The sequence below is a fragment of the Hydrococcus rivularis NIES-593 genome (genome assembly GCF_001904635.1).
Classification (GTDB): domain Bacteria; phylum Cyanobacteriota; class Cyanobacteriia; order Cyanobacteriales; family Microcystaceae; genus Hydrococcus; species Hydrococcus rivularis.
The window spans coordinates 113,844-171,514 of sequence record NZ_MRCB01000007.1; the positions used below are offsets into that span (position 1 = coordinate 113,844).

Here is a 57,671-nt window from a genome sequence, read left to right on the forward strand (position 1 = left end):
CAACAGTTAACGATTCTCCAGGGTGAGGGAGAGCAGAAAACCCCTTCTCATCTTGTCATGCGCCCCAATGCCTCCTTACCAGCGATAACGGCTTCCCTTGCTCCCGTCTCGCTGGAAACGTCCAAAGCAGACTCGCTTGCTCCCCATGCTAAAAAACTGCTCGCTGACATTGAGAGACTCCAGCAAGATTATGCCGATGATTTGCCTTTCGTTTCTACCTCCGCACAAACGGAAACGGCTGAGGAGGAACGCCCTACTCTCGTTGCTTCAGAAACGCCTAATCGCCGATGGCGGAGCGATCGCAAGCCAGGTATCAATCGCACGGCAGTTCAGAAGCGAGAAGCGGCTCAGTCTCGGATCCCCAGCCCTCAGCCTGTTTCCTCGAATTCCCAGAATCGCGAGCAAATCGTCGGTTCTGCTCCTGCCGATGCAGAGCAATACAACCAGATGATCCGAGTTCCCGTGGGAGAGACAGTCGGACCAGATCTTCCTCCCCTCTCTGTTCCCGACGAGTATCTACCCGATACTCTCCCGAAGTTTACGGGTTATATCTGGCCCGCCAAGGGCGTACTGACTTCTGGCTACGGCTGGCGCTGGGGCAGAATGCACAAAGGAGTTGACATTGCCGCACCTATCGGGACTCCTATCATGGCAGCGGCATCGGGAGAAGTGATCTCTGCTGGCTGGAATTCTGGCGGTTTCGGGAATTTAGTCAAGCTCAGACATTCTGACGGCAGCGTAACTTTGTACGCTCACAACAGCAGAATCTTGGTACGCACGGGCCAACTTGTCGAACAAGGCGAACTGATTGCCGAGATGGGTAGCACAGGATACAGTACCGGACCGCACCTACATTTTGAAATCCATCCCAACGGACAAAGTGCAGCAAATCCTATGGCATATTTACCCAAGCAGCGATCGTAAGTTCTCTTAACCAAAACACAACAATTGTCAATTCGCAGTTCGCAATTAAATACAAGAAATCTTTTTAAAATTGCGAATTGTGAATTGGCAATTGCGAATTATATTTGATTTCATAGGGAGATATCTAATCCGGATTTCTTATAAATTAATGATTTTTTTTCTACTCTTCTATTTCTTCAAATAATAATTCTTCTAAGATAGGTTGCATTTGTTGGTCATCTGGAGAAACCATTTCTAATTCGCCTTTTTCGTCGTATTTTGCTAAAAATAGCAGAGGAGAAAGAGGAGTATAAATCGAATACCTTTGATCCTGCGAATAGAAGCTTGCTAAAAACTGCAATTCTTCCTCTTCCGCTTCAATCTCTAAAGTAATCACTTCTTCGTCTTCTAATGGAGGTAATTCTCCGCTAGCAGTTAGGGTATAGGCGGTATTTTTAAGGGTCAGCTCTAATTCTGCCAAGACGGCTTTAGCATCGGCAAAAACTTGTTCGATTTCTTCGCTATCTTCTATGAGGATAGCGTCTGAAAATTCTTCGTCTTTCTCCTTATCCCAGGCAAGAATAACAATAGGCGTATCGACGGGCATGAGAAGTACATAGGTGGTGTCTTCTCGATCGAGAGAATTCTCAACATAACATTCTAAAGTTCGACCTTCTTCATCAGTTAAGGTCACTTTTTCTTCGTCATCGAGTTCGTTTTCTGGATTAAATCTGAAAGAAGACATATAACTTAGAAAAATCGACGCTTGCTTAGAATATCACAAATTTTATTCGTTATTTGGCAATTAATTGGGATTTATAGGTTAAAACCACCAATTGTATATAAATGTTCGACTCCCAAAACATCGGTAAGATTATATTGTAAAGGGGTAATTGTAATATAGTTTTTCCGAATTGCTTGTACGTCGGTAGGAATGTCAGAGGGTAAATGAAAGTGTTCGGGTTGTTCCAACTCTTCAATAACTTCGCCAGCTAACCAATAATAACTTTTTCCGCGCGGATCTAATCGCTTTTCAAAATTTTCGATATAACGGCGCAACCCTTGACGCGCGATCGCAACCCCAGCAATTTCCTCAACTTTGACAGGGGGAACGTTAACATTAAGCAAGGTTGGCTGGGGTAAGGGGTGTTGGGTTAAGCGTTCGAGCAAAGTAACCGCAAAATCAGCCGAGGGTTGGAACTCGCGAAACGTAGGAGAAGCTAAACTGATAGCAATGCTGGGAATTCCCTCGATAGTGCCTTCCATCGCCGCCGATACCGTCCCGGAGTAGAGGATATCGGTACCTAGATTGGAACCGTGGTTGATACCAGAAAGGATAAAATCGGGGCGAGTGTTGAGAACGGCATTAAGAGCGAATTTAACGCAATCGGCAGGCGTGCCCGAACAAGACCAAGCGATAACGGCGCTATGAAAAACCGAGTCGATAACTTCAGCTCGAATCGGATGGTGTAACGTTAAACCGTGACCCGTTGCCGATCGCTCGCGATCGGGACAAACAACGGTGACATCGTGTCCCACTTGTGCCAAAGTATTTGCCAGCGTCCGCACGCCAAGCGAAAAAATCCCATCGTCGTTACTAATCAGAAGTCTGAGAGGTTTTGTCATAGGCGATTTGGTTGAGCAATTGAATTCCAATTTCTACCGTATTTCCATTTTCCAATACTGACGAGCGATCGCTATTAGGTAAACTGGGATTAGCCAGCTAGATCGATAGCCAACCCTATTATCAGCATGACCATCACATCTATAAGCCAGATAGAAAGCGAACTTCACTTGCTCCAGCAGGAGGCAAAAATCGCGATCGCGCAGGTGACAACCCTCGCTCAATTGGAACAACTGCGGATCGATTACCTTGGTAAAAAAGGGAAACTCTCCCAAATCCTGCGGGAAATGGGTAAATTAAGCCCGCAAGACCGACCGCGCATTGGCGCGCTGGCAAATGAGGTCAAAGAAGGTTTACAAGAGCAATTAGAACGCCAGCGCCAAGACTTGCAAGCCGCCCAAATTCAGGCGCAGCTGGAAGCCGAAACCCTTGATGTCACTATGCCTGGAGTCGGTCGTCCTCTGGGTCGAATTCACCCTCTCAACGGCACTATCGATCGCGTTTTAGATATTTTCGTCGGTTTGGGTTACAAGGTCGCTACCGGACCCCATGTCGAGACAGATTACTACAACTTCGAGGCGCTCAACACCCCAGCCGATCACCCAGCGCGGGACATGCAGGATACATTTTATCTTCCCGACGGCAATTTGCTGCGTACCCATACCTCGTCGGTACAAATTCGCTACATGGAAACCCACGAACCGCCGATTCGTATCGTCGCACCCGGTCGAGTTTACCGTCGAGATACGGTAGATGCGACTCACTCGGCTGTCTTCCATCAGGTCGAACTATTGGCAGTCGATCGCGGGTTGACTTTCAACGACCTGAAAGGAACAATTAAGGAATTCATCCGGCAGATGTTTGGGGCGGAATTGCCCGTGCGTTTTCGGGCAAGCTACTTCCCTTTCACCGAGCCGTCGGCGGAAGTAGACGTACAGTGGCAAGGAAAATGGCTGGAAGTGATGGGGTGCGGCATGGTCGATCCTAACGTCCTCAAAGCAGTTGGGTACGATCCGGAGATCTATACTGGATTTGCTGCGGGTCTGGGCGTAGAACGGTTTGCCATGGTGTTGCACCAAATCGACGATATTCGCCGCCTTTATAATAGCGATTTGCGCTTTTTGCGACAATTTTAATTCATTTACCAGTAACGGAGCTAATCTCATGAACGATACTTCACTTTCGGGCAAACGAAGGCTACTGTCAGCACTATGCCACGGTTCGATTTTCTTTAGCGCCCTACTCGTGTCTATTGGCATTCCGATCGCGATTCTGTTTGTTTCCGACGACTCAGTTATTAGAGAAAATGCCAAAGAAGCCCTCAACTTTCATTTAAATATTTGGTTTTATGGAGCAATCTATGCCGTCCTGACTGCGATTTTGATCGGCTACTTACTGCTGCCTTTAGTTCCTATATTTATCCTGCTCACCTGGATTTTACCGATTATTGCGATCGTCAAAGTCATCGGCGATCCCGACAAAGCTTTTCGTTATCCTTTTATCTTCCGCGTGCTGTAGCAGCGATCGAACTTAACGAGATGGGATGCTAGTTGACCGCACAAAACTCAAATCGCCCTCACCCCAACCCCTCTCCCAGAGCAGGAGAGTGGCTCTCAAGTTAAAACTTTGGACTGAAGTCCCTTCGCTCCTTGTGGAAGAAGGGATTTAGGGATGAGGGGACAAAGATTTGTCAGTCAACCAAGATGGTATGAATAGATAGACGCAAACAACCGACAGGATATCGATGCCAAAAAACGCTTTAATTGCTTTGCTAGTTAGCACTAGCCTGGTGACGGCAGTCGGCTTCTCATTTTTGGCTTCTAAAGCAATGCCTCAAGAGGGAAAATCCTCTCTCCTTGCCCAGTTGCAAAAATCGCCAGTCAATGTTAGAGAAATCAAAGAATTTGCTGGAGCAATTACTTCTTTGGCTGTCAGTCCCGACGGACAAACTCTTTTAGTTGCTTCTGGGGACGGAAAGATCGCTGCCATTGCTCTCAACGAGTTAAAAGAAATCTACACGAAAACTTTCCCCGCTACGCCTAACTCTCTGGCGATTAGTTCTGATGGTCAAAGCATGGCTGCTGCCGCTGGCGAAGAAATAGCCGTTTTTCGCGTGAAGGATGGAACTCAAAAGGCGACTCTGCGAGGTCATGTTAGCAAGATAAGCACACTTGCCTTCAGTCCCGACAACAAAATGCTGGTTAGCGTTAGTGGCGGCGATCGCACTATCCGAATTTGGAACCTCGAATCAGAAGAGTTGCTCAAAACCCTGGGGGAAAATGTCGGTCCAGAAACAACCGTTGCCTTCAGTCCCGACGGACGATTCTTTGTCACTGGCTCTATTGGAGAGGATCGTACCATTAAGCTTTGGGACGCGCGATCGCTGCAATTGCTGAAAACGTCCTCCCAACAGCCCGGCTATATCTACGATGTAGCGATTACGCCCGACGGACAGAAAATCGTAGCGGCAGTGAGGAATCTGGTTAAAGTCTGGCAATTTGACAGCGGCGAGGAATTATTCTCTATGAGAGGAGCGCGCTTAGATTTGAATGCGATCGCAATTTCCCCAGACGGTCAAACAGTTGCTACAGCCAATAAAGAGGGAACGATTACCCTCTGGGATCTCGCCACGGGTCAGCTATTGACGACTCTCAAAGGACATCGGGGATGGGTCTTAGCCCTTGCCTTCAGTCCCGACGGAAAATATCTCTACAGCGGAGCCGAGGATAAAATTGTCAAAATTTGGCAAATAGCTCGCTGAAGAAGGAAGAAGCTCCGGGCTAGAAGGCAGAAGGTAGGGAGACGGGGAGTTTGGGAGAGTGGGAGGGTGGGGAGACAATTAACGACTAACCACTAACCACTAACTAAGGGCTTTTGACTAATCCCCAATCCAAAATCCCAAATCTAAAATCAAATAACTGGTAACTGTTCCCTAGCCAGACTAAAATGGAATTCTGGCTGGCATGATGAATTTCTATTGCAGGCGATCGACTCATAATAAATCTACACATTGAGTGAAGTGCCAGCAGAAAACAAGCTAAACTAGATAGATACTTTTGTACTATTGAAAAAGCGAATAAAGACTTCTTGAGGCGTTAATGGCTGCTATTACTAACAATCCCGATAAAGAAAAAGCACTAAGCTTAGTACTCAATCAAATCGAACGCAATTTTGGCAAAGGTTCGATCATGCGCTTGGGAGATGCGTCTCAGATGCGAGTCGAGACGATCTCTAGCGGCTCGCTCACGTTAGATCTAGCCTTGGGAGGCGGTTTGCCAAAAGGTCGCGTCATTGAGATTTATGGACCAGAAAGTTCTGGGAAAACAACCTTGGCACTCCACGCGATCGCAGAAGTGCAAAAAGCTGGCGGCGTTGCCGCGTTTGTCGATGCAGAACACGCTCTCGATCCCACCTACTCAGAAGCTTTGGGCGTGGACATTCAGAATCTGTTAATTTCCCAACCGGATACAGGAGAAGTCGCTCTAGAAATTGTCGATCAATTAGTGCGATCGACCGTTGTCGATATTATTGTAGTTGACTCCGTGGCGGCGCTAGTGCCCAGAGCAGAAATCGAAGGAGAAATGGGCGACAATCAGGTAGGCTTGCAAGCTCGCCTGATGAGTAAAGCCCTGCGGAAAATTGCTGGCAATATCAGTAAATCCGGCTGTACGGTTATTTTCCTCAACCAGCTACGCCAGAAAATTGGCGTAACCTATGGCAACCCAGAAGTGACCACGGGAGGAACGGCACTCAAGTTTTATGCCTCCGTTCGGTTGGATATTCGTCGCATTCAAACCCTCAAAAAAGGCAACGAAGGAGAATACGGAAACCGAGTGAAAGTCAAGGTCGCCAAAAATAAAGTCGCGCCTCCTTTCCGCATCGCAGAATTTGACATTATCTTCGGTAAAGGAATATCTAGAGTTGGCTGTTTGATCGATTTAGCCGAACAAACTAACGTCGTCAACCGCAAAGGAGCTTGGTACAGCTATAACGGAGAAAATATCGCCCAAGGACGGGATAATGCCGTTAAATATTTGGAAGAAAACCCGGAAATTGCCAACAAAGTCGAGCAGCAAGTCCGCGAAAAACTCGATATCGGAGCTGTTAGTTTTGCTTCGTCAACCAGTGACGACGAGGAAATAAGTTTAGAAGACGAGTAGAAAGCCATCAACTTAAGCGAGGGCGGGGGGTAGAAGAGACGCTCTGGAGTCTTTTTCTATGCTCTGCTCTTTTTTTTAACTAAAATTTTTATACAGTAAAACAGGTCTATTCTTAACCATCAAAAATTGCTAATGGGCACAAGCAATATCGAACGCCAGGAAAAAAACACGGGATGGTTAATGGTCATCCCAGCATTATTAATTCTGGCGTTAGTTTTTATTTATCCCATCGGACGCGCTTTTTGGTTAAGTTTATTTACTCAAAATCTAGGCACGCAGCTACAGCCAGTTTTTGCAGGATTCGATAATTACGTGCGGATGGTAGGGGATGGACGCTTCTGGCAAAGTATGGGAAATACTGCCGTTTTTACCGTTTTTAGCGTTGTCCTAGAACTTATTTTAGGAATGGGAATTGCCCTTATTTTAAATCAGTCTTTTAGAGGGCGAGGAATTGTCCGCACAATTGCCATTCTTCCTTGGGCACTGCCGACAGCTATCATGGGGTTGGCTTGGGCTTGGATTTTCAACGACCAGTATGGAGTGGTTAACGATCTCTTGCAACGTTTGGGGTTGATTAATGAAGGGATTAATTGGTTAGGAGATCCGACCTTAGCAATGGTATCTCTGATTATTGCCGATGTCTGGAAAACGACTCCTTTTATTAGCGTTATTCTCCTAGCTGGATTGCAATCGATTTCCAAAGATCTCTATGAAGCTCATGCCATTGATGGGGCGAATTCTTGGCAAAGTTTCCGTCAGATTACCTTACCTTTAATTATGCCGCAAATTCTCATTGCGATGTTATTTCGCTTTGCTCAAGCTTTCGGGATTTTCGATTTGGTACAGGTGATGACGGGTGGCGGTCCTGGAGGTGCGACAGAAACCGTTTCTATTTATATCTATGCAACGGTAATGCGCTATCTAGATTTTGGTTATGGGTCGGCTTTGGTTGTCGTGACATTTTTATTGCTAATAGCAGCTGTAGCTCTTACAGCTTTTTTGCTGGTAAAAGTCAGAACGAGGAGCGATTAGTCAGCCATTATTGGCGCTGTAAATTCTGAATTGTTTGGTTAGGAGTTCAGAAGAATGAAGATAAAAAAATTAGAGAATATGTTTGAAAATCCGATTCTTTGGATTTGTGTTGCAATCGTTGTTATCTTTTGTCTTAGCCCCATTCTCTGGCAATTGCTAACTTCTATCAAAGTCAATCAAGATATTTCAGCGGTTCCTAATGTCTACTTTCCGACTCGAATTACCCTAAAACATTATAGCGAATTATTTAGTCGCCGTCCGTTTTTATTCTATATTTTAAACAGTGCTTTAGTCTCAATTGTTTCAACTCTTTTATGTTTGGCGATCGGCTCGCCTGCTGCTTATTCATTAGCAAGATTGAGGCTTCCAGGCGAACAGATTATCCTAACAAGCGTTCTTATCGTTACGCTTTTCCCCTACGTTTTACTGTTCTTAGGACTGTTAGAAATTATTCGGGCGATCGGCTTAGGAAATAATTATTTAGCCTTGATTATTCCCTACACGGCAATTAATTTGCCTTTAACTATTTTAGTAATGCGAAGTTTTTTTCAACAACTGCCAAAAGATTTAGAAGATGCAGCTAAGGTAGATGGTTATAAAACAATTCCTATGTTATTAAATATCGTGCTGCCAATGACAATTCCCGCACTGATAACTACAGGAATTCTCACGTTTATTTTTGCTTGGAATGAATATATTTTTGCGCTAACGTTTATCACTCGCGAAAGCATGAAAACAATTCCAGTGGCAACGGCTCAATTGGGCAGTACTACCGTCTTTGAAATTCCCTATGGAGCGATCGCTGCTGCTACTGTTTTAGGAACGTTTCCTTTAGTCGTATTAGTATTGCTTTTCCAACGCCGAATCGTTCAAGGATTGACAGCAGGTGCAGTCAAAGGTTGAGGGTCATCAGTTCGTGAGGACTTGCTCGTAACTCTTTCCCAGTCGTTCCCAAGTGTATTCTTGCTCGATTAATTCTCGTCCGTTACGAGATAAAGTTTCTCGCAACCGAGCATCTTCAAACAGACGACCGATCGCCTCTACATAGTCTTCGACGCGGTTGGCACGCAAGGCACGTAAAGGGACATTGGGGCGATCGACTTCCAAGCCTTCCAAACCGCGATCGCTAGCGACCACCGGCACTCCTGCCGCCATCGATTCTAGGGTTTTGAATTTCATACCAAACCCCGTGCGCAAGGGAATAACTGCCACGGTAGCTTTATGTAAATACTCAGCAACAGAAGGAACGCGACCCGTTACTGTAATTCCAGGACGTTTGGCTAAAGCTTGTACTTCTGGGGAAGGTTTGGAACCAACTAAAGTTAGAGTCGCATCCGGGTATTTTTGTTGCACGACGGGCAAAACTTCTAGACTAAAAAAGCAAGCCGCATCAATATTGACAAAATAATCCAATCCGCCGACAAAAACTAAATTATGTCCGCCAGGATCGGCTTTTCGGTAAGGAAAGGTTTCTAAATCGACTCCATTGGGAATTAAAATTATCTCTGCTTCTGGTGCAAAGGCTTTCATCTGCTGTTCGTCTTCGTCGGTTGTAACAACAACGCGAGAAAACTTGCGTAGGGTTTGCCGTTCGTAGCGGCGTAGTAAAGGCAAGTACAGGCGATCGCGCCATTCGTTATCCGACGTTCCCGTTTCGAGTTGATTCTTACAAGTTCGGTAGACAGAACTGTGGATATTAAGTATTGTCCGCACCTGTTTTTTCCACTCCGGACGGATATAGATTTCATTGACGCTGTGTTCGCAGGTAATTACCTCAAATTTTTCAGCTGCGACTGCTTTATCGATCCATTTTTGGATTTCCTCGCGGTAGAGAAAGAGAACGTTAGGCGGCGTTCCTCCGAGCAAAAATTGACTGAATCGCTGTATTTTTGCAGGTATTTCTTCTTTTAGCTCGGTTGGACGGGGAAAGACAACCAAATCCTTGACATATTGACGCAATCGCTCTATTTCTTCTTCCGTTACGTCTTGCGATCGTTGGGTAATCAGCGTAACGGCATGGTTTTGAGTAAGCGTCTTGAGTAAATTAAACGTCCTTCCTTGCGTTCCTCCTCGGGTTGGCGGGTAGGGGAAGGTAGAGCAGATCGTTAGAATGTTCATTGTTGTTTGTCATTGGTCATCTGTCGTTCGATTTTGGATTGGGGATTTTGGATGGGGGATTAGTTAGTAGTTAGTGGTTATTCGTTTCTCCCCATCTCCCCCCCCCACATCTCCCACACTCTCCCCATCCCCTCGTCATTCCCTCACATCATCATCGTTCATTTTCGCTTCTACCATCATGCGGACGACATCGGGCATTTTATATTGAGCTTGCCAACCTAAGTGTTTTTTGGCTTTAGTGGGGTTGCCTCGACTAATGGCTAAATCGGTAGGTCGCAATAAGCTAGAATCTGTAATGACGCGATCGCGCCAGTCCAATCCAACACAAGCAAACGCCTCAGCGACGAATGCTTCTAGCGAGTAACTTTCTCCGGTGGCGATCGCGTAATCGTCAGGTTTGTCTTGCTGTAACATTAAATGCATCGCTTCTACGTATTCCGGCGCCCATCCCCAATCGCGTTCGATCGAAATATTGCCCAGATGAAGTTGTTCGTTACTTCCTTTGGCTATCCGAGTGACGGCGGCAATAATTTTTTGCGTAACAAATCGCTGGGGACGCAAGGGAGATTCATGATTGAACAGAATGCCGGAACAGGCAAAGATTCCGTAAGCTTCGCGGTAGTTTGCCACTTCCCAAAAAGCAGCCGCTTTTGCTACCGCATAGGGACTTCTGGGACGAAAGGGAGTCGTTTCATCGGCAGGGCGATCGCCGATATCCCCAAAGCATTCACTAGAACCCGCATTGTAGAGCTTGATCGGCGCACCTGTAAAGCGAATTGCCTCCAGAAGATTTAAGGTTCCCGTGGCGATACTTTCCAGGGTTTCTACGGGTTGCTCGAAAGAAAGACCGACTGAACTCTGCCCCGCTAGGTTGTATACCTCGTCTGGCTCAATTTTCATCAGCACTTGCAAGACGCTACGAAAATCATTGAGCGACATGGATTCTAATTTTACTTGCTCGCGAATTCCCAGACGCACCAGATTTCTAAAAGAGGACATTTGAGCATCTCGCGAGGTTCCGCAGACGATATAGCCTTTATTTAAGAGCAGCTGTGCTAAATAAGCTCCATCTTGTCCCGATACACCACAAATTAATGCTTTTTTAGTCATTAGTTATTAGCTAGTAATTAGAAGATGGTCATGAGTAGATAGTGGTTAGTCGTTAGTTATTTTCTTCAGTTATTTTCTTCCTACTAACCACTATCTACTACAAAAAACTAAGAACTAGATTTCCCGCCTAACATCAACATCACTTTAATAACTTCGGTGAGATAACCGATTTGTCCGTAGGCATAGGCGAGATTGTCAAAGCGTACGGCGGGGTCATTAATATACTTCAAAGCTTTGTACAGCCCACGGAGCAAACGTTCTCCGCCGCGTCCGAGTTGAGCGATTCCCGTGCGCCCCGCCACTTCTTCTCGATAGCATTCGCTCACGCCTTGCCACCAACTGCGTTGCAAAAACCAGCCCGGTTTTAAGCGTTCTGGCGCGACGTTGTGCGCGACGAGGGCATCGGGAAGATAGGCAACTTGCCAACCGTGTTGGAGGGCTAATTCTGTCATATACAATTCTTCGTTGGATAGCAATTTTTTGCCTATTCGCCCCAAGTTAGCATCAAAACCGCCCATTTGTTCGAGAAAGGTACGTCGAAGGGAATAATTTAATCCTCTGGGAGTTAAGCTAGGTTTGTCAATGTAGACGACGCGATCGCCGAGATCGTAGGCACCCAGTCCCGCTGCCATGTCGGGAGAAATCCACTTGGGAGGGGCGATGCCGCCAGACCAAATTAAGGTGACTTTACCGCCCGCGATCGCCAGTTTTTCATGGCTATGGTAGGCTTCTATTAGTACCCTCAGCCATTGGGAACTCGCCTCGGCATCGTCATCGAGGTAGGCAAGAATCGGTGCGGACGTTTCTCTTGCGCCTGTATTGCGGGCGACGGACAAACCGAGAACGGGTTCGTAGACGTATTTCAGTCGAGGATGGGAAAGGCGCGATTCTACGACCTCTTTGGTGCGATCGGTAGAGCCATTATCGACTACTAATACTTCAAAATCGTCGCACTCTTGAGCGAGTAAACTATCAATGGCTGCTCCTAAGTAATTCTCTCGATTGTGGGTACAAATAATAGCAGCTATCTGGGGCATAGCATTAATTCTAGATATGTATATTTAAATATAGCCCGCTCGATTAAACTATACTACGGTCTATAATCGCAAATTGCGATCGCTTAGCTAAGTTAGGAGTTTTTTCAATGCCTTCCAAGGGAATTTATACCTTAGCAAATGATGTCGTGTACGATCAACTGGTGGCTCTGATTAATAGTATTGAAGCCAATGTCAGTCCCGATCTGCCAATTTGTATAATTCCTTACGACGATCGCCTCGAAAAAGTCAAACAAGAGATAAAAAATCGACCCAACCTTATCCTGTTTGAAAAACAAGAATCTATTCAACGATGGGAAGATTTTGCTCGTGAGGTTTGGAACGCACATTCGAGAGCAAAAGAGAGCAAAATAAACCGTCCGAGATGGTATAATAGCCATCTACAGCGAAAATTTGTGGCTTTTGACGGCGATTTTGATGAATTTGTTTTCTACGAAGCCGATAATTTAGCAATGAAGCCAGTAGATGGCGTATTTAAAAAATTACAAGAATATGATTTTGTCTTTGACGACTGGGAACATAAAAAAGCTACTTCCGCAGCAGCTTTAAATATTCCCCTAATTGAAGCCTCAACGTCCTATCGAGAGGCAGATATTCGACCTAAAATTCACGATGCCAGTTTTTTTGCTTCTAAAGCAGGTTTTTTTTCGCCTCAAGAACTTTTAGAACTTAAAGAAAAACTAATCGAACACAAAGAGGTCGAATGGATTAATGGACTCGGTTGGTGGGATGATGTTTTTTTATTTAATTATTTAACTTTTCGCTGCGATCGCCCGCTTTACAATTTTACTCTTTCTCCCGATGGCAAAGATAGAACGGGGAACTGTGCCGATAAAGATCCTTTTGTCAATATCGATAATGTTCTCTATAACGAACAGGGATTAAAACCCATTCATCGCATTCATTATATGAATTATTCTTCTAGCGATTTTGCTCGTTTGTGTCGGGGAGAAGATGCAGATATTCGTTACAAAGATATCTTCTTATACTATCGCTTTCTCAAACAACCAGAGCTAAGACCAGCAAAATTAATCCCCCCTAGTTCGCTGACGAAAGTGAACCGTTTTTTACAAAAAGCAGCTCAAAAAATTTCTAGAACATTAGCTAAATAAAATTGCGATAACTATGTTAGCTTTTATTATTCCTCTCAAAAGTCCTAAAGTATCGACTTCGTGGGAAGCAATTTCTAAGTTATTTGAAAGAAGCATTCGTTCGGTTTGCAATCAGACTTCATCAAATTTTCAAGCGATCGTTGTCTGTAACGAAAAACCCCAGATTCAATTTAGCCATCCTCACATTACTTACATTGAAGTTGATTTTCCCCTACCACGATCCGATCTAGAGTCTAAAGATTTTGACAGAGAACGCAAAGTTTTAAGAGGGCTGAATTATGCTCGACAACTCGGTGCGTCTCACGTTATGATTGTCGATGCAGATGACTGCGTTAGTAAACATTTAGCTGAATTTGTCAGCGATCGCCTTCAAGAAAATGGCTGGTTAATTAGAAGAGGTTATTGGTATAAAGACGGCAGTAAATACATAAAAATTATGCGAAAGGGATTCGATCGCTACTGCGGTACCAGTACCATTATTAAAACTGACTTATACAATCTTCCCGAACAGTTTACAGAAGAAGAATTAACCTGGCATATCTATAAATATTATCGTCACAGAGAAATTAAAAATACCTTAGAAAAAAGAGGAAAAATTCTCGATACTCTTCCTTTTGCTGGTGCGGTTTATATCAAACATGGAGAAAATCTTCTTTACGGACAAGCTCAAACGCCAAAAATCTCGATTAAGAGTCGAATTTTGCGACTTAAAGCTTTTTTGGACTACCGAATTCTAACGCCAGCTATTCGCGAGGAATTTAGCTTGTACGATCTAGCCTAGCCGTATAATGGGAGTCGTAGAGGCGCGATCGCGTCTCTACTCAACGCATAATTGGACTGCCGTGATGGTGAACTAAATACCATTTTTGAGCCATTTTCTCAAAAATATTAGTTGCTGTCGATTGAGCTTGAAAAGATCTGCCCCGGCTAACTTGCAGTATGGTTTCAATAAGAACGACATAAGCAATTTGAGAGCCTATTTCTATATTGACTAACTCGATACCAATTTCTAGATAGTCAGTATGGCGAAAAATTTGCTCCCAAGAGTGACGGACTTCTTCCCAACCCTTTAACACGTTGCCGCCAGGATGAATGCACAGACTGCCGCCTTGCCACCAGACTAGGCTCATTGCCTTAATATCTTTTTTCTCAAAAGCTTGATAAAAAGCCTCGTTAGTTGCTAATATTTCCGTTCTATCAACATCGGACACGATCTTAAATCCAGTTGAGGAATTATCAAGAGTGGATAAATGATTTTGTATTTATTTTAAGAGCGATCGCGCGGATGCGAGATGATGTTTCATCTTCTGTTTCTGAAGGAGAAAACAAAGGAGAAACAAAGGCAAAAACAATCCCTGCCATCACCAAAATTTCTACCCCTATAAGAATTAAATTCCTTTGCCTCATCGATTTTATGGTTTCTCGCGATGCAAGAGAGAACGGACTTTTTGCCACCATAGGCGAGGCGAATCTTCTGGCGTATGCTGCCACTCAAACATCGATACGATTAGCGCAATTCCGCCAACCTTAACTGACATGAGTAGGTGAATGAAGAGACAACAGGTTAGAATTACCCATCCCAACAGATGTAGTTGATACCAAGTATGATGTAATTCTCCAGCAGGAAGCCATTCTTCCTTCATCTGTCTTCCCGTGATGAGAGCCAAGGTAGCTGCAATTAACATTACGGTATTGACTATTCGATGAAGAGTGTACCACCAAATGGGTTTACCTACCTGCGTCAGTTTTGCCAATGAGTCGGCTTGTACTAAACGTTTTTGACCCCAATGAAAACTATAGATCGCCAAGGCAGGCATAATCAACAGAAAAGTTAAACCAAATGTGCCGTGAATGCCGATAATGTCGTTAATTTTGGGTAGCGCAATCCGAATCAAACGACCGTCGTAGGTATTGTAGACCCAAAATGAGGTAATAATTGCCAAAACAGCAATTAAAGCATTGAAACCGTGAAGGATTCGGAGCAACAAAGGTTGATAGGGACGAGAGCGAGACATGGTTTCTGTTGTACAAAATCTACACTGTCATGGTTTGATGGCTCGTGGTAGCTAGGTTAGACTCCAATTTCATTTATGCCTGGGTTAACGGAATAGTCAAACCACCTGACGGCGTAAAAAGTTAGCAATTTCACCCCCAACTTCTTTTGACCAATGTTCTTGAGGATAGTGTTTGGCTTCCTCTAGCTTAGTCAATTCTACATTGGGTTTAGAATTGGCTAACTTTTGGGCATCTTCAACACAGAGCCAGGGATCTGCCATTCCCCAGATAATTAGGGTGGGTTTTTCCCAACTAGAAAAGCCAGATTCCACCTCTGCTAGGGTTTCGGAAAGTTTTAAGTTTTTGATGGTAACCACTAAAGCGCGTCCTGCCGCAGAACTTTTGAGAAAGGGTTGGCGGTAGATATCTAAATCCCGATCGGCGATGACAAATCCGCTGCCTCCCTCCAAAGTGCGATCGACCAGTAGGGGATCTTGAGTTAACATATCTCCAATCAGAGGCAGTCCCCACTGTTGCATTTTCCAGGGTAATTTAGCTGTAGGGAACAAAGGAGTATTAATGATAACTAAGCGATCGATCGCGTCTGAATTGCGCAAAGCATACTGCAAGCCAACCGAAGCGAGAAATCCCTGAACGACGAGGGAAAACTTGTTAATGGCTAAAGATTGAATAAAAGCAGAGAGTGCCTCTAGATAGGCATTTGGAGTATAGGCAAAGTCTCGTTTTTCTGGTTTAGCCGAAAAACCAGAACCAATCCAATCAGGCGCGATCGCTCTAAATCCATATTCGGCTAAAGCTGGCATGACTTTGCGCCAGGTATAGCTTTGAGCGGGTAAACCATGTAGTAACAAGACGGGTGGCTTATCGCTTTCTCGATTTGGGACAACTTCTCGATAAAACCAGACGAGCGAACCAACTATAAGAGAATTTTCTACTATTGTCACTGGGGTTTGTTATCCTTATTTATCAATTCATTTTATTTTCTGTCACCTTAGTGCTTGTTGGCACTTTGAGCAACCCAGGAAGAAACTCCTCGCAACTTGTTTTAAGCCGATTCTCTTTAAATCCTGCCATGAGATACAGTAAATTATTTTGGTTTAACTTGTAATAAATAATAAAGTCCCTTAACAATCCTGAGTGACTCATAGTAGGAGGGCGGGCATGAATGCATCAGAGCAAGCGAAAGGATTAGAAATAACCACTAAAATTGCAGCAGTCGTCAATTTATTTAAGGCTGCATTTCCTGATGCCAGGGCCGATTTAAAACCTTGGCGCAACGATCCCGATACTCGCGAGTGGGTAGATCCCCATTCTATCGATATTGGCTTTCATTTTCCTGGATGGAGTCCGAGATTCCAAAGTCGCAGCATTCTGGTACAGATTCGCTTTCACCAAGATCCTGAAGATAACTCCCAAAGATTGATCGGGATAGAAACTGTAGGGTTTAATTATCAGGGACAGGCTTGGCGACTCTCAACCATCGACAACTGGCAGTTAGTCGGCGATTATCAGCCAGCAGCCGATATAGCTGAAAAACTCAAACATTTTTGCCGACAAGTTTTTGAATTATTCGATCGTTTCCCATCTCAATAGTTCGATTCTTTCCTCACAAGTTCCTCAACATTCTGGTCTAACTTCAAGATAGAACTAAACCAGTCGCGGCAAGGAGATGGCTGGAATATGGATTTGAGCGAACTACTAGAAATTGCCGATCGCGAACGCGCCTCTCAAAAACCCGTCCAGATTCGTTGCTGCATGGCGGCGGGGTGTATGTCGGCCAACTCGGCCGCCGTAAAAGAAAGTCTTGAGAAAGCAGTTGACCAAGCCCAGTTGAGCGATCGCGTTCGAGTATGCAGCGTTGGCTGTATGGGTTTGTGCTGTCAGGGAGCGCTAGTAGGGGTCGATCCGGAAGGAACGCTCTACGAAAAAGTTATCCCAGACGATGCTCCTTCCATTATCGCTGCACTTGATGGAGGAGAAGCAACCTGTCAAAAAGGCGATCTCAAGCATCCATTTTTTATGCGGCAACTGCCGATCGTGCTAGAAAATAGCGGCAAGATCGATCCAGAGCGGATTGAAGCCTACATCGCGGCATCGGGCTATCAAGCACTTTACCACGTCTTGCACGAGATGAAACCCAACGAGGTCATAGAAGAAATTACTCGTAGCGGTTTGCGAGGACGCGGCGGCGCAGGGTATCCCACGGGATTAAAATGGGCGACGGTTGCCAAGGAAAAAGCCGATCGCAAGTATGTCATCTGCAACGCCGACGAAGGCGATCCCGGTGCTTATATGGATCGCAGCGTCTTGGAGAGCGATCCCCATCGCGTCTTAGAAGGAATGGCGATCGCGGCTTATGCGATCGGCGCTAGCCAAGGCTACATTTATATTCGAGCCGAATATCCCCTAGCCATTAGCCGCCTTCAGATGGCAATTCGCCAAGCGCAACGCCTCGGCTTGTTGGGCAGCCAAATTTTTGATTCTCCCTTCGACTTTCGCATCGATCTGCGCATTGGGGCGGGAGCTTATGTTTGCGGCGAAGAAACGGCATTAATGGCATCGATTGAAGGCAAGCGCGGCACCCCTCGCCCGCGTCCGCCCTATCCTGCCGAATCCGGTTTATGGGGATATCCGACGCTGATTAACAACGTTGAAACCTTGGCAAACGTTCCCTGGATTATTCGCAAGGGTGCTGACTGGTTTGCCAGCATCGGCACGGAAAAGAGCAAAGGAACGAAAGTCTTTGCCCTAGCAGGCAAAGTTCGCAATACGGGTTTGATTGAAGTGCCGATGGGAACTACCCTGCGGCAGATTGTCGAGGAAATGGGCGGCGGCGTTCCCGATGGCGGTGAAGCAAAGGCGGTACAGACGGGGGGGCCATCTGGGGGATGCATTCCCGCTGAGGCGTTCGATACGCCCGTCGATTACGAATCTTTAGTACAACTCGGTTCGATCATGGGTTCTGGCGGCGCGATCGTAATGGATAAAGATACCAACATGGTCGATGTCGCCCGCTACTTCATGGAGTTTTGCATGGAGGAATCCTGCGGCAAGTGTACTCCCTGTCGCGTCGGTACGGTGCAGTTATATCGCTTGCTGACGAAGATTCGCGAAGGTAGAGCCTCACTTGCCGATCTAGAACGACTCGAAGAGTTGTGCGACATGGTTAAATCTACCAGTCTGTGTGGCTTGGGACAGTCGGCTCCCAATCCGGTTTTGAGTACGCTGCGCTATTTCCGAAACGACTATTTAGCCTTCATTAAAAGTCGGCAAGAGCGAGAGGAAAAGAGGACAGTATGAACGTCCAGATTTTGATAAGAATGCTGCTGAAGCGCTGGCAGCTAGAGCGTCGCGATCGCTGGACGCACGAGCAATTAGAGGCGTACCAGGCAAAGGCGTTGAGCCGCCTGCGCGAGTATGTTTACGCGCGATCGCCCTTCTACCAGCAATTTCATCGCGGGTTAACCGACCGTCCTTTGCAAGCGTTGCCAGTCCTCACTAAAGCAATGATGATGGAATGCTTTGACGAGTTGGTCACGGATCGTACTATTCGTCGAACCGACGTTGAAGCTCATATCCGGAACTTACGACAGGACGAATATCTGGGACGCTATTGGGTGAGTGCGACATCGGGCTGCACGGGAAGTCCCGGACTATTTCTGTTCGACCCTTGGGAGTGGGCAACCGTCCTCGCTTCGTTTGCACGCGCTCAAAACATGATGTCTCTAGAGGGAGAAATGCTCTCAGCCGTCGTTGCATCCTCAACCCCTTGGCACATGTCAGCGAGAATTAGCGCTACCGTTCGCCGGGCAGGAGAACTGCGCATAGATGCAAGCGAACCGATACAACGCATCGCCGAGAAACTCAATATCTGGCAGCCAGAAGTTTTAGTCGCTTATGCTTCCATACTTTACCTGCTGGCAGACGAACAGCTCGACGGAAGGCTTGAGATCGAACCGAGTTGCATTATTAGTACCTCCGAAGTGCTGACAGGCGAAATGCGACAGCGAATTGAAAAAGCTTGGAAAGCAAAACTTTTTAACCAATATGTCTCTACCGAAGTCGGCGCGATCGCGGCCGAATGCGATTTCCATCAAGGATTGCATCTATTTGAAGACTTAGCGATCGTTGAAGTCGTCGATGAAAATAATCATCCCGTACCGCCAGGAGTTTACGGCGACAAGTTACTCCTGAGCGTTCTTTTCAATCGTACCCAACCTTTAATCCGCTACGAGTTGAGCGACAGCGTGTGCCTGGCGACCGCTCCCTGTCCCTGCGGCCGTCCTTACCCTCTAATTGAAGACATTCAAGGACGTAGAGAGGAAATCCTCTCCTTGCCAGCGACAACGGGGGAGGAAATCAAGGTACATCCCCATATTTTCCATCAAATCCTGGATGCATTACCCGTCAGCGAATGGCAAGTCGTTCGCGATGCGAGCGGACTTCGCATATTGCTCAGCAATCCCTCTAATCAAGTAGCGGACTCCGAGTTGGTAGATGCGTTGCAGCGCAAGTTAGAAAAACAAGGAGCGATCGTACCGCCGATAACCGTGAAGCACGTATTACAAATTCCGCGCAACGCGACGGGCAAAGTCTCTCGGATCGCAAGTCATGGGAATTAGCGGAAGCGATGGGAGTAGTTATACCAATTTTCAGGTTTTCACGATATACATTCTTCTCCCCTCTCCCAAATAGGGAGAGGGGTTGGGAGTGAGGGCGATCGACTATCTCTGTCATTAATGAATGAAAAATGATATTAGCTATTCGGGGTCAAAATCTGACGAAAAAGCCTCTTTGATGCCAATGTCTAACTGATTTGGCAGCACGTCGAGGGAAGAGTGCTTGTCTATTGCCCAGGCGATTTCTCCGCCTTTACGAATTCCGACACGGGTGAAGACAAAACCGGCATCTTCAAATTTCTGTCCGTAGGCTGCTATTGTTTTAGGAGACAGCTTGAGAAGGTCTGCAACTTCCGAAGTACTTAGCAGCCAACCTTTCTCATAAGCCTCTTCTAGTTCCCGCAGATAAGATAGGCGACTTCCAGTAGAAGGTAAGAGGCGCTTGACGATGGCTTCTACTACGGCGACAAAGGTGGTTGGCTCAAATAAGGGAATTTGTTCGGTCGGCAACTTTGCTAAAGCCCGCTCTGGCTGAATGCGGGCGTTATCTATATTTTTGAGAAATTCAGAGGTAACGCCGCCTTTCTGAATATGTTCGTGTAGAGCATCTAACAGTTGTAATTGTTCGGCATTGACAAACGCTTTCTTTCCTTGCTTTTCTGGTTCGATCCCCAGGTCTTTTAGGCGAGTGTAAAGGTTAGAACGAGCAATCCCATAGCGGGAGGGGAGTTGGGTAATAGGTACGCGATCGATTTCCATAGTCTTTTGTCCTGGACTGTCCTGGACGAAACTTTTTCTCTATTATTACCACACCCAACGTACAAATTGCTCGGATGTTGCACCATATATATCATTGATTCTTCTTCGGCTGCTTGTTGAAATAAGCCTCCATAACTTGTTTGACCATTGGCGCGGCTACCTTACCGCCACCGCCGCCGGAATGTTCGGCAAAGGCAACCACGACGATTTCTGGTTTATCGTAAGGGGCAAACGCCCCAAACCAGGCATGGTTTTTACCGGGAGGCGCTTCGGCGGTGCCGCTTTTGCCAGCAGCAGGCGGTAAATGCGCAACATTCAGAGCTTTTCCGGTGCCACTGGCGATAACTGCTCGCAATCCTTCCCGGAGAGTTTTAACCGTTCCTGGTTTGAGATTCATAGACTTACGGTACTTGTTCGGGTCGCTGTCATCTTTGAGCAGATGTGGTTTGACTAGGTAGCCGCCGTTAGCGGGAACCGAAAACATGACTGCCACCTGCAACGGCGTTGCCAGGGTGAATCCCTGTCCGATGGACATATTTACCGTGTCGCCATCCGACCACTTCATGTCAAATCGTTTTCGCTTCCAAGCATCGTCGGCAATTAAACCAGGCGTTTCTTCTTTGAGTTCGATTCCCGTCCTCGATCCAAACCCGTAACGGCGCGCCCACTCGATCAGAGTCGGTCCTCCTACACCTTTGCCGATTTGACCGTGAAAGGTATTGCTACTCCAAGCCATTGCTCTGACATAGCCCAGCGAACCGAATCCCGCTTTATTCCATTCCCCAAATGCCGTTCCTGCCACGTGGAGATAGGCGAAGGTGGGCAGGATAGTATTGGGCGGATATTTGCCCGATTCCATCCCTGCCGTTTGCGTTATTACCTTAAAGGTAGAAGCGGGAGGAAACCCTTGCAGCGCTCGGTTGATAAAGGGATTGCCTTGAGTGTTGAGTTTCTTCCAAGTTGCGGTCGTAATTTGACCGGAAAAGATATTGGGATCGAAGGTGGGATTGCTGGCTAGGGCTAATACGGCTCCATTTCTGGGGTCGATCGCGACTATCGCCCCTTTGCGGCTGCCAAGTGCCGCTTCAGCCGCTTTTTGAACGTTTAGATCTAACGTCAGGGTTACGTCTTCGCCAGCTTTAGCGATTTTCTGTCCCAAAACTCGGATCGCTTTGCCAGAACCATCTACTTCAAGCTGTAGCCCTCCCCATTCGCCTCGAAGTTGTTTTTCGTAGGCGGCTTCTACGCCCATCTTGCCGACGATATCGCCCATGCGATAGCCTTCGGCGCGGCGTTTGGCGAGTTCTTCGGCATTCAGTTCTCCGGTGTAGCCGAGAATGTGAGCGCCCAACTGCTTGTTGGGATAGCTGCGCACTGTTTCGATATCGACTTCTATGCCTTCAAAGCCACTTTTATATTCTTCGAGGGCAGTAATTTGAGCCGGAGTAAGGCTGCGAGCGATCCGAATTAGAGTAGGGGTGTTAGCGCCAGCCTGCTCGATTTTCTGCTGGAGTTCTGCTTGCGGTACGGCTAGCAGTTTTGAGAGACGAGCGAGTTGTTCGGGCCAGTCCGGCCGCAGTTGTACCATGGGCCAAAGATAGGCGGCGTGGGTTAGGCGCGTTGTGGCGAGAACTTTGCCCTTGCGATCGAACAAATTTCCCCGAACTGGGGGTTTCGGAATGATGCGAATGCGATTGTTGTCTGCCTTTTCGCGATAAATTTGACCCTCGATTAGCTGGAGATAAACCAGACGCGAGCCAATGCCTCCGAGCAAAACCAGACTGATAAATAACATAATCAGAAGTGGTTGAAACTGCCGCCCGACAGTTCGTCCCTTCTGTTTGAGTCTCGCTGGGAACCTTAAGGGTTCGGCGATCGTCAATGGAAGAAAAACTCTTTTGAATTTCTGTCTTTGGATCGATCGCATATCACCCCTTTAAAGAAATCGAGCTGGATGATAGCGTCCTCAATCCGGTTTCTTGGCGTTTTTCACTCTCACACACTTGACCACACATAGTTTTTATTAACCTCGGTCGGTTTTGTCTGACATTGCTAAAACCATCGTAACTCTAGACTAGCCTAGCGTTTTTAAAATGGCAGTCCCCGGAGAGTAACAAATGTTGCCTCTCGCCCATGATTCCTTGATTTTGATGCTTCTGCTCGGAGAGGCGGTTTGGCAGGTTAAGATAAAGATGAGCAAAAGTCAGAAATTGTCAAGAAATCTCGATGAAACTAAGCGATCGCGTTCTCTCGCAACTCCCTGGCAACGTACTCGAACGGCTGCGATCGGCCGATAAACTCTGGCAGGAACTTCGCTTGGGATCTTCATCTGTTCCTTGTGTCATTGACGAGAGCCGAGAATCGCTCGGCAATACGGATTGGGATGTCGTCATTAGTGGCGGTACGTTGGGAATTCTTATCGGTGCAGCCCTGCAAAAACGAGGTTGGCGGGTTGCTCTGATCGAGCGAGGAATTCTCCGAGGCAGAGATCAGGAATGGAATATTTCTCGTCAAGAATTAGAAGTATTTTTAGAATTAGATCTTCTTTCGGAATCCGAATTAGATCGCGCGATCGCAACTGAATATAATTCCGCTCGCGTAAGTTTTTTTCAAGGTTCTGAAGTTTGGGTTAGAGATGTCCTAAATATTGGCATCGACCCTGTATATCTATTAGAAACCCTGAAATTAAAATTTTTAGAAGCTGGCGGAACTTTATTAGAAAAAACGCCTTTCGATTCAGCGACGATTCATCCCGATGGCGTTTTAATCAAAGCAGGAGAACATGTCTTAAAGACTCGCTTGTTAATCGATGCTATGGGTCACTTTTCGCCCATTGTAAAACAAGCGAGACGAGGAGAAAAACCAGCCGGAGTCTGTTTGGTTGTCGGCAGTTGTGCGAAAGGTTATCCCAAAAACGAAACGGGTGATTTAATTGTTTCTTTTACGCCAATTCTTAACCAATGTCAGTATTTTTGGGAAGCTTTTCCAGCAAGAGATGGCAGAACGACTTATCTATTTACCTATGTCGATACCCATCGCGATCGCTTCAGTTTAGAATTTTTCATGGAAGAGTATCTGCGTCTTTTACCAGAGTATCAAAATGTAGAATTAAACCAACTACAATTCGGGCGTTTTTTATTTGGGTTTTTCCCTTCTTATCCTAAAAGTCCCCTTCATCTGCCTTGGAATCGAATTCTAGCGGTTGGAGATAGTGCGGGTGGTCAATCTCCCGTTAGTTTTGGCGGATTTGGATCGATGGTTAGGCATCTAAAACGCTTGACGTTTGGGATTGATGAAGCTCTAAAAATTAATCTTTTAGATCGCAATGCTTTATCCTTATTACAACCTTACCAACCCAATATTTCTGTAACTTGGCTTTTTCAGAAAGCTATGAGCGTCGGGATAGATAAAAAAGTATCTCCCAATCAAATTAATGACCTCATGAGCGGCGTTTTTCAAGTCATGGATAAATTGGGCGATGATGTCCTCAAACCTTTTCTTCAAGATGTCATTCAATTTTCAGCACTCTCTAAAACTTTACCTTTAGTCAATCCTAAATTAGTCTTACCCATTCTGCCTCAGGTTGGCATTTTTTCTTTATTAGATTGGAGTATTCATTACATTAATTTTGCACTTTATAGCGGTTTATATCCTTTAGGAAAATTGCTCCGACCCGCGATAAAAAATTTACCTTCAGTGTCACAATATTACTACAATCGTTGGTTAGATGCTTGGCAATACGGTTCTGGTGGAGACTATCACAAGTAATAAATCAAGAGAAAACCAATGATAAATTTTTCAGAAGGAAGGCAAAATTTTTCTAAAGAAATCGCGCGATCCGATTCTCAGATCGATTTAGCTAAAGCTACACTTTATATAGCACAAGAAGAATATCCAGTTCTGGATATTGAGAAATATCTTAATGCTCTCGATATGATGGCAGAAGAACTTCAAGAACGTCTGCCTCAAACATCATATCCTCTTAAAATAATACAAAGTATTAATCAGTATCTTTTTGACGAGCTTGGGTTTCAGGGTAATACGAGCAATTATTACGATCTTCGCAATAGTTTTCTCAATGATGTTATCGATCGCCGCACGGGAATCCCTATTAGTTTATCTGTCATTTATTTAGAAGTTGCTAAACGCATAGATTTTCCCATGCTAGGGATTGGAATGCCGGGGCATTTTTTAATTCGCCCGGACTTTGAATATGTCGGAATTTTTGTCGATGTTTTCGAGCGAGGAGAGATTCTGTTCGTGCAAGATTGTGAAGAAAGACTCAGACAAATTTATCAACAACCCGTGCAGTTAGAGTCACATTTCCTCGACCCAGTAAAGAATAAACAAATTTTAGCAAGAATGCTTACCAATCTGAAATTTATTTACATTAATAAACAGGAATTATTGAAAGCGATCGCAGCAGTAGAAAGAATTCTATTGCTCTTTCCCTCTAATCAAAGAGAATTACGAGATAAAGGTCTTCTCTACTATCAGCTAGGTGAATGGGTGCAAGCTTTTCAGGAATTAGACTTGTATCTTACCAATTTTCCCGATGCAGAAGATGCAGACATAATTCGCAATTTACTTGATAAGATAAAAATTTTTATGTAGAATTAATAGTCAATACAATTCGCAATTACCAATTCACAATTCGCAATTTTTAAAAGATTTCTTGTATTTAATTGCGAACTGCGAACTGCGAATTGACAATTGTTTTGGTCAACTAAATCAAAAATTATTTCCTAATCTTTTTCTGGATATCTTAGATCTACAGAAACCAATAGATTGTGCGATTTTTTTAAAAACTCCAATCTTTGTGAAAAAAAGATTTAAAAATGGAGCAATGTCCGGTCTGTCAAACAGAATATGTTAGAGGGCAAGTAAATTTTTGTTGCACCTGTGGATGGGATTTAAGAAGCTATTCATTGCCTCTTACAGAAATACCAGAAGTTTTATTGAAGCAAGAACGAGTTAGAACGACTTGGGCACGCGAATGGTGGACGCGATCGCAATCGCAACTATGGAAAGTTCAATCAAAGCTAGAAAAAACCAATCAAGAAGTAGAATACCTGCGAGTTGAAGTGGCAAAATTACAGCAAGAACGCCTACAATTAATGAACCGATTATCTGAATTTTATGCCCATCCTTTTTGGGAAAAAAAAGTCAAAGTCGAGCCAACCTTAGAAGGCAAACTGACAAAAATTGAGACAGTAGATCTGACTCGATTAAAAGACTTATTAGCACAAAAACAATGGCAAGAAGCAGACAGAGAAACAGCAGTTCTCTTATTACGAGTATGCGATCGCCATCAAGAAGGTTGGCTGAGAATAACCGATTTAGAAAATTTTCCCGCTTGGGATTTACATAATATCGATCGCCTCTGGACGAGATACAGCAACGGACATTTCGGCCTTAGCGTCCAGCAGTCGCTGTGGCAAGAAGTTGGCGGGACTTTGGATGCTAGCTACGAAATTTGGTGTCAATTTTGCGATCGCGTGGGATGGTATAACCAAGGAACCTGGGTAGCTTACGAACGCCTCGATTTTAGTCTCAATGCGCCTCCCGGTCATCTTCCGGCTGCCTATTGGGAGATAGGGCTGGGTGCCGAGAGACTTTACTACTGGTGGTGGCTAACCCCAGTCATCCTTTTCAGTCGCTTTGATAACTGTCAATCCCTTTGATTCAAGGTTTTCTCACCCGACACTGCGTTAATCCTTTGGCTGTTTTGATAAATTTTTCGTCAAAAGTATATAATTCCGAACATTGTTGACTGTGTGCCAAATGAAAAGCATCAGCAAAATCCAAGCCACTTTCATGCCATTGAAGCACTTGAGCAACTAAACTGGCGTTGGCGAGATGTACGTTTGGCAAACCAAACAGCTTTCTTAACGCAAGACAAACGTCAAATGGCTTAAACTTATAGGCAAAACGTAGCACCCATTCAGTTTCTAGGATTACCGTATCTGATATGAAGATATCCTGTGACTGGAAAAGCTTTACACTTTGTTGAAACTGTAATTCGTCATCCTGGGTTAACAGTCGCACGACGATATTAGTATCAACTGTCACCATTCCATAACTCCTTCACTCCTTGACGGATTGCATCTTCCATCTCTTCAAGACTCTTGGGCATTCCTTGATACCTCAAGCAACCTGCTACATCATTTAAAGTTGTTTCTGGAAAAGGTTTTTTGGGCTTTAGTAAAATTCCGTCACCCATATCGATCGCAATTAATTCTTGTCCCTCTTCCCAGCGATGAGCGTCTCGTAAAGCCTTGGGAATAATAACTTGACCTTTACTCGACATTTTTGTCTTTTTCATAAAGACGGCAAAACTCAAAAGTAAGAAATATGTAAGAATTTTAGCATTGATGGAATGGACTAGGAGGATAATACCAATTCGCAATTCAGAATTAGTGTGGGTACGAGCAAGCACTGATTGTCTTAATTTTGAATTAATAATTTTGAATTTTGATTTGGAGCGAAGCGACTTGACGTTGGAGTAAGCTTGAATAGAAGCTCTCCACTGCACTGCCTGTAAATTGCGATCGCTCTCTATTTAAATATTTATGCCTACTTCTCTTGTCTCCACACCCACTAACTCAGAAACATCGCCTCTGTTTATACTTATTGACGGCCACTCTCTCGCTTTTCGTGCGTATTATGCTTTTGCAACATCTAGGCAAGGATTGCTGCGCACCTCTAGCGGAATTCCCACTAGCGTTTGTTTTGGATTTCTTAACTCGCTCGTACAGGTTATTGAATCTCAACAACCACAATATATCGCAATTGCTTTCGATCGCGGCGAGGCAACTTTTCGTCACGATGCCGATGTAAACTACAAAGCCAATCGTAAAGAAACGCCAGACGATTTTCTTCCCGATCTAAAAAATCTGCAAGAATTATTAATGGCATTTAATTTACAGATAGTAACCTCGGCTGGATATGAAGCTGATGATGTCATAGGAACGCTGGCAAAACAAGCAAGCGAGGCAGGATATCGAGTTAAAATTGTCAGCGGCGATCGCGATTTATTTCAACTGGTCGATCTAGACAAAAGCATTAGTGTTCTCTACGTTGATAGAAATACTGTCAGAAGTTCTTCTGCGAATTACACCGAATTCGATCCGGCAGCAGTTGAAGAAAAATTAGGCATTAAACCTTATCAAGTTGTTGATTATAAAGCCTTGTGCGGCGATAAATCGGATAACATTCCCGGCGTGAGGGGAATCGGAGAAAAAACTGCTGTCAAATTGCTGGAGGAATATGGAAGTTTAGAAGGGATTTATCAAAACTTAGATAAAATCCAGGGAGCAGTCAAGAAAAAGCTTGAAGAAGGAAAACAAGATGCGGAACATTCTCGTCATTTGGCACAGATAGTTTTAAATGCTCCTGTAGAAGTTAAGCTAGAAGATTGTAAGCTACAGGGATTTGATGTAAAAGCTGTTAAACCTTTATTAGAAAAATTAGAACTAAAGACAATTATTACAAGACTCGATAAATTACAACAGCAATTTGGTGGGAAATCGACACAACAGCTATCTTTATTCGAGCAATCTAACTCTAGCGTAAAAACTTCAAAACAAACCGGATCTCCCTCATCTATTTCTCCTCAAATTATAGATACTCAAGAGAAGCTGACAGGATTAATTGCACGGCTTAAAACTCATACAGATCCAGAACAACCCGTCGCTTGGGATACTGAAACCACTTCTATTAATCCGCGAGAAGCAAAATTAGTGGGAATTGGGTGTTGTTGGGGAGAGAAACCGACAGATATTGCTTATATTCCCGTCTGTCATAGCGATGGAATCTGTTTGGAAGCAAAAGAAGTTTTAGAAGCTTTACGTCCCATTTTGGAAAGTTCTCGATATCCAAAAGTTTTTCAAAATACTAAATTCGATCGCAATGTCTTCTGGAAACATGGAATAAAACTCGCTGGCGTGGTTTTTGATACCATGCTAGCTAGCTATGTCATCCATCCAGAACTAAGCCATAAACTCAGCGATATCTGCGATCGCTATTTGTCAGAGATTTGTTCTCAAGACTATAACAATTTAGGCATTCCTAAAGGAAAAAATATTGGCGATTTAGATATTCAGACAGTAGCCAATTATTGTGGCATGGATGCTTATGTAACTTTTCTATTAATGCCAAAACTGAAAGCCGAATTAGAAAAAAATCCAGAACTTTATAAACTGTTATTAGACATAGAATTGCCTTTAGAACCCGTTCTAGCAGCAATGGAAACGCGGGGAATTCGGATCGATGTTGATTATTTGAAAGAATTTTCCGTAAAATTAGAACGAGATTTACAAGCGATCGAACAACAAATCTATGAAGAAGCCGGGGAGAAGTTTAATTTAGGTTCTCCTAAAAAATTGAGCGAAGTTTTGTTTGATAAATTAGGGTTAAATTCTAAAAAATCGCGCAAAATGAAAACGGGTTATTCTACCGATCGCGCGATTTTAGAAAAGCTACAGGGCGATCATCCCATCATCGATAAAATTCTCGAACATCGAACGCTTGCTAAACTGAAATCTACCTATGTCGATGCATTACCTCAATTAGTTAGTCCCGATACGAAGCGAATTCATACCGATTTTAACCAAACTATCACGGCAACAGGAAGGCTATCTTCTTCCAATCCAAACTTACAAAATATTCCCATTCGGACAGAATTTTCGCGTCAAATTCGCAAGGCATTTATTCCCGAAGAAGGATGGCTGTTAGTCTCAGCTGATTACTCTCAAATTGAGTTAAGAATTCTAGCCCATTTATGTCAAGAACCCCTTCTGGTCGAAGCATACCGCCAAGGAGAAGACGTGCATAGCGTAACGGCTAAAGTAATGTTTAATACTAATAAAATTACGCCAGAACAGCGCAATTTAGGAAAGACAATCAATTTTGGTGTAATCTATGGAATGGGGGCGCATAGATTTGCGCGATCGTCAGGATTAAGTGTCGAAATTGGTAAGGATTTTATTGAAAAATATCGACAAAAATATGCACAAGTTTTTACCTATTTAGAAGGGGTAAAAAAAGAAGCGATAGCCAAGGGATATGTTACAACAATTTTTGGACGGCGACGCTATTTTGACTTTGCTAATGAGAATTTACAAAAACTACGAGGAAGTAATCCAGAAGAAATTGATTTAGATGCACTAAAACTTAGCAATACAGATGCACAACTTTTGAGGGCTGCTGCTAATGCTCCCATTCAAGGATCGAGTGCAGATATTATCAAAATTGCCATGGTAAAACTGCACAAAATTTTACAGGATTATCAAGCGAGATTGCTATTACAAGTCCACGACGAATTAGTCTTTGAAGTTCCTCCTACTGAATGGGAAGAGTTGCAACCTAAAATCAAATTCACGATGGAAAATGCTGTAGAATTGACAGTTCCTTTAGTCGTCGAAGTGCGTGCTGGGAAAAATTGGATGGAGGCTAAATAGATATTATATCATTTTTCATTCATTAATGACAGAGATAGTCGATTGCCCTCACCCCCAACCCCTCTCCCAAATAGGGAGAGGGGTGAAGAATGTCGATCGCGAAAACCTGAAAATTGGTATTAGGCATAAATAGCTGCTAAAGATAAGTCATAATTGGTCGCACTTCTCTAATGATAGTCGTTTAATCGGATTGGAGATCGCTATATAATTTCAAACCCGATAAATCTAACGTTCCAAAATGAATACTGAAAGCGATTTGAAAATTTTCTAAAACTTTAATAAACCAAGCAATTTTTTCTTGAGAAGTCAATGAATAATACTCGAATAAAAGCGATAGTCTATTTTCCAAATGGGGTTTAATTTTTGGGTATAGCATTACCAATCTAAATAGAAAAACACTCGCTTTTGTCGAACCCAAATTGACAATTAGATCGGTAAAAATCTGATGATTGAGATTTTGCGGGCTTTCTACTACTAAGAAATTTAAGAGTTGATTATAAGTACGAAGAACGAGAAATTCACTCAGTTTTTGAGCGTGATAATCTGGCAGAATCCTTTGTAATTTTTCATAAAGGAGTTTGCCGAACCGATTTTTAGCGTAGTCAGGATCGATAATAGATATAAGATAATTGTGTAAGTTATCTTTAAAGTTTTTATAGGACAGAATTTGATTCTGATTCGCGAGCAGATCGAAGGCTAAATTCCCCGTTGTCGAGTGAGTCGCACCTTTAGCAGCAAATTGTCTCAGAGCAGCTTTTAGCTCATCTGAGTTAAGCAGAGTGGGATTTTCAACTCGTCGTAGCAGTTTTCCCGCTCCCCCCGAAAGTTGACGAGCGCGAGCGAGTTGAACGAGTCTGACTTGATAGGTTAAGTACTGAGCTAGGGTAACTTCATAGTTGCGTTGGTTGCGCGATCTAATTTTTCTAATGGTTCGCTGATAGTCGAGGCTGCAATCTTCATCGAGCAGGCAATACTTGTACAAGTAGGGATAGCGACTGAGGATGTCTCCAAGGGATTGAGAATTAATCGCCTCGCTTTTCTGGGCGGGTTGGATAACTCGTACCAACCGTTTCAGTCTCAGATACTGCGCGGTTTCGGTAAAATTTTTGACCAATTGCAGACAGCGACTCGAGAAGCGAGAAGCGCTAACCAGAGAAGCAGGCAACTGCTCGAACAGTTCTACTAGCTCCGGAATGGCAGATTGCAGTTGGGGTTGTTGATACCAGTAATCGATCGCGATCTGACAGCATCGATAAAGAATGATTTTAAAGTCTCGCTCAGCACTCTTTGAGACGACGATTTTTTGCACTGCCGCACGGACTTGAGCGTCCTTATAGTCTCTGCCTTCGATCAGCAAACGCCGGAAGTCATCGAGAACCCGCTCGGTCGATTCTGTCCGAACGCAGTTGAGAACGTGAGCGTAGATTAGTTGCGCCTCCCGGTCGCTGGGTTGTAGGGGATCGTCTAGAGTTGGGCGATAATCGCTCATCAGTCGCGTTCCTCTCGTAGTGCGATTTCATTCTTTTCCGTTGCATTGGCGAGAATCTCAGTTGCCCCTTCCACGGGCAACGGGCGATAGAAGAGAAAACCCTGTACCGACTCGCAGTTAATCGATTTGAGAAACTCCAGTTCTTCCTCTTTCTCCACTCCTTCAGCAATGATGCTCAAGCCCAAACTTTGTCCCAGGGTAACTATCGCCGTAACGATATGAGAGACTTTTTTATCATTGGTCAAATCGCGAATGAAAGAGCGATCGATTTTTAGGTTGTGTAGGGGCAGAAGCTGAAGGCGACTCAAGGAAGAATGACCCGTTCCAAAATCGTCGATGGCGAGGCGAACCCCCATGCGATCGAGTTTTTGCAACACGGTTCGAGTGAATTCGATATCCTGGATGGCTGTCGTTTCCGTGATTTCTAGCTCTAAATAGCGAGGTTCCAGTCCCGTCTCCTGCAAGATCCTCGCGACCGTTTCGACCAGTTGGGGCTGGCGAAACTGCAAAGGCGAGAGATTGACCGCCACGCAGATAGCAGGCAATCCTGCCACTTGCCAAGCCTTATTTTGGATGCAGGCAGTTCTCAACACCCACTCCCCGATAGGAAGAATTAAACCGCTTTCCTCAGCAACGGGGATAAAAATCCCAGGAGACACCGCTCCCATATCGGGACTGTGCCAGCGAAGCAATGCCTCCATGCCAGTAATTTGTCCGGTCGCTACATCGACGCGAGGTTGATAATGAAGGCTAAATTCTTTTTTCTCTAGTGCCTGACGCAACCGCTTCTCTAGGCTCAGCCGTTCGGGAGCTTTGGCGCTCAGAGCAGAAGTGTAAAACTGGTATTGATTCCTGCCCTGTTCTTTGGCGTAATACAGAGCCGTATCCGCGTTTTTGATTAGGGTTTCAGCATCGTAACTGTCTTCGTTCAACAGAGCAATGCCGATGCTGCTAGTTACGTATAAATCGTGACCATCGAGATGAAACACCTCGTCTAGGGATTGTAGGATTCTCTGAGCAGTTCTCGTCGCATCCTCGATTTCTTCGATTTGAGACAGCAGGACGGTGAATTCATCGCCGCCCCAACGAGCAACAATATCCCCCGCTCTGAGGGAGTTTTTTAAACGTTGCGCGACGGCTTTCAACAATTCATCTCCAACCGTATGTCCGAGGGTGTCATTGATATTTTTAAAGCGATCGAGGTCTAGAAACATGACGGCGAGACTTTTGCCCTGCCGAGTCGCATTGGGAATCGCCAAGGATAGCTGCTCGTTGTATAGCGTTCGATTGGGCAGATCGGTTAGCAGGTCGTGAAGGGCGCGGTGGCTCATTAGTTGTTCGGTTTGCTGTCGCTGTAGGGCCCCGCTAATACTCGCTGCCATGGTAAATAGCGTCGATTCTTCGTGAACCGACCAACAGCGTTCTTGCTGGCAATCGGCAAAGCCAAGCCAGCCCCAGAATTCGCTGCCTAAAAAGATGGGAACAACCAGCAGCGATTGAATGCCATCTAGGTCGAGCAGGGATTGTTCGGCAGGGGAAAATTCTTGAATGGTCCGGTTAATCGAGCGACCCGAAGCGAGAGTCGCATACCAGTCAGACTTGCCGAATGCATTGTAAGGGCGATTTTGCCAGTGAGGCTGGTGTACGAGCGGCTCTAAAGACTCTCGCGACCAAGCATAGCGCAAACTCATGGATAATTCGCCAGTGACGGGCTGGGGATGATTTTCGACGATGACGACGAAATCCACGGCAGCCGCCGTTCCCAATATCGCTAAAGCTTGGAAAATTGCTTTCTTGTACTCTATTTCGGCGAGTAAATATCTGGCGGCTTCTGCCACTGCTTGCAGCAGGCGATCGCGCTTTTGCAATTCTTGCTCGACTCGCTTGCGTTCGGTAATATCCTCTACCGAGCCTTCATAACCGATTACCTCGCCGTCTGCGTCGTACAGAGGACGCACTTTTTCAGAGATCCAGATAATGCTGCCGTCTTTGCGGTATACTTGCGATTCAAAGCTGCGTATCTCGCCTTTCTCGCGCATCAGACCGATCAACTCAAGCCGACGGAGCGGATCGACGTAGAGCTGCCGCCCGATATCGGTCATACTATCGATCAATTCTTCTGGGGAATCGTATCCATAGATGCGGGCTAGCATGGGGTTGGCTACTAAATAGCGTCCGTCTAAGCTAGTCTGAAAAATCCCCTCAACAGCGTTCTCAAAAATTCTGCGATATCGTTCCTCTGCCTGCCGCCGCGCTTCCTCTGCTTGCTTGCGTTCGGTAATGTCGATAATGAAAATTCTAATTAAATCGCTTTCGGGAATGTAGTGTATTGATTCCTCAAAAAATTCTCCGTCAACTCGGACTTCTCTGGCAAAGGCGTTTTGCTTTTGAGTTTTAAGGCTCGAAGCTAGCCCGCTCAAAATCGGGTGAGATTGTCCCATCTCTTTGAGCGTGGGAAATTTGAGGATAGCGGCTGGATTGAGATAGGTGACGTTTCCCTTCAAATCGACTTCAACGATGGGATTGGGAATCAGTTCGGGAAAGGATGCTAAGCGAACCAAAGCTGCCTCGCTATTATTCGCTAGTTCGGGTTCGGGAGCTATCAGAGTATCGTAGAAGCTAGCTCGACTCGATAAAAAGTCAGAAAAGTCATCTGCTCCAGATGACTCGGCAAATTCTGAATCGGTTAAATTGGAGACGGTATAGTACTTGGCTCGAACGTAGTGACCAAAGTCAATCGCATCGCCGTGTTTGAGATCGTGAGATAAGCATTTTTTTCCATTGACAAATAAGCCATTTTTGCTTCTCTGTCCGTTGAGGTTGCCATCGACGATGCGAAATAGATAGTATTGGCTATCGGGGGCAGTTACCCGCAACAAAATAGCGTGTTGGCGAGACACTAATTTAGAGTTAAGAACGATGGAGTTGCGCGGATCTCGCCCGATAGAATACGTAGCTCCTTCAAGGGGAATGATTCGTTGACCTTGAGGATCTTCAATAGCTAAGATGTGACGGACTTTCTCCCGCTCATTATCACTCACTTGCTTACCTCGTTCTCCACAAGAACAGTACCGTTTTAATCGATTCTGACCTAGCTTAACTTAAATATTTAAATTAAATATATTTGAATTTTAAAGTAGAAAACTCAAAAGAAAGTTGGAGAGCGAGCGCCCTCCTTTGCTAAGATCGGCAACGCTATCTCAATTTTCCTATTCCTGTCATGCCATCTCCTATCGTTACCCTACATGACGCGATCGCGCAGCAAGATTTATCGATCTCTCCACCGCCTTCTGGACTGTCTGTGGGCGGAAAGATCGCGGTTCCCGGCGATAAATCTATCTCCCATCGCGCCTTGATGTTAGGTGCGATCGCCTCTGGAGAAACCACTATCGAAGGACTGCTTTTGGGCGAAGATCCGCGCAGTACGGCAAGTTGTTTTCAGGCGATGGGGGCAGAAATTTCTCCATTAAATACTGAGAAAGTCATTGTCAAAGGCATCGGACTGGGAAATTTACAAGAACCCCAAGATGTTTTGAATGCCCGAAATTCGGGAACGACGATTCGCCTGATGCTGGGATTGCTAGCTTCCCATCGAGATCGCTTTTTTACCGTAACGGGAGATAGTTCGCTGCGATCGCGTCCTATGTCCCGCGTTATCAAACCTCTGCAACAAATGGGAGCGCAAATCTGGGGACGAAAAGACAATTCCCTGGCACCTCTGGCAGTTCGAGGACAGCAACTCAAACCCAGCCATTATCATTCTCCCATCGCTTCGGCTCAAGTCAAATCCTGCCTTCTCCTAGCAGGATTAATGACAGAAGGGAAAACTACCATCACCGAACCGTCTCTCTCCCGCGATCACAGCGAGCGAATGTTACAAGCGTTCGGGGCACAATTGGAGATCGATCCCGAAACCCACAGCGTCACCGTCATCGGTCCCGCCACCTTGCAAGGTCAGCGAGTCATCGTACCGGGAGATATCAGTTCTGCGGCTTTTTGGTTAGTCGCTGCATCCATCGTTCCCAGTTCTGAATTGCTGATTGAAAATGTCGGCATCAATCCAACGCGCACGGGGATTTTAGAAGTCTTAGAGATGATGGGAGCCGATATTCGACTAGAAAATAAGCGAACGGTTACAGGCGAACCCGTGGCGGATTTACGAGTGCGATCGCGCCAGTTAAAGGCTTGTACGATTGAAGGCAATTTAATTCCTCGTCTCATCGACGAAATTCCGATTTTAGCGGTAGCGGCAGTCTTCGCGCGAGGAACGACGATTATTCGCGATGCGGCGGAATTAAGAGTTAAAGAAAGCGATCGCCTTGCTGCTATTGCCACACAATTGAATCGTATGGGAGCTAGAATTACCGAACTCTCCGATGGGTTAGAAATTGCTGGCGGCACCCCTCTCAAGGGAACGGAAGTAGATAGTTATACCGATCATCGCATTGCCATGAGTCTCGCGATCGCTGCTCTCAACGCCCAAGGTACGACCACGATTCATCGTGCAGAAGCGGCGGCGATTTCTTATCCCGAATTTGTCAGTACGCTGCAAGCAGTTTGCAGGAATTGACCGCAACAATTCGTCATTAAAAAAACTTCTTTCTCAAGAGATTTCTCAAAACACTCAAGGGATTATCATGCCAGAGGCTCTCTCGACTGGATGCAACGAATCCTGGCGGCGAGTGAGACTGGAGGAGTATATTTGGAAAAAAGGTGAATCGCTATCATGTCTCGACGTACTTTCTTTACGCTTATACTAGCAAGCTGTCTTGTTTTTCTCGGTTGGTATCAGTCAATTTCCAGCGCCCTGGCCTTGGGCGGTCAACAGCCTCCCCTCAACCAACTGGCTCCAGATTTTACCTTGCCTTCCAATACAGGCGATGGCAACATCTCTCTATCTGATTATCGAGGCCAATGGGTTGTCTTGTATTTCTATCCCAAAGACTTTACCCCTGGCTGTACGCTAGAAGCCCGCCGCTTCCAAGAAGATCTGCCGAAATACCAAGCCAGAAACGTTCAAATTCTAGGAGTTAGTGCCGATGATGTCGATTCCCATAGCGAATTCTGCGACTCAGAAGGTCTCAAATTTCCTCTGCTTGCCGATATAACGGGTGAAGTGAGTAAAGCGTATGGTTCTTGGCTGGGTTCGATGTCTGTTCGCCATACTTACTTAATCGATCCGCAAGGGATTTTGCGGGAGCGCTTTTTGGGAGTTAGACCTGCTATTCACAGTGCTGAAGTGCTAGCCCGTCTCGATGAATTACAGGCAGCTAACTCGTGAGTGTTAAGATTCTATTGCCCGTAAATCTGCCAAGCTAGATCGATCAATCCATTGACAATGGCTACCGCCACCACGGAACTCCCTTTGCGACCGTCAACGCTGATGTAGGGAATTGAAGACGCTTTTAATTGGGCTTTTGCTTCGTCTACGCCAATAAAGCCCGATGGCGTGCCGATCGCCAAAGCAGGTTTAATCGCATTTTGCTTGACTAATTCGACTAAACCTGCTAAGGCAGTTTGAGATTGTCCGATAACGAAAATCGCTTCTGGATAGCGTCTGGCTAAGGTTTCCATCCCCCAGGCTGCCTGTGTCTTTTCTTTTTGAGGTCGAGTACTGGTTTCCATACTGCAATAGACTGGATTGGCAAAGGTTTTTTGCAAGTTTGTCAAGATCCCGACCTGCACCATTGGTACGTCAACGATTATAGTGGTGCGGGCAGCTAAAGCAGCAGCTCCTGCCTGAAGTGCCTTCTCAGAAAATCGAATCAAAGACTTATATTCAAAATCAGCCGTTGCGTAAATAACGCGACGCACTATTTCATATTCGGCAGGAGCTAATTCTGTATCGCCGATTTCGCTATCGACGATCGCCAGACTTTGCGCGTCTGTTACGTGCCATTCCATCATGAATTATCGGTTATCTGCTATTCGTTATCGGTAGGGGCGATTGGCGAATCGCCCGTACAGTTATCTTAATGGCTAAGCGATCGCCGCTCGCCGTTCATTTTGATTCCTTAAGTTTTTGAAGCAGTTGGTTGATTGACTAGCGGCGAGAGATAGGCAACCAATCCTCCGAGCGCAAAACCGATGACGTTGCGAAATAGCGGCAACCAATCCGAAGTCCGGCTGACTACCGGTCCAATGCCAAAGGAAATAAATAAAATCCCCCACAGCGGCGACATAATCAAAACCCATTGCCAAGCAAATTTTTGTCCTTCTTTGCGGGGAATTGCTGCCAGTCCGCAAACGATCCCGCCTGCGATTGAAGTAGCGAGCGTGAGGATCCACTGTTCCCTCGGCAGCCCGGGAACGACGCGACAGCCTCCTCTAAGCAAACAATTTTCAACGGTTTCTAAGGATTGGGCGATCGCGTTATTTTCGCCATTGTCTCGCACGAAGTACATATTCCCGAAGCGAGCTTGTAATTCGATCCAGAAGGTACGGGGCAGGAGTTCGTAGACGGCATCGCCGATGCTGAAAGCGAGCAGATTTCCTCCCCGCCCGTCGGCGACTAGAAGGATGCTTTTATCGTCCAGCCCCCAGAAATTAATTACCGCTCTTCCGGGAGAGCGATCGTACTGAGTCAGTACCCTGAGTTTCCAGCCAGTCTGCGCCTCAAACTCATTGATATGTTTAATCAAAGATTCTTCCTGAAGTTTGGGAAGGTAATTGGCAAGATCGACCACGGGAGTAACCGTATCGGGCAATAGCTCTGGATTGTTGACCGCACGCGCTGGGGCTGGGGCAACGACCCAAGTCAATAAGGTTAAACAACAGGCGACTATAACGATTGAGAGCCGCTGAATCCAAGAATTTTGCATGGCAATTTTGACTAAAGACTTTAAATTAAACTCTGAGTTTCTTTACACTTGTTTACTTTATTTTAAGATTACTGATATTGAGTTAGAAGTCAAACCATCGAAGCCAGCAATATTTACTCTGTGTCTTGTGCCTCTGGCTCGGAGCGCGAGCGATCGCGAACCTCAAACGGCTCTTGCCCAGAGGGGTTCAAGCGATCGCTCGAACGATTTTTCCGACGTTCGGGATAGCCATTCCAAGTTTGCCAAGCTGCTTTTACGCCAGCGACGACGCTATGAGTCCCTATTTGGACTTTACTAATCTGCTTTCTGGCACTGCTAAGGCTGAGATCGACTTGCTTGACAACGCCGGAGGCGCTTTTAACGCCATCATTGATATCGTCCGTCAGCTCGCTAATTTCTAATCCCGTCAAACGAATGGCTTCGAGCGTCGGTGGAAATTCTCGTCTGAGAGTATCGAAGAGTTTTTCCGCACTGCGAGCTGCCCGTGCGAGTTCTTGCAAAGCAGGGAGGGCAGCAATCAATACAGCCGTCAAACTGACGGCTACCAGTAAAATGGAAAGTCCAAGCCAAAATATAGGATCGCTCACGCTTTAGTAGCCTACAAATGATGATTTTCTGAGGAATTCGTATCGACGGTAACTTGGCGAGGTTGTTGGCGTTCTTGCGCTTCTATCTGGCTGGCTTCAATCCCAGCCGCGATCGCTTCTTTAAGACGATCGAGCGTCTCATTCCAGTTTCGCATAGCCGACTCCGATAAGCGATCGGCTTGGAGTTGTACGCTCGTAGATAGATCTTCTGCTAACTCTGGCAGAGCATCAGCCGATTTCTTTAAAATTCGTCGCGTTTCTTTGCCAGAACGCGGGGCGATTAACAGTCCCGCTATCGTACCAATCGCACCACCCACTAGCATTCCTGCCAGAAATGCTCCTCCGTTACCTTTTTTCATTTTCTCGCCTCTATGCTTAACACCAATTTTATGCAGATTTTCGCACTAAGATGAGCTTTTACTGAGAATTAGTTTTCCTTTCTAGAAATAACGCTCTCTCCATTCCCCAGCCAGCCCCATTTCCTATCCCCCATCTTCCTCAATTTTTTTGTCTGGCAACGCTTTACAGTCGCTCGCGATCCTATGGTCATTTAAAGATTCGCTATCAACCAAAGCCATTATTTTTTAATAGTTATTATAGCGCTTGTAAAAAGGCAACTTAAATGCACAAAATATACTTCGTTTAAAATTTTCAATTTTTTCTAAAAACTGCAAGATCGATCGAGAATAACTAAAATCAATTGCAATTATCACTAAAAGTTTTGATTTAAATCAAAGAGTCTTTTGGAGATCTTAAAAAACTCATACTGATTTACTAGAATTTTTAAGACTTTTTTGGTTTTCAAGATTTAGTCAAGTCTATTGATGAATAGCGAAGGGGCTAGGGAAGGATCTCCCGCACTACAATTTTTATGAATCAACTAAGATTGTGGGAGATAGTTTTGTTATGGCACGTTTAGCGCTGCTAAGTGTATCTGATAAGACGGGGCTGATCGATCTGGCTCGTCAACTGGTAGAAGAGTTTAGATTTGAGTTAATTAGCAGTGGAGGAACTGCCAATGCCTTAAAAGCAGCGGGATTGCCCGTTACCAAAGTGAGTGACTACACGGGATCTCCAGAGATTTTGGGAGGAAGAGTCAAAACCCTTCATCCTCGCATCCATGGGGGAATTTTAGGGCGGCGAGATGTTCCCGGTGATGTGGTAGATATGGAAGCGAACCAAATCCGTCCTTTAGATTTGGTGATAGTAAATCTCTATCCTTTCGAGCAGACAATTTCCAAGCCCGATGTAACCGAGCAACAAGCGATCGAGCAGATTGATATCGGAGGTCCAGCAATGTTACGTGCGGCGGCGAAAAACTTCGCCCATGTGACAGTTTTGTCAAATCCTAAACATTACGATCTCTATCTTCAGGAATTACGCCAAAATAATGGAGATACTTCTCTAGCGTTTCGTCGAAAAATGGCAGAGGAAACCTTTGCGCTGACTAATGCTTATGATGGCGCGATCGCATCTTACTTGGCCAGTCTCGCCGCCAAAGCAGAAAGTCCCCTTCCAACTCGTTTCAGCCTTACTGGAGAAGAATTACAATCCCTCCGCTACGGAGAAAATCCCCATCAAAGCGCCAGTTGGTATAAAACCGGAACGCAACCGTCAGGATGGGCGGCTGCAACAAAACTGCAAGGAAAAGAACTCAGCTACAATAATCTGGTAGATTTAGAAGCCGCACGGCGCATTATCGTCGAATTCGACCCTAAAGAACCCGCTGCCGCTATTCTCAAGCACACCAATCCCTGCGGCGTGGCTGTCGGAACGACGCTAGCCGAAGCCTATCAAAAAGCTTTCAATGCCGACTCTACCTCAGCTTTTGGAGGGATTGTCGCACTCAATCAACCCATCGACGCTGCAACAGCGAAAGCACTGACCAAAACATTTTTAGAATGTATAGTAGCACCGGGATGCGAGTCAGAAGCCCAAGAAATTCTAGCCACAAAATCCAATCTGAGGGTGTTAATTCTGCCAGATTTAAAAAGCGGTCCCAAGCACACGGCAAAAGTCATCGCGGGAGGGATTTTAGTCCAAGCGTCCGATGATGTTATCGATAGTCCCGATAGTTGGCAAATCGTCACCCAAAAGCAACCCACCCCAGAACAAATGGCGGAATTGCTGTTTGCTTGGAAAGTCGCCAAGCACGTTAAATCCAATGCTATTGTTGTAACCAAAAATCGCGCGACCTTGGGAGTCGGAGCCGGACAGATGAATCGCGTCGGTTCGGTTAAAATTGCCCTCGAACAAGCGGGAGAGAAAGCTAAAGGCGGATTTCTAGCTAGCGATGGATTCTTTCCCTTTGATGATTCAGTGCGGACGGCTGCCACAGCCGGAATTGTAGCCATCGTTCAACCGGGAGGTTCTTTGAGGGATAAAGATTCTATTAAGGCTGCTAACGAGTTAGGGCTAGTGATGGTGTTGACTGGCATCCGTCATTTCTTGCATTGATGTTGTTGGAAAATCGGGAGTCGTATAGACAATATCCGCCGTGCGATGGCGGATTTAGTTCGATGGAATGTCTGTATGAGAATAGGAAAAACCTCTCTCCCTCAATTTCTCAGAGATTAATCGTCTCGTGTTAAGATTGCAGAGGAGAAGAAAAATCAGTATTAAAAAAGAAAGCCGACTGGAGGTCGGGGGTATCCTATCCTCGACTATTTTTGACGCTTTATGACAATAGCTCGATCGAAACCTTCTCCCAATCGTCAAACAAACAAACATCACCCGCGTTTTTTACTGACAAGTCTAATGTTTTAGGAGGAAACTGAATGACCCAGGTGGTTGTAGGACAAAACGAAAATATTGAATCAGCCTTGCGCCGCTTTAAGCGTCAAGTCTCTAAAGCGGGAATTTTTGCAGATATTAAGCGTCGTCGCCACTTCGAGACTCCCATTGAAAAGAAAAAGCGGAAAGCTGTAGCCCGTCGCAAAAAGCGTTTTCGTTAATTAAATAAATGGTTAAATCGGTAATGGGAGAGATTTGATAACTTAGCAATAACCCATTACCCTTTACTTGCCAGAAAGAATTTGTTGAAGCATTCGATTGGCTTGGGAACCATATCCTCCACCAAAAAGATTGAAGTGATTGAGGATGTGGTAAAGATTGTAGAGGGTTTTGCGTTGTTGATAGCCCTCCTCTAAAGGAAAAACTTCATTGTAGCCGCGATAAAAAGCGGCTGGAAAACCGCCGAAGAGTTCGGTCATGGCAATATCTACTTCGCGATCGCCATAATAAGTAGCAGGATCTAGAATAACGGGTTCTCCCGCACTCGTTACAGCCGCATTCCCCGACCATAAGTCGCCGTGTACCAAAGACGGTTTGGGAGTTCTATCGGCTAGATGCTCTCTGACGACTTCTACCACTTGAAAATAATCCGGAAGACTCCCGCCTCGACGCTTGGCGAGTTGTAACTGGTAGCCAATGCGGTGTTCGGCAAAAAAATCTGCCCAGTTTTCCGTCCAAGTATTGATTTGTGGCGTCGATCCAATCGTATTATTGCGCTCCCAACCAAACTTAGCAGAACCGCCCGCTTGATGCATAGCAGCCAGTTGGCGACCCATCTGTTCCCAAGCGCGAGTCGTTGGGCTTCCAAATTCAAGCCATTCCATCACCAGATAGCTAGAACGATCTATCACTCCCCAACAAATCGGCACGGGAACGCGAATCGTATGAGTTGAGAGCATTTGTTTCAATCCCAGGGCTTCTGCTTCAAACATATCGACCTGGGAGGCTTGATTGAGTTTGACGAAGTATGTCGATCCATTCCCTATCAGTGCATAACCTTGATTGATGCAGCCACCGCTGACAGAACGGCGCTCCTTAACCTGAAACTTTTCTCCAGTAACTTGAGAAATGCGATCGGCAATCTGATTCCACATTATTACAAGGCAAAAGGTAAAAGTTAAAAGACAAATTTATTTTTTTCTTCTTAAGCAGTAGGTTTCATGACGACTATGCCATAAGCATCCGGATCGAGATAGCGTTGGGCTGCGGCTTGGATATCGGCAACTTCGAGAGATTGGATATAGGCAGGATAATTGAGGGCGGGTTCTAAATCTCGTAACTGAGAGTAGTAGTAACCATAGAGATTAGCGCGATCGCTCGGTCTTTCATTGCTAAAAATAAAGCGATTGGCGACCTGGGTACGAATGCGAGCAAGTTCTGCTTCCGTCACCGACTCTGTTTGAATTTTACGAATGTGTTCGGCGATCGCGGCTTCTACTTCAGAAATATTTTCTGTCGGCAATTGGGCTGAAATATAAAAAACGCCCTGTACTCCCTGAGTCATATTGCTCGCCCCCACCTGCGATACCAGTCCTCGTTCCTCTCTGAGATCTCGAAATAGCCGAGACACCTTACCCTGTCCTAAAATGACCGCCAAAACGTCCAGCGCGTAGGTTTGGGAAAGATCTGTCAGTCCGGGAACTCGCCACGTCATGACTAAACGCGATTGTTGTAGGCTATCATCGACGAATTCTCGGCGCACGATGTCTCTAAAAGGCGGTTCGGGAGTTAGAAATTGCGAACTCTGACTTGGGACCTCTCTACAGACGCGATCTCTGGCATCTCGACAACCTCCGACTTCTAAAAATCCTTTTGCCACAATATCGATCGACTCCTCTACAGGCAGATTGCCCACGACAACAGCCGTCATCGATTGGGGACGATACCAGTAGGCGTGAAAGTCTCGCATTTGTTGAGGGATTAGCTTCTCGATAACTGAAGCAGGACCCAAAACCGGACGGCGATAGGGCAAGCTTTCAAAACAGGTTTCCATGGCTCTGTAAAAAGTGCGACGACGGGGATTGTCCTCCGAACGACGAATTTCTTCTAGCACCACCAATCGCTCTCTCTCGAAAGCCGCGTCGGGAATGCTGGGGTTAAGGATGACATCTAACTGCAAAGGAGCCAGTTCGGCAAAATCTCTGGGAGCCGTCGTGATGTAGTAGTGGGTATATTCTTGGCTCGTTGCTGCATTCGTAACCGCTCCTCTTTCTTCGATAAAGCGCTCAAACTCTCCACTTCCGAGTCGGGGAGTTCCCTTAAACACCATATGCTCTAAAAAGTGAGCCATCCCGTTAATTTCGTCCGCTTCCATGACCGAACCCACGTTGAGCCATACATTCAGATTTACGGCTTCTACCGGCATCTGTTCGGCTATAATTGTCAAGCCATTCGGCAGTTGACAAATTTTTGGCATCGTTAGTGTTGGAGATTTGAGCAAAATAGAGGTCATGGGCGATTTATCATTTTGTCCTTACTTTTCTATCTTAAAGAAACCGCGCGGGAATTCCTATCCTCATTAGAAATCATTGAAAACCTCGCAGGCTTGAGCCAGGGGAAAGTCCGGTCAAGTTAAAAGCCCAGACCGTACCCGCTCGGGTCAATGTCGGTAGTTCGCATATCGCCTATAATTGATGTGCGAGCATTAAGTCCCGTTTCAGAGGGATTTTTTCTAAACTGATTCCAGGCTAGAAGTCATGTCTATCCTCGCCTATAGTAATCTAACGCTATAGCGAAGGTTTCCAAGCCAGAGAGGCAAGTGTTTCGGAAATCGGAGAAAATCCGCGGCACTTAGGGCCAAAAAAGAAGAACGGAGAGCGATAATGGTTAATTTTGGGCTGAACTCAGCCGCTATATTAGGAATTTTTCTGGCAGTCGCTGGAGTAGGACTTTATTTCGTGCGCTCCATTCGTCCAGAACTGTCGAGAGACTATGATATCTTTTTTGCTGCCGTCGGCTTGTTGTGCGGTCTGATTCTATTATTTAATGGATGGCGGCTCGATCCTATTCTCCAATTCGGTCAGTTTCTCCTAACGGGAACGGCAATCTTTTTTGCAGTAGAGGCAGTGCGCTTGCGCGGCGCGACGGTAGAGCAAGCCAAACGCAATACGCCAATTGTCGAAAAGCGTCCGGTTAGTAAAACACGCGTCTATACAGAAGCCGAGTTAGATCGTCTAGAACCTTACGAGGAAGAAGATTATTACGAAGGTAAGCGCCGCAGCTTAAGGGGTTCTGAAGATGCTCGCTCTAGCCGCACTTCGAGCTACGAGACCGAAGAACCCCGCTCTCAAAGAAGCCGTCGCTCGTCCGAACGCTACGACGAATACAGAGAAGCTTCCCGCAAGCGTCGCCCTCGTCCGACTGCCGAACCGACGAGCAGTCATTACGACGTTTGGGAAGATACGCAAGAGAATTGGGAAGAAAGCCCCCAAGCTACTCGTCCTCGCCGTCCTCGTCGAGAAAGTGATGTTTCCCAAAGCTATTCCGCGCCTCCGAGAAAGCGTCGTCCGCGTCCTTCGGATCTGGGTGGAACTCCCTATGAAGATACAGAATCCATTCCTACAGATTATGTGGATTATCAACCCATAGACGAGTCAGAACGCGATCGCCCCGATTGGGAGCAAGAGCCTTCTAAATCCAGACCGGAGAGAGAGCCAGAGCGCGAGCCGCGTAGCGCTTCTCAAGGAAATCGCAACTCCTCGCGCGGCACCGATTTAGGCGAATCCTACTCAGACGAAGAAGTAGAAAATCGCGATAATCCCGTGCGATTCGATTACTGATTGCGATCGCGGTGACACGTTCTATTCCCAGCGTTCATTTCCTTCGCCCGATTGTCTGGGGAGCGGCAGGGATTCTGATTGGCTTGCTGGCATCTTGCGGCATCGCTCCTCGTCAGGTGGGTCCAGCTACTCTCAATAGTCGTTATAACGACGAGCAGCCAGCATTGAGCGGAGATGGTCGCTGGTTGGCTTTTGTTTCCAATCGCAATGGAAGCAATCAAATTTTGCTCTACAATCTCCAAGAGGAGCGATATGACAATCCTTCAGGACTCAACCGCAGCGATGTCATTGCTGAAAGTCCCAGTCTGAGTCGTACAGCTCGTTATATCGTCTATATCGCCAGCCTTCAGGGACGACCAGATATCGTTCTATACGACCGAATAACTAAACGTTCGGAATTGGTAACTCAAGGGTATCGCAGTTGGGTGAGAAATCCCCAAATTAGCCCAGACGGTCGCTATATTGTGTTTGAAACCTCTCGTCGAGGACAATGGGATATCGAAGTACTCGATCGCGGTCCTTTAATCGAGTTAGATATTCCAGATGGCACTCCAGTAGAGAACCCTCAAAAAAATCTGCCAACGTGAAGCGCCCTGTTTTAGTTTCAATTGTTGTTCTGATGAGTTTGTTAAGCAGTTGTACTGGCTATCCCCGCTTCCTTAACTTTCCCTTCGATCCGGGAGGGCGAAGTTTGAATAGCCCCAACTCGGAATTATCTCCCCAAGTGAATGCGCCGTATATTGTTTTTGTGTCGGATCGCAATGGTTCCCAGGATGTCTATCTGTTTGACGCTCGCAGACGGCAACTAATCGATTTGCCGGGACTCAATACCCTCGACGAGATCGCCTCTCATCCCGCCATTTCTGAAGACGGTCGCTATATTGTTTTTGCAGGAAGCCGTCAGGGACGAGCAGATATTTATCTCTACGATCGCGAAACGCAGCAAAAACGCAATTTAACAGAAAATTTGCCAGCAGAAGTGAGAAATCCGACTATTAGCACCGATGGTTCCCGGATTGCCTTTGAAGTCGCTAAAAACGGTCAGTGGGATATTTTGGTTTGCGATCGCAACGGACAGCTGCTTAATATTCCCGGCAATGCCAGATAATTTATCGAGTAGCGTCTTCTCGACGGGCGGTACGGCGGTACAGTGCGGGCTTTCCAAAAGCCCAGGTAGTTTCAGCAGCCCTCCAGTTATACCAATTTTCAGGTTTTCGCGATCGACATTCTTCTCCCCTCTCCCCAATTGGGAGAGGGGTTGGGAGTGAGGGCGAATGAAGATAATTGTAGATAAGAAAGAGGGGGAGGAGATAAGCAAAGCTTACCTCCTCTTTTGTTTTTGATGATTATTATTACTAAAGTTTTTAACGGTATAAATAAAGAAATTTAAGAAGCTAGCTATCTTCTGTCCGCCAAAAAAGTCAGGTAATATATAGAAATGCTTTAACATTACCTTATAGAAATTTAAAAGTATCTGTATCCTCGACGGTTTTGCCAAACTATTTAGTTTGGTTGGTAATCCGTAGACGCGATCGCATTTCTCTATAATTATTGATTAGAGCGATCGCAATCTATGAGAGTTTTTATGATTTCTGCGATCGCATCCCTCTAATTTTTAAGTCTAAAATATAAATAACAATAAATTGTCAAGCTGGCGGGCAACATGAGCGTAGCGATTGAATCAGATTTAAAAGAAATTTTTACTAAATTCGAGCAAAAGTTAGATAGGTTAGAGCAGAAGATAGATGGTGTTGCCAAAGATGTTAGCGAGTTGAAAGTCTCTGTAGCCAGGACAGAAGCCGAACTAAGAGGAAATATAAAGGTTCTCAATGAATCTGTTGCTAGGACTGAAGCACAATTAAAAGGAGATATTAAAGCGCTTGATGAAAAACTATCGGGAGAAATTAAGACATTAGGCGAGAAAACTGATGGATTGAGCAAGCGGTTGGACTCGACTGAATTTATCAACCGAGGGATTTTTGTTGGGCTGATACTTACTATCCTCGGCGGTTTTGCCAAGCTGTTTGGTTTGGTTGGCAATCCGTAGACGCGATCGCTAGCTATACGAGCATTACTCGCATCTTTCCCTACAGTGATTAATTAGAGCAAGCGATCGCGCTGCTTTTCCATTAAATTTAATAAGTATTAAACGTAGTGCGAAAGATCCTTCGCTATCGCTGGAGGGGCGCAAAGCTGTCTTGTTCGCGTCTTATTATACGTGAGCGAGACGCTCACACTATTTTTCCCTGTAACGAAAAAAGATTATCAATTACTCCCAGCTAGAAGGTGTTATGACTTGCAATTTGCCTTCTGGTGTAACACTAATCTCGGCACCCAAAGACTTAATCTTATCAATAGTATACTGCTGAGTTTTTTGGTCTGGAGTTGTTGTTAGAATCGTCATCCAAGCAGAAACTTGAGCTTTTCTAGGATCTGGGTTAGTTGCTAAGTATTCGGCTGTTGCGCGAGTTTGGTTTGCCATAAATTCATTGCCTTGAATACTTGCCCAATTGGATGCCATTTGGTAGGAATGTCGCGCTGCTTTTAAATCTCCTAAGAACAAGATTTCATCTACACCTTTATAGATCCAGATATAAATCGAAAGAGGAAAAGTTTTAGGAGAAACTGATTCTAGAACCCGATTCATAAAAGTGACGGTTTTATCTGGTCTACCTGCATAAATTGAGTTAGCAGTAGACATTTGTAAATATGCTTGAATGAAGCGAGGATCGCGATCGACCATTATTTCAAAAAAATTAGGAATTAAAGAATATCCGGTTTGCTTGCGAGCTTTTCCATCTCCAAAATATTGAATGAATCCAAGAAAATTCCAGTCTGCGATTAAATTGTTAAACCCAAAGGAAGGCATATTCTTTTGTAAGTTTAGGAAAACTTGAGTAGATTGTTCTTCTTTTAAAGCATCTTCTCCTGTCTGAGATTGTTTTGTTTGAATATGTGAAGTTTGTAAATAAATAATTCCCGCCAGACAAAATAACGGGGTAAGATAGCGCAAGAATAATAGCAGTTTATTATTTTTCATATTTCACTTTATCTTCACTACCTTATTTAAAATATAAGAATAAGTTTATATTCTATCTAGATAGCAATTTTCACAAATGCTTACTCTAACCTAATCCCGTTGTTGGTGCAAACTCCGCTAGTTGTATCAGGTACGTCAACAGCTATGCCAACATCTAGACTTTGGCAAAAGAACATATTAAACAAACCAGCATTATAATATACTCCTATTGCATAATTTCTAACACGATCGCTATTGGGGTTAAGTGCAATTGCCTGATGCTTAACTATAGTATCATTAGCTGTTGCTGGATTGGGTAAGTTATAGTATTTCGAGGCAAAACTTCCATTAATAGTTAAATAACTTAGATCGGTAGCAAAAGCTTGTTTCTCGAAGTGATAGGCTTGTTGAGAACGAGCAATAGCACCGAGGTTATTTTTAGCTTCAGTTTCTCTAGATTTACCGATTTGAGTGATAAAGTTAGGAAGACTGACTGCAACTAGAATTCCTAAAATAATTATCACAACTAAAAGTTCTATAAGAGTAAATCCCCGATCGCGTTCTCTATTACACAAGAGATATTTTAGTAATTGTAGATTAATCTTAATCTTAGTGTAACTCATATTTAAATTCAAATATATTTTCTTTTGTTGTTGCTTTCTATGTAAAAATTACCCATTTTTTTGACAGAATATATCATTTTATTTATTGCAATTTGTTCGAGCTATTTAAATTATTTTAAACAATAAAAAGCATCAGGTCAATTTACATGTTTACCTGATGCTTATAAATTAGATCTGTTTTGATTTAAGTAATTTTCAAACTTGTCTCATTACGCTAGCTTAGTTTACTTAAGCGCAGTGCTTCCACTGGGACAAACGGGAGCCATAGCAGCCGTAACTGAAGGTGCGGTGTTAGTGATTTGGTCAGATTGACAAACAACGTTTGCGTAAACTCCATTGGTACTGTCAAAGCCTACACCACCAGCATAACTGCGAGTTCCATTCTTAGGAGCATCTGTGGAAGCTGCTTGTTGAGTAACGCTGCTATTGGTACCTGCGGCGGTTGAGAAGTTATAATATTGACTATCAACGGTTACGCCCAGAATATTGTTAGCTTGCAAGTTAGCATCAGTAAGTGCTGAAGCAAAAGATTGCTTTTCAAAGTGGTACGCTTGCTGAGCACGGTTAATAGTACCGATACCATTCTTACCTTCAGTTTCTCTAGCTTTACCAACTTGACCGAGGAGGTTGGGCAGAGCAACAGCAGCGAGTACACCGATAATAATTACAACAACTAGAAGTTCGATTAGAGTGAAACCTTTGTTAGATTTTTTGTTAGCTAAAACTTTGAGTAAGTTGGCTTTGAATTGAGAATTCATGGTTTTTTTGTCCTTTTTCGGTAGGGGTTTGTTTTTTCTCTTCTAAATAGAACTTACCCAGAGCGATCTAATTTCATATCACCCCCAAAAAAATTTTTTGAATTGATTTATAAAGAATCCCTCGACAAGTAATAGATCTGTTGCATAAATGATTGCTCATCTAATGCTGGTTGAGTGACAGAACTCAAATGTCCTCACCCCAACCCCTCTCCCTCTCTGGGAGAGTGGCTCTTAAGTTAAGACTTTTGCCTGAAGTCCCTTCGCCCTTTGTGGGAGAAGGGATTTAGGGATGAGGGGACAAAGATTTGTCACTCAACCAGCTTCTAATGTTATGCCCAACGGAGCGTAGCTAGCCCTCATATCTCGAAACCTAGCGCGACATTGAGATTCTTCGCGCTTCGCTCTTCAATGACAGGTAATATCAAATCCGGTTAGAATCCCTGAAATCCTTCGCTTCACTTCGTTACGCCCAGGATGATAAGTAATATTTTTGACGGCAACTTAATATGAGAGACACGAAAAACCCGACACACATTAAAGTTTCGTTGGGTTTCACTTTCGTTCAACGCAACCTACCAAGTTTATAGATCTGTTATGACAATTGCCAATTGCGAATTGTCAATTGCGAATTGGATTGACCTTCTACCGCTACGGTAGCAACATAATTAGTAGCAGGAGCGATCGCATGCAAATGCCATCGGGCAGCTGCTTGCACGTCGCCGTCGATAGCGAGCAAACGCATCGGTTCGTTGGGCGCGAGAGAAACTTCTACCCGATCTAAAGAACCTGCCAACCCGTCGCCAGTCGCTTTTAAATAAGCTTCCTTTGCCGTCCAACCGCGAAAGAATGCCATTAGCCTCTCTGACTCTGGCAAAGCGTCAATAATCGCCGATTCCCGCGCCGAAAAAAAGCGTTGGGCGATCGTTTGAGCGTCGGTTATCGGACGTATATATTCTAAATCTACGCCGATGGCGCGATCGCGCGCAAATCCATATAAAGCCAAATCTTGTGAGTGAGATAAATTAAACTGCATCCCATTAGCGCCGAAGCTTTGGGCTAATTTGGGTTTGCCGCGAGAACTATACTCAAACTCGATCCGATTGGGTGCGATCGCCAAATAATGCCCTAAAATCCTCCTCAGCGTGCCGCGAGCAACAATATAACGATGCCGATGTTGCTGGAAATAAAATCGCTCCGCCCTAGCTTTCTCGTCTGCCGAGAGGATGTGGGCAAGTTCTTCAATCTTGTCTGCGCTCAAGTCCAGATTTACCAACCAAAGATCGACCTTTTTTGTCATTGGATTTTGGATTGGGGATTAAGTAATACCAATTTTCAGGTTTTCGCGATCGACATTCTTCTCCCCTCTCCCTATTTGGGAGAGGGGTTGGGGGTGAGGGCGAATGAAAAATGGGATAAGTCATCATAATTAAAGATCAAATAATGTAGTGCGAGTATCTTGCTCGCGGGCGAGCGAGACGCTCACACTACGATCTATAAAATAATTATGTTTACCTACTTAGTTAGCGGTTAATCGTCGCCCCAGTCTTCCCTACTTCCGACTTCCGACTTCCGACTTCCGACTTCCATTGTCTCCCCCCGTGCCTCCGTCATTTGTCTGAACGCATGGGGGCGCGATCGAAAGCACGAGCCATAGCGTTCCAAGCTAATTTGGGTTGGAAGTGTTTGTCCAAGGGATGGGGGCGCAAGGGCAAACCGTCGGGGCGAGGGTGATATTCGGGCATCCAGCTATAGCGATCGCTCAATCCCCAAGTGATGATGGCAATAACGGCTGGCTCGTCGAGTACGACTGAGAGATAATCTTCATAGACTCCAGCAACGACGCGATCGCGCAACTTTACATCTGGGGGCAATCTGTGGTCTGCTACATCTAGTTCTGTAATCAAGATTTTCAAACCCAGACTGGCGACCTGACTTAGGAAATCGCGCAGTTTTTTGGGGTTAAAATCAGTCGCGTCTGCCCACAGATGAGCTTGAATCCCTAGGGCATGGACTGGCGTTCCTTTCGATTTTAAACGCTCTAATAGCTTCAAAATAGCAATTCTCCTCGCCTCATCTCTAGGATTGTCGTAGTCCATTCCAAAATCGTTATAGACCAAAAGCGCTTGCGGGTCAGTTTCGGCAGCGACGCGGAAGACTAGATCGAGATAATCTTCGCCTAGAAATTCCAGCCATGGCGTTTTGCGCAGACCGTCGGGTCGTCCGTCGTTGGGTTCGATCGCTTCGTTGAGTACGTCCCAGGAATGTATTTGTCCGGCGTAATGTCCGACTACCGTTTTAATGTGCTCGACTAAAAATCCCTCGGCATTTTGACGGTTAACTGTCTCTTCAAACCAGTCGGGCAAGGAAATATGCCAGACTAGGGTATGACCGCGAAAATGCATGCCACTAGCACGAGCAAATTTAGCGACCCAATCGCTTTTAGTAAAATCAAAACTATCGGGCGTGGGGCGGATGAAATACCATTTCAGCTCCCCCGATACGAGCATGCCACACTCTCGCGCAAAACTGGTTGCATAGTTTTTATCGGTTGACAGCGGCAAATAATCTCCTACCGCGCCGTAAATTAAGCCTTTAGCTGCCGCGCGATCGCGCAGCGGGGCATTTCCAACCGTTGTAAAGTCTCTCGACTCATATCGACTCGTATGAATCAGGTTCTTCACGTATGTAGAGGTAGATTTTCCCGCTACTGCGATGCTCGCTCCTGCCAAGGCACCAAGACCCAAGATAAAGTTTCGCCTCGTTGCCAATCGTCTAATAGACATTACACTCAAGAAGATAAATAGTTATGAAGGTACTCCAGCGCTTTCTGAAACTGCCCAAGATTATTGACTCCCATGCAGACAATCAGCAAACAGGATAGCACTAACGCGAGAGAACGAAACCTGGGAACCCATTAGTGACTGACATGCTCAAGGTTAGTGAAGTGGCAACTGCGTACCAGAGTATCGACAGCTTGCGGTATTGAACGATCGCGGCAAAGAGCAGCCCGATTAACATGGTTATGGAACTCATCGGATAGCACTCTGGCGCAACAAACCCAAATATTGCCGAGGCACTGGTTCCTGCTAGGATGCTAAAGATCGCGGCATCGAGTTGACGGCAACCGATTAACCTCAACAGGACGAACAGCATGCCAATCCAAAGAGAAGCCACGCCTGCCGTGACCAAGCTCCATGCCGTATACGAATCGACACCAGATGTAATTTTTAGAAAATAAACCAGAGCGGGAGCTAGGATTGGAAACCAAGGATGTCTGACTCGCCGATAAACATCGCTTTCGGGACTGGTCACTTGAGTGAAGACAAGCGCGCTATCTCCTGCAAACCAAATATTATCCCTCTGCTCGACCGATTGAGCCAGCAGAGAACCCTGATACGAGGCAAGTCCGGCGCATAAGATCAAAACAATTGCGATCGCGAGATCGCGCCGATCGAACTTAATGGGCTGGAAGTCAAAACTCGGCTGACTCCTTTGCATCGAAGTTTTGTCAGCAATTTTCATGATATAAATAATTACGTATACATAAAAACGTATACATTAAGAGCTATATTTTGACCAAAAAGCTAGAGTAGTTACTATAGAACAAATTGTCAAGTAAACGGCGAACAAAATACTATTTATTTTTTTTGTTAACTGTTTAAAGTTGCTCTACTATATTTTTGTTTTGTGTGCTGTTGAATTAGTAATTCGTCTGTGTCAACATATTGATTTAACCTCAATTTACCTAGAAAAATAGGTTGAGGTTTTCTCTAAAGCCATAACCTAGAATGAAATCCCTTGTCAAGGTTGCTGAAATCGGTTTCGTTATTGTTTCTCTGCTTCTTTTTACTGGAGGGATCCTTAAGGTCGTACAGTTAGCCGATGTGGATCAAAACGCTCTCTCGCCAGACGTTTCTAGTCCCATAGAGCAACTAATTTTCCTGGCAATCCAGGGAATATCGCTCTTATTAGTTCTTGGACGCTGGAAGCTGGTTGTAAATCAGTTACTCAAAACAGACAAATTAATTTTATTCCTATTAGTTAGCCTCCTATCGCTTATTCTCCTCTCCGCTCTTTGGTCTAGATTTCCAGTCGTTACTTTGCGTCGCTGTGTCGCCCTATGGGGAACGACTATTTTTGGCATCTACTTTGCTACTCGTTATAGCTTTAAAGAGCAATTAAAGATTTTATTATATACATTTGGCTTGGCAATCTTTCTCAGTTTTTTGTTCGCGATCGCCTTGCCAAGATTCGGAATGATGAGCGGACTGCATGAAGGCGCGTGGCGAGGGATTTATCTACATAAAAATGGGCTGGGTTCTATGATGACCTTAAGTTCCATGCTATTTTTAGTTTCTCTTAAAAGCGGCAAGTCTGGACGAATCGCTAAATGGCTGGGCTTGATTTTTTCCTTTCTTTTAATATTGCTTTCAAGCTCAAAAAGTGCGCTAGTAGCTTTTGTTTGTCTGTTCGTTATTTTACATATGTGCAGCGCTTTAAGATGGTATTACGACTTAATGATTCCTGGGTTAATCGGGGTAGTGGGAGTCGTTACCAGTATAGGAATAGGGTTGATAGATAATTTTGATAACTTACTAAGGGCAATGGGAAAAGATCCGACCTTAACTGGTCGCACGGATATGTGGCCTTTTATCTGGGAAAGCATTCTAGCACGCCCTTGGTTAGGCTATGGATACAGCGGTTTTTGGCAAGGATTTGATAGCGACGCAGCCTACGTCTGGTACGCTCTTGGTTGGGAACCTACCCATCCTCACAATGGACTGCTGGAATTGTTGCTAATTTTCGGCGTTATAGGAACGTCAATCTATATACTTTTGTTTCTTGCTAGCTTTGTACGCTCTCTGTTCTGGATTCGCATTACTCGCGATGCTAGATATTTTTGGCTTTTAATATTTCTGAGCTATACAATCTTAACTAACCTAGCCGAGACAAGAGTTTTAGAATATAACAGCATTAACTGGATTTTGTATATTGCAACTATATTAGTGCAACCAGATAGTTCTGATATAGCGTTCAAAAAACATAGCGGGTAAGCGTTGACAGATCGACCTGTAAAGTTTACTGGAGGGCGCGCTTTCCTCTCCCGTTAAGCCTACGGCGGTAACGGGAGTTCCCAGCCAGTAATTTAAGATGGGAAAATAAGGAAAAGTCCTTAAAAAAATGGATTTACTCGAATATCAAGCCAAAGAATTATTTCATCAGATCGGCATTCCTATTTTGCCATCGCAAACCATCGCCGACCCCAGCGAACTAAAACGGCTGCAAATTCGCTATCCAGTCGTTCTCAAATCCCAGGTTCGAGCGGGAGGCAGAGGAAGGGCAGGTGGGATTCGCTTCGTAGAAAATACGATCGACGCGATCGCGGCAGCGCGAACCATTTTTAATTTGCCTATTATGGGAGAATACCCCGAATTCATCCTGGCAGAAGCTCGCTACGATGCCCAACAGGAATTTTTTCTGGCCGTGTTGCTCGACTATCAGCTAAAACGCCCCGTGTTACTCGGTTCGACCAGGGGAGGAATCGATCTCGACACCTTACTGGAGCACATGCAAAAAGTCGTTATCGACGAAGACTTTTCCCCCTTCTACGCGCGGCGGTTGGCGATTAAAATGGGACTCCGAGGCGCGTTAATCCAGTCTGTCAGCGCGATTATCGAGAAGATTTACCATCTCTTTAGCGAAAAAGATTTGGATCTGGTGGAGATAAATCCGCTAGGGGTCAGTGCTGACGGGGAACTTATGGCTCTCGATGGCAAAATTACCGTCAATGATAGTGCCATCAAACGCCATTTAGATATCGAGAGGCTGACTGTCTCGAAAAAACAGCCTTCTCAAAAGCCTTCTAGCGAATTGGAAGCGCCTTCATCTGCAATTGAGATCCCAGAACCTCGATGGCTAGATCGGATCGATGAAAAGGGAAATATCGGGATTCTCTCCAATAGCTTGGGGCTAGCCATGGCAACTTGGGATTTAATCGTTCAAGATAAAGGCAAACCCGCTTGCTGCCTAATCGTGGGCGAGGCAACCAACGGGAAATGGCTGCCCGATGGGACTTTAACTCAACAATTAGGGGAGGCAATAGAGCTGGCGTTAGAGGTAAAGGGACTCAAAGTAGTGTTAGTAAATCTGTTAGGCAGTGTCGAAGCCATAGAAATGTTAGGACAAGCGCTCGCCGATTATCTACAACCGCACATCGGACAAACCGCAGAGCGGACGAGCGAAGAGAGAGCGCCAAGAGCAACCAGCGCAGTGTCTCCAAGACGATTGCGGAACCTTCAGTCGCGTTCGGGCAAGTCACAAGCGAACGAACCTCCTCAATTTGTCATCCGCCTTGGCGCAGGAGAGAGCGAATCGGTTAAAGAACGCCTAACCACTATGCCCGTCTTCTTGACAGATGACTTAGATGACGCGATCGCGCAGACGCTCTCCATAGCCAAATCGAAATAAACTAGAAATTATGCAGTGGATGCCAGACAGTAAAGTTCTTATACAGGGAATTGCCACTCCCTTAGGGTCGCATTATGCAGCCCGAATGAAAGCCTATGGAACGAACGTTGTGGCTGGGGTTAGCGTTGGTCGAGGAGGGCAGCAGGCGAATGAGATCCCTATTTTCGATTTGGTCGAGGAAGCTATTGATGAAGTTGGAGAAATCGAGATAAGTCTTATTTTTGTTGATGCCTACGAGGTTTTAGATGCCGCTTTAGAAGCGATCGCAGCTCGAATCGAACGAATTATTATTGTGACTTGCGGCGTTCCCCCCCTAGACATGGTTTCTCTACTCTCAAAAGCACGGGCAACTAACACCTTCATTCTTGGTTCGGGCAGTCACGGACTGATTATTCCCGACAAACTCTGGTTGGGCATTTGCGAACCCCACTTTTATACGCCCGGTAATATAGGATTGATTAGTAGAATCGACAGCCTCAGCGACGAAGTTGCCTTCTGCCTTACCCAAGCCGGACTCGGACAGTCTATTGCCGTTAGTCTGGGAACGGATGGGATTATTGGCGCGAATTTCGAGCAATGGCTGCAAATTTTGGAAGAAGACGACAGTACCGAAGCGATCGTTCTCCTGGGACAACCGGACGGCAGTACCGAAATTGCGGCGGCTAACTACATTGCTTCTGCCATTAAAAAACCTGTCATTGCCTACATTGCCGGACTTCAGGCTCCAGTAGAAAGAAGCTTTGGCGATGCAACGACAATTGTTGCTACTCAGCTCTCTCAAGCTTCTCGAGCAACTAGCGCCGAGAAACAAACCATTGCCGCTCTCAAACAAGCGAAAGTTAATATCGCTAAACGCCCTTCTGAAATTCCAAAACTGGTGCAAACAATCCTTAAGTAAAATCAAAAGCCTGCAAGCAAATGGCAACTTCGCGGTTAAAACGACTGGGAATATACTTGCGTCCCCACTGGCGCTTGATGTTATTGGGCATCTTGGCTTTATTAATTGTCAATGCCCTGGGAGTCTACATTCCCCTACTCATTCGAGATAGCATTGACGACTTGCGCAAGGCGTTTGGCTTCGAGCCGATTTGGCGTTTTGTCTGGCAGATTCTGATTCTCGCCTCGGTAATGTGGTTCATTCGCATGGTATCTCGCATTACGATCTTTGGCGTGGGTCGCCAAGTAGAATTTGAACTCAAGCAAGGCATTTTTCAACATCTCCTCTCTCTCGAACCCACTTATTTTTCTGTCAATACATCGGGAGATTTGATGAATCGAGCCACTAGCGATGTCGATAGCATTCGTCGCTTAGTGGGGTTTGCCATTTTGAGCTTAATCAACACTATCTTTGCCTATGGCTTAAGA

Annotated in this window: 55 protein-coding genes (2 of these 55 cut by a window edge); 28 read left to right on the forward strand and 27 right to left on the reverse strand. The window is 45.2% G+C overall.

What is annotated here, in order from left to right:
- Window positions 1-924 carry the 3' portion of a M23 family metallopeptidase gene (locus tag NIES593_RS23215; protein WP_217651850.1) on the forward strand. It extends 654 nt beyond the left edge of the window, so the window shows 924 of its 1,578 coding nt (coding positions 655-1,578); its start codon lies beyond the left edge, outside the window; the stop codon is at window positions 922-924.
- A gap of 160 nt (window positions 925-1,084) precedes the next feature.
- On the opposite strand, the gene NIES593_RS08380 is transcribed toward NIES593_RS23215, so the two are convergent.
- Window positions 1,085-1,648, reverse strand: coding sequence for a DUF3727 domain-containing protein (locus NIES593_RS08380; protein ID WP_073599144.1), 564 nt, complete (start codon window positions 1,646-1,648; stop codon window positions 1,085-1,087).
- Window positions 1,649-1,719: 71 nt separating this feature from the next.
- Window positions 1,720-2,529 carry a 5'/3'-nucleotidase SurE gene (surE, locus tag NIES593_RS08385; protein WP_073599145.1) on the reverse strand — a complete coding sequence of 270 codons (810 nt, stop codon included), beginning with the start codon at window positions 2,527-2,529 and terminating at the stop codon, window positions 1,720-1,722.
- A 126-nt stretch (window positions 2,530-2,655) separates the two neighbouring features.
- Between surE and pheS the strand changes: the two genes are divergently transcribed.
- The 6 genes from pheS (at window position 2,656) to NIES593_RS08415 (ending at window position 8,622) form a co-directional block, all read left to right on the forward strand.
- Window positions 2,656-3,663: a phenylalanine--tRNA ligase subunit alpha gene (gene pheS / locus NIES593_RS08390; RefSeq protein WP_073599146.1), complete on the forward strand. Its 1,008-nt coding sequence runs from the start codon at window positions 2,656-2,658 to the stop codon at window positions 3,661-3,663.
- Window positions 3,664-3,691: 28 nt separating this feature from the next.
- Complete coding sequence (locus NIES593_RS08395; RefSeq protein WP_073599147.1) at window positions 3,692-4,045, forward strand: DUF4870 domain-containing protein; 354 nt, start codon at window positions 3,692-3,694, stop codon at window positions 4,043-4,045.
- 226 nt (window positions 4,046-4,271) lie between these two features.
- On the forward strand, window positions 4,272-5,288 hold the full coding sequence (locus NIES593_RS08400; protein ID WP_073599148.1) for a WD40 repeat domain-containing protein: 1,017 nt from the start codon (window positions 4,272-4,274) through the stop codon (window positions 5,286-5,288).
- Window positions 5,289-5,625: 337 nt separating this feature from the next.
- Entirely contained in the window at window positions 5,626-6,687 is a 1,062-nt protein-coding gene (recA, locus tag NIES593_RS08405; protein ID WP_015142548.1) for a recombinase RecA, read from the forward strand.
- A gap of 132 nt (window positions 6,688-6,819) precedes the next feature.
- The gene (locus tag NIES593_RS08410; protein ID WP_073599149.1) at window positions 6,820-7,719 is read left to right on the forward strand and encodes a carbohydrate ABC transporter permease; all 900 of its coding nucleotides are present in this window, start codon (window positions 6,820-6,822) and stop codon (window positions 7,717-7,719) included.
- A gap of 54 nt (window positions 7,720-7,773) precedes the next feature.
- Complete coding sequence (locus tag NIES593_RS08415) at window positions 7,774-8,622, forward strand: carbohydrate ABC transporter permease (RefSeq protein ID WP_073599150.1); 849 nt, start codon at window positions 7,774-7,776, stop codon at window positions 8,620-8,622.
- Window positions 8,623-8,628: 6 nt separating this feature from the next.
- Here NIES593_RS08415 and NIES593_RS08420 read toward each other — a convergent pair whose 3' ends face one another.
- The 3 genes from NIES593_RS08420 to NIES593_RS08430 form a co-directional block, all read right to left on the reverse strand.
- Window positions 8,629-9,837, reverse strand: a complete 1,209-nt coding sequence (locus tag NIES593_RS08420) for a glycosyltransferase family 4 protein (protein ID WP_073599151.1) — start codon at window positions 9,835-9,837, stop codon at window positions 8,629-8,631.
- Between the two features lie 135 nt (window positions 9,838-9,972).
- A complete protein-coding gene (locus NIES593_RS08425) occupies window positions 9,973-10,947 on the reverse strand; it encodes a GDP-mannose 4,6-dehydratase (protein ID WP_073599152.1) in 975 nt (324 codons plus the stop codon).
- Window positions 10,948-11,054: 107 nt separating this feature from the next.
- On the reverse strand, window positions 11,055-11,984 hold the full coding sequence (locus NIES593_RS08430) for a glycosyltransferase family 2 protein (RefSeq protein WP_073599153.1): 930 nt from the start codon (window positions 11,982-11,984) through the stop codon (window positions 11,055-11,057).
- A gap of 107 nt (window positions 11,985-12,091) precedes the next feature.
- Here NIES593_RS08430 and NIES593_RS08435 point away from each other — a divergent pair, with 107 nt between their 5' ends.
- Window positions 12,092-13,114: an Npun_R2821/Npun_R2822 family protein gene (locus NIES593_RS08435; RefSeq protein ID WP_073599154.1), complete on the forward strand. Its 1,023-nt coding sequence runs from the start codon at window positions 12,092-12,094 to the stop codon at window positions 13,112-13,114.
- A gap of 13 nt (window positions 13,115-13,127) precedes the next feature.
- On the forward strand, window positions 13,128-13,895 hold the full coding sequence (locus tag NIES593_RS08440; RefSeq protein ID WP_073599155.1) for a glycosyltransferase family A protein: 768 nt from the start codon (window positions 13,128-13,130) through the stop codon (window positions 13,893-13,895).
- 40 nt (window positions 13,896-13,935) lie between these two features.
- Here NIES593_RS08440 and NIES593_RS08445 read toward each other — a convergent pair whose 3' ends face one another.
- The 4 genes from NIES593_RS08445 to NIES593_RS08455 all read right to left on the reverse strand — a co-directional run bounded on the left by NIES593_RS08445 (window position 13,936) and on the right by NIES593_RS08455 (window position 16,074).
- Window positions 13,936-14,325, reverse strand: coding sequence for a nuclear transport factor 2 family protein (locus tag NIES593_RS08445; RefSeq protein ID WP_015142540.1), 390 nt, complete (start codon window positions 14,323-14,325; stop codon window positions 13,936-13,938).
- A gap of 25 nt (window positions 14,326-14,350) precedes the next feature.
- Window positions 14,351-14,521, reverse strand: a complete 171-nt coding sequence (locus NIES593_RS24020) for a hypothetical protein (protein WP_175561078.1) — start codon at window positions 14,519-14,521, stop codon at window positions 14,351-14,353.
- A 5-nt stretch (window positions 14,522-14,526) separates the two neighbouring features.
- Complete coding sequence (locus NIES593_RS08450; protein ID WP_073599156.1) at window positions 14,527-15,129, reverse strand: cytochrome b/b6 domain-containing protein; 603 nt, start codon at window positions 15,127-15,129, stop codon at window positions 14,527-14,529.
- 96 nt (window positions 15,130-15,225) lie between these two features.
- Window positions 15,226-16,074: an alpha/beta fold hydrolase gene (locus NIES593_RS08455; protein WP_073599157.1), complete on the reverse strand. Its 849-nt coding sequence runs from the start codon at window positions 16,072-16,074 to the stop codon at window positions 15,226-15,228.
- A 217-nt stretch (window positions 16,075-16,291) separates the two neighbouring features.
- Here NIES593_RS08455 and NIES593_RS08460 point away from each other — a divergent pair, with 217 nt between their 5' ends.
- The 3 genes from NIES593_RS08460 (at window position 16,292) to NIES593_RS08470 (ending at window position 19,752) form a co-directional block, all read left to right on the forward strand.
- Window positions 16,292-16,723, forward strand: a complete 432-nt coding sequence (locus NIES593_RS08460) for a hypothetical protein (protein ID WP_073599158.1) — start codon at window positions 16,292-16,294, stop codon at window positions 16,721-16,723.
- 87 nt (window positions 16,724-16,810) lie between these two features.
- The gene (gene nuoF / locus NIES593_RS08465) at window positions 16,811-18,430 is read left to right on the forward strand and encodes an NADH-quinone oxidoreductase subunit NuoF (RefSeq protein ID WP_073599159.1); all 1,620 of its coding nucleotides are present in this window, start codon (window positions 16,811-16,813) and stop codon (window positions 18,428-18,430) included.
- Window positions 18,427-19,752, forward strand: a complete 1,326-nt coding sequence (locus tag NIES593_RS08470) for a phenylacetate--CoA ligase family protein (protein ID WP_073599160.1) — start codon at window positions 18,427-18,429, stop codon at window positions 19,750-19,752. Before nuoF ends, NIES593_RS08470 begins: the two co-directional genes overlap by 4 nt.
- 138 nt (window positions 19,753-19,890) lie before the next feature.
- Here NIES593_RS08470 and NIES593_RS08475 read toward each other — a convergent pair whose 3' ends face one another.
- Together NIES593_RS08475 and mrdA are read right to left on the reverse strand one after the other, a co-directional pair.
- A complete protein-coding gene (locus NIES593_RS08475; RefSeq protein WP_073599161.1) occupies window positions 19,891-20,508 on the reverse strand; it encodes a hypothetical protein in 618 nt (205 codons plus the stop codon).
- Between the two features lie 91 nt (window positions 20,509-20,599).
- Window positions 20,600-22,435, reverse strand: coding sequence for a penicillin-binding protein 2 (gene mrdA, locus NIES593_RS08480; protein ID WP_139253657.1), 1,836 nt, complete (start codon window positions 22,433-22,435; stop codon window positions 20,600-20,602).
- Window positions 22,436-22,734: 299 nt separating this feature from the next.
- Here mrdA and NIES593_RS08485 point away from each other — a divergent pair, with 299 nt between their 5' ends.
- The 3 genes from NIES593_RS08485 (at window position 22,735) to NIES593_RS08495 (ending at window position 26,192) form a co-directional block, all read left to right on the forward strand.
- Window positions 22,735-24,276 carry an FAD-dependent oxidoreductase gene (locus NIES593_RS08485; protein WP_073599162.1) on the forward strand — a complete coding sequence of 514 codons (1,542 nt, stop codon included), beginning with the start codon at window positions 22,735-22,737 and terminating at the stop codon, window positions 24,274-24,276.
- A 21-nt stretch (window positions 24,277-24,297) separates the two neighbouring features.
- Window positions 24,298-25,122, forward strand: coding sequence for a transglutaminase family protein (locus tag NIES593_RS08490; protein WP_175561081.1), 825 nt, complete (start codon window positions 24,298-24,300; stop codon window positions 25,120-25,122).
- 224 nt (window positions 25,123-25,346) lie between these two features.
- Complete coding sequence (locus tag NIES593_RS08495) at window positions 25,347-26,192, forward strand: GUN4 domain-containing protein (RefSeq protein ID WP_073599164.1); 846 nt, start codon at window positions 25,347-25,349, stop codon at window positions 26,190-26,192.
- A 1-nt stretch (window position 26,193) separates the two neighbouring features.
- Here NIES593_RS08495 and NIES593_RS08500 read toward each other — a convergent pair whose 3' ends face one another.
- Together NIES593_RS08500 and NIES593_RS08505 are read right to left on the reverse strand one after the other, a co-directional pair.
- A complete protein-coding gene (locus tag NIES593_RS08500; RefSeq protein ID WP_073599165.1) occupies window positions 26,194-26,583 on the reverse strand; it encodes a type II toxin-antitoxin system VapC family toxin in 390 nt (129 codons plus the stop codon).
- Window positions 26,570-26,833 (reverse strand): AbrB/MazE/SpoVT family DNA-binding domain-containing protein, encoded by a 264-nt coding sequence (locus tag NIES593_RS08505; RefSeq protein ID WP_073599199.1) that lies wholly within the window; start codon window positions 26,831-26,833, stop codon window positions 26,570-26,572. The genes NIES593_RS08500 and NIES593_RS08505 overlap by 14 nt, the downstream gene beginning before the upstream one ends.
- Before the next feature lie 247 nt (window positions 26,834-27,080).
- Between NIES593_RS08505 and polA the strand changes: the two genes are divergently transcribed.
- Window positions 27,081-29,969, forward strand: a complete 2,889-nt coding sequence (gene polA / locus NIES593_RS08510) for a DNA polymerase I (RefSeq protein ID WP_073599166.1) — start codon at window positions 27,081-27,083, stop codon at window positions 29,967-29,969.
- Window positions 29,970-30,150: 181 nt separating this feature from the next.
- Here the strand turns inward: polA and NIES593_RS08515 are convergent, their stop codons facing one another.
- A complete protein-coding gene (locus NIES593_RS08515) occupies window positions 30,151-31,458 on the reverse strand; it encodes a hypothetical protein (protein WP_073599167.1) in 1,308 nt (435 codons plus the stop codon).
- The gene (locus tag NIES593_RS08520; protein ID WP_073599168.1) at window positions 31,458-34,499 is read right to left on the reverse strand and encodes an EAL domain-containing protein; all 3,042 of its coding nucleotides are present in this window, start codon (window positions 34,497-34,499) and stop codon (window positions 31,458-31,460) included. Before NIES593_RS08520 ends, NIES593_RS08515 begins: the two co-directional genes overlap by 1 nt.
- A gap of 179 nt (window positions 34,500-34,678) precedes the next feature.
- Here NIES593_RS08520 and aroA point away from each other — a divergent pair, with 179 nt between their 5' ends.
- Together aroA and NIES593_RS08530 are read left to right on the forward strand one after the other, a co-directional pair.
- Entirely contained in the window at window positions 34,679-36,028 is a 1,350-nt protein-coding gene (gene aroA / locus NIES593_RS08525; RefSeq protein ID WP_073599169.1) for a 3-phosphoshikimate 1-carboxyvinyltransferase, read from the forward strand.
- 156 nt (window positions 36,029-36,184) lie between these two features.
- Window positions 36,185-36,739, forward strand: a complete 555-nt coding sequence (locus tag NIES593_RS08530; RefSeq protein WP_073599170.1) for a peroxiredoxin — start codon at window positions 36,185-36,187, stop codon at window positions 36,737-36,739.
- 11 nt (window positions 36,740-36,750) lie between these two features.
- Here NIES593_RS08530 and NIES593_RS08535 read toward each other — a convergent pair whose 3' ends face one another.
- The 4 genes from NIES593_RS08535 to NIES593_RS08550 form a co-directional block, all read right to left on the reverse strand.
- Window positions 36,751-37,362 carry a precorrin-8X methylmutase gene (locus NIES593_RS08535; protein WP_073599171.1) on the reverse strand — a complete coding sequence of 204 codons (612 nt, stop codon included), beginning with the start codon at window positions 37,360-37,362 and terminating at the stop codon, window positions 36,751-36,753.
- Window positions 37,363-37,472: 110 nt separating this feature from the next.
- On the reverse strand, window positions 37,473-38,279 hold the full coding sequence (locus NIES593_RS08540; protein WP_073599172.1) for a TPM domain-containing protein: 807 nt from the start codon (window positions 38,277-38,279) through the stop codon (window positions 37,473-37,475).
- A 113-nt stretch (window positions 38,280-38,392) separates the two neighbouring features.
- Window positions 38,393-38,866 (reverse strand): hypothetical protein, encoded by a 474-nt coding sequence (locus NIES593_RS08545; RefSeq protein WP_073599173.1) that lies wholly within the window; start codon window positions 38,864-38,866, stop codon window positions 38,393-38,395.
- Window positions 38,867-38,877: 11 nt separating this feature from the next.
- Complete coding sequence (locus tag NIES593_RS08550; RefSeq protein ID WP_073599174.1) at window positions 38,878-39,225, reverse strand: YtxH domain-containing protein; 348 nt, start codon at window positions 39,223-39,225, stop codon at window positions 38,878-38,880.
- Between the two features lie 547 nt (window positions 39,226-39,772).
- Here NIES593_RS08550 and purH point away from each other — a divergent pair.
- Both purH and rpsU read left to right on the forward strand, forming a co-directional pair.
- The gene (gene purH / locus NIES593_RS08555; protein WP_073599175.1) at window positions 39,773-41,323 is read left to right on the forward strand and encodes a bifunctional phosphoribosylaminoimidazolecarboxamide formyltransferase/IMP cyclohydrolase; all 1,551 of its coding nucleotides are present in this window, start codon (window positions 39,773-39,775) and stop codon (window positions 41,321-41,323) included.
- A gap of 320 nt (window positions 41,324-41,643) precedes the next feature.
- Window positions 41,644-41,820 (forward strand): 30S ribosomal protein S21, encoded by a 177-nt coding sequence (gene rpsU, locus NIES593_RS08560; RefSeq protein WP_015142517.1) that lies wholly within the window; start codon window positions 41,644-41,646, stop codon window positions 41,818-41,820.
- A 63-nt stretch (window positions 41,821-41,883) separates the two neighbouring features.
- Here rpsU and NIES593_RS08565 read toward each other — a convergent pair whose 3' ends face one another.
- Window positions 41,884-42,753, reverse strand: a complete 870-nt coding sequence (locus tag NIES593_RS08565; RefSeq protein ID WP_073599176.1) for a fructosamine kinase family protein — start codon at window positions 42,751-42,753, stop codon at window positions 41,884-41,886.
- Between the two features lie 50 nt (window positions 42,754-42,803).
- Entirely contained in the window at window positions 42,804-44,111 is a 1,308-nt protein-coding gene (locus NIES593_RS08570) for a M16 family metallopeptidase (RefSeq protein WP_073599177.1), read from the reverse strand.
- 370 nt (window positions 44,112-44,481) lie between these two features.
- Here NIES593_RS08570 and NIES593_RS08575 point away from each other — a divergent pair, with 370 nt between their 5' ends.
- The 4 genes from NIES593_RS08575 to NIES593_RS08590 all read left to right on the forward strand — a co-directional run bounded on the left by NIES593_RS08575 (window position 44,482) and on the right by NIES593_RS08590 (window position 47,485).
- Complete coding sequence (locus NIES593_RS08575; protein ID WP_073599178.1) at window positions 44,482-45,438, forward strand: Ycf66 family protein; 957 nt, start codon at window positions 44,482-44,484, stop codon at window positions 45,436-45,438.
- A 71-nt stretch (window positions 45,439-45,509) separates the two neighbouring features.
- Window positions 45,510-46,025 carry a TolB-like translocation protein gene (locus tag NIES593_RS08580; protein WP_175561082.1) on the forward strand — a complete coding sequence of 172 codons (516 nt, stop codon included), beginning with the start codon at window positions 45,510-45,512 and terminating at the stop codon, window positions 46,023-46,025.
- Window positions 46,026-46,057: 32 nt separating this feature from the next.
- The gene (locus NIES593_RS08585; RefSeq protein WP_083602389.1) at window positions 46,058-46,546 is read left to right on the forward strand and encodes a TolB family protein; all 489 of its coding nucleotides are present in this window, start codon (window positions 46,058-46,060) and stop codon (window positions 46,544-46,546) included.
- Window positions 46,547-47,101: 555 nt separating this feature from the next.
- Complete coding sequence (locus NIES593_RS08590) at window positions 47,102-47,485, forward strand: coiled-coil domain-containing protein (protein ID WP_073599180.1); 384 nt, start codon at window positions 47,102-47,104, stop codon at window positions 47,483-47,485.
- 222 nt (window positions 47,486-47,707) lie between these two features.
- Here the strand turns inward: NIES593_RS08590 and NIES593_RS08595 are convergent, their stop codons facing one another.
- The 6 genes from NIES593_RS08595 to NIES593_RS08620 form a co-directional block, all read right to left on the reverse strand.
- A complete protein-coding gene (locus tag NIES593_RS08595; protein ID WP_073599181.1) occupies window positions 47,708-48,478 on the reverse strand; it encodes a hypothetical protein in 771 nt (256 codons plus the stop codon).
- An 80-nt stretch (window positions 48,479-48,558) separates the two neighbouring features.
- Entirely contained in the window at window positions 48,559-49,080 is a 522-nt protein-coding gene (locus NIES593_RS08600; RefSeq protein ID WP_073599182.1) for a type IV pilin-like G/H family protein, read from the reverse strand.
- A gap of 224 nt (window positions 49,081-49,304) precedes the next feature.
- Entirely contained in the window at window positions 49,305-49,838 is a 534-nt protein-coding gene (locus NIES593_RS08605) for a type IV pilin protein (protein ID WP_073599183.1), read from the reverse strand.
- A 592-nt stretch (window positions 49,839-50,430) separates the two neighbouring features.
- Entirely contained in the window at window positions 50,431-51,135 is a 705-nt protein-coding gene (locus NIES593_RS08610) for a 4'-phosphopantetheinyl transferase family protein (protein WP_073599184.1), read from the reverse strand.
- A gap of 310 nt (window positions 51,136-51,445) precedes the next feature.
- A complete protein-coding gene (locus tag NIES593_RS08615; protein WP_073599185.1) occupies window positions 51,446-52,621 on the reverse strand; it encodes an endo-1,4-beta-xylanase in 1,176 nt (391 codons plus the stop codon).
- Between the two features lie 100 nt (window positions 52,622-52,721).
- On the reverse strand, window positions 52,722-53,360 hold the full coding sequence (locus tag NIES593_RS08620; protein WP_073599186.1) for a hypothetical protein: 639 nt from the start codon (window positions 53,358-53,360) through the stop codon (window positions 52,722-52,724).
- A gap of 266 nt (window positions 53,361-53,626) precedes the next feature.
- Here NIES593_RS08620 and NIES593_RS08625 point away from each other — a divergent pair, with 266 nt between their 5' ends.
- The 4 genes from NIES593_RS08625 to NIES593_RS08640 form a co-directional block, all read left to right on the forward strand.
- On the forward strand, window positions 53,627-54,892 hold the full coding sequence (locus tag NIES593_RS08625) for an O-antigen ligase family protein (protein WP_073599187.1): 1,266 nt from the start codon (window positions 53,627-53,629) through the stop codon (window positions 54,890-54,892).
- Between the two features lie 127 nt (window positions 54,893-55,019).
- On the forward strand, window positions 55,020-56,306 hold the full coding sequence (locus tag NIES593_RS08630; RefSeq protein ID WP_073599188.1) for an ATP-grasp domain-containing protein: 1,287 nt from the start codon (window positions 55,020-55,022) through the stop codon (window positions 56,304-56,306).
- A 10-nt stretch (window positions 56,307-56,316) separates the two neighbouring features.
- Entirely contained in the window at window positions 56,317-57,204 is an 888-nt protein-coding gene (locus NIES593_RS08635) for a succinate--CoA ligase subunit alpha (protein ID WP_073599189.1), read from the forward strand.
- Window positions 57,205-57,224: 20 nt separating this feature from the next.
- Window positions 57,225-57,671, forward strand: the 5' end (the start) of a protein-coding gene (locus tag NIES593_RS08640; protein ID WP_073599190.1) for an ABC transporter ATP-binding protein. 1,299 nt of this gene lie beyond the right edge of the window; the window shows 447 of its 1,746 coding nt (coding positions 1-447); its start codon is at window positions 57,225-57,227; the stop codon falls past the right edge of the window.

Coding starts and splice junctions, on each gene's coding strand:
- NIES593_RS08380 (WP_073599144.1), bottom strand. CDS start 1,648: ATGTCTTCTTTCAGATTTAATCCAGAAAACGAACTCGATGACGAAGAA.
- surE (WP_073599145.1), bottom strand. CDS start 2,529: ATGACAAAACCTCTCAGACTTCTGATTAGTAACGACGATGGGATTTTT.
- pheS (WP_073599146.1), top strand. CDS start 2,656: ATGACCATCACATCTATAAGCCAGATAGAAAGCGAACTTCACTTGCTC.
- NIES593_RS08395 (WP_073599147.1), top strand. CDS start 3,692: ATGAACGATACTTCACTTTCGGGCAAACGAAGGCTACTGTCAGCACTA.
- NIES593_RS08400 (WP_073599148.1), top strand. CDS start 4,272: ATGCCAAAAAACGCTTTAATTGCTTTGCTAGTTAGCACTAGCCTGGTG.
- recA (WP_015142548.1), top strand. CDS start 5,626: ATGGCTGCTATTACTAACAATCCCGATAAAGAAAAAGCACTAAGCTTA.
- NIES593_RS08410 (WP_073599149.1), top strand. CDS start 6,820: ATGGGCACAAGCAATATCGAACGCCAGGAAAAAAACACGGGATGGTTA.
- NIES593_RS08415 (WP_073599150.1), top strand. CDS start 7,774: ATGAAGATAAAAAAATTAGAGAATATGTTTGAAAATCCGATTCTTTGG.
- NIES593_RS08420 (WP_073599151.1), bottom strand. CDS start 9,837: ATGAACATTCTAACGATCTGCTCTACCTTCCCCTACCCGCCAACCCGA.
- NIES593_RS08425 (WP_073599152.1), bottom strand. CDS start 10,947: ATGACTAAAAAAGCATTAATTTGTGGTGTATCGGGACAAGATGGAGCT.
- NIES593_RS08430 (WP_073599153.1), bottom strand. CDS start 11,984: ATGCCCCAGATAGCTGCTATTATTTGTACCCACAATCGAGAGAATTAC.
- NIES593_RS08435 (WP_073599154.1), top strand. CDS start 12,092: ATGCCTTCCAAGGGAATTTATACCTTAGCAAATGATGTCGTGTACGAT.
- NIES593_RS08440 (WP_073599155.1), top strand. CDS start 13,128: ATGTTAGCTTTTATTATTCCTCTCAAAAGTCCTAAAGTATCGACTTCG.
- NIES593_RS24020 (WP_175561078.1), bottom strand. CDS start 14,521: ATGAGGCAAAGGAATTTAATTCTTATAGGGGTAGAAATTTTGGTGATG.
- NIES593_RS08450 (WP_073599156.1), bottom strand. CDS start 15,129: ATGTCTCGCTCTCGTCCCTATCAACCTTTGTTGCTCCGAATCCTTCAC.
- NIES593_RS08460 (WP_073599158.1), top strand. CDS start 16,292: ATGAATGCATCAGAGCAAGCGAAAGGATTAGAAATAACCACTAAAATT.
- nuoF (WP_073599159.1), top strand. CDS start 16,811: ATGGATTTGAGCGAACTACTAGAAATTGCCGATCGCGAACGCGCCTCT.
- NIES593_RS08470 (WP_073599160.1), top strand. CDS start 18,427: ATGAACGTCCAGATTTTGATAAGAATGCTGCTGAAGCGCTGGCAGCTA.
- NIES593_RS08475 (WP_073599161.1), bottom strand. CDS start 20,508: ATGGAAATCGATCGCGTACCTATTACCCAACTCCCCTCCCGCTATGGG.
- mrdA (WP_139253657.1), bottom strand. CDS start 22,435: ATGCGATCGATCCAAAGACAGAAATTCAAAAGAGTTTTTCTTCCATTG.
- NIES593_RS08485 (WP_073599162.1), top strand. CDS start 22,735: ATGAAACTAAGCGATCGCGTTCTCTCGCAACTCCCTGGCAACGTACTC.
- NIES593_RS08495 (WP_073599164.1), top strand. CDS start 25,347: ATGGAGCAATGTCCGGTCTGTCAAACAGAATATGTTAGAGGGCAAGTA.
- NIES593_RS08500 (WP_073599165.1), bottom strand. CDS start 26,583: ATGGTGACAGTTGATACTAATATCGTCGTGCGACTGTTAACCCAGGAT.
- NIES593_RS08505 (WP_073599199.1), bottom strand. CDS start 26,833: ATGAAAAAGACAAAAATGTCGAGTAAAGGTCAAGTTATTATTCCCAAG.
- polA (WP_073599166.1), top strand. CDS start 27,081: ATGCCTACTTCTCTTGTCTCCACACCCACTAACTCAGAAACATCGCCT.
- NIES593_RS08515 (WP_073599167.1), bottom strand. CDS start 31,458: ATGAGCGATTATCGCCCAACTCTAGACGATCCCCTACAACCCAGCGAC.
- aroA (WP_073599169.1), top strand. CDS start 34,679: ATGCCATCTCCTATCGTTACCCTACATGACGCGATCGCGCAGCAAGAT.
- NIES593_RS08530 (WP_073599170.1), top strand. CDS start 36,185: ATGTCTCGACGTACTTTCTTTACGCTTATACTAGCAAGCTGTCTTGTT.
- NIES593_RS08535 (WP_073599171.1), bottom strand. CDS start 37,362: ATGGAATGGCACGTAACAGACGCGCAAAGTCTGGCGATCGTCGATAGC.
- NIES593_RS08540 (WP_073599172.1), bottom strand. CDS start 38,279: ATGCAAAATTCTTGGATTCAGCGGCTCTCAATCGTTATAGTCGCCTGT.
- NIES593_RS08550 (WP_073599174.1), bottom strand. CDS start 39,225: ATGAAAAAAGGTAACGGAGGAGCATTTCTGGCAGGAATGCTAGTGGGT.
- purH (WP_073599175.1), top strand. CDS start 39,773: ATGGCACGTTTAGCGCTGCTAAGTGTATCTGATAAGACGGGGCTGATC.
- rpsU (WP_015142517.1), top strand. CDS start 41,644: ATGACCCAGGTGGTTGTAGGACAAAACGAAAATATTGAATCAGCCTTG.
- NIES593_RS08565 (WP_073599176.1), bottom strand. CDS start 42,753: ATGTGGAATCAGATTGCCGATCGCATTTCTCAAGTTACTGGAGAAAAG.
- NIES593_RS08570 (WP_073599177.1), bottom strand. CDS start 44,111: ATGACCTCTATTTTGCTCAAATCTCCAACACTAACGATGCCAAAAATT.
- NIES593_RS08575 (WP_073599178.1), top strand. CDS start 44,482: ATGGTTAATTTTGGGCTGAACTCAGCCGCTATATTAGGAATTTTTCTG.
- NIES593_RS08585 (WP_083602389.1), top strand. CDS start 46,058: ATGAGTTTGTTAAGCAGTTGTACTGGCTATCCCCGCTTCCTTAACTTT.
- NIES593_RS08590 (WP_073599180.1), top strand. CDS start 47,102: ATGAGCGTAGCGATTGAATCAGATTTAAAAGAAATTTTTACTAAATTC.
- NIES593_RS08595 (WP_073599181.1), bottom strand. CDS start 48,478: ATGAAAAATAATAAACTGCTATTATTCTTGCGCTATCTTACCCCGTTA.
- NIES593_RS08600 (WP_073599182.1), bottom strand. CDS start 49,080: ATGAGTTACACTAAGATTAAGATTAATCTACAATTACTAAAATATCTC.
- NIES593_RS08605 (WP_073599183.1), bottom strand. CDS start 49,838: ATGAATTCTCAATTCAAAGCCAACTTACTCAAAGTTTTAGCTAACAAA.
- NIES593_RS08610 (WP_073599184.1), bottom strand. CDS start 51,135: ATGACAAAAAAGGTCGATCTTTGGTTGGTAAATCTGGACTTGAGCGCA.
- NIES593_RS08615 (WP_073599185.1), bottom strand. CDS start 52,621: ATGTCTATTAGACGATTGGCAACGAGGCGAAACTTTATCTTGGGTCTT.
- NIES593_RS08620 (WP_073599186.1), bottom strand. CDS start 53,360: ATGAAAATTGCTGACAAAACTTCGATGCAAAGGAGTCAGCCGAGTTTT.
- NIES593_RS08625 (WP_073599187.1), top strand. CDS start 53,627: ATGAAATCCCTTGTCAAGGTTGCTGAAATCGGTTTCGTTATTGTTTCT.
- NIES593_RS08630 (WP_073599188.1), top strand. CDS start 55,020: ATGGATTTACTCGAATATCAAGCCAAAGAATTATTTCATCAGATCGGC.
- NIES593_RS08635 (WP_073599189.1), top strand. CDS start 56,317: ATGCAGTGGATGCCAGACAGTAAAGTTCTTATACAGGGAATTGCCACT.